Consider the following 49313-nt stretch of genomic DNA (forward strand, 5'->3'; position numbering starts at 1 on the left):
GCTGGGGAGGCTGGGGAGGCTGAAGGCTGGAGACGACCCCGCCGCGAACAGACAGGAGCGCGAGCGGGGTCGTAGAGAGGCGCTAACGACGCCTGAGCACGGCGCCCTTTGGCGTGCGGACCATCTCGAAGGCGTTGGTATAGGAGCCGACCGATTCGGAGGCTCCGACGAAGAGATAGCCACCCGGCTCCATCTGTTTGGCAATGCCGTCAAAAACCCGACGCTTGGTCTCGGCCGAGAAATAGATCAGCACGTTGCGACAGAAGACGATCTCGAACTTGCCGAGCGCGGCATAGGACTCCATCAGGTTGAGCTTCTGGAAGCGGACCCGACGCTGGATATCGGGCTTGATGCGATGCCCGTTGGGCACGGTCTCGAAGAAACGGTCGCGCCGTTCCTTGCTCAGGCCGCGCACGATCCCAAGCCCATCGTAGACACCACCACGCGCCTCGGCGAGCACGGTATCGGAGAGATCGGTGCCGAGCACGCTGGTCTGGATGTTCTTCGGCGGAAAGCTCTGCTCCCACTCGGCCAGCACCATGGCGATGCTGTAAGGCTCCTGACCGCTCGAGCAGGCCGCCGACCAGATGCGGATCGGGCGTTTCTTTTCCGCCAGCTCGGGCAGGACCACGTGGCGCAGGATCTCGAACGGATAGACATCACGAAACCAGGAGGTCTCGTTGGTGGTCATCGCGTCGATCACACGCGACTTGAGCGTCGGGTCCGCAGAGCGGCGCAGCGCGCGCAGCAGCTCCTCGACACTGGAGAAGGAGAACTCACCGAGCAGGCGCGAGAGCCGACTGGAGACGAGATACTGACGATTCTCACCCAGCACCAAGCCGCAGCACTCGGAGAGAAAGCGCGAGAATTCTGCGTAGTCTTGCGGATCTATCACGACAGACCTCTGGCCAAACGTCCGTTCGCATCCGCCATGCACTGGCGCAGGACCACGCTGATCGAATCACTCAATGGAATACTCACACTTTCTATGCATCAGGAAGACTGTAAGGGCCATCTCGCTCAGGAGTCGTCCGCGGGTCGGCCACCATGCTTCATCACCATCGCGGCCAACTCGTCCGGATCGAACTTCGGCAGGAAGTCATCGGCCCCGGCGCGCTTGACCATATCGGCGTTGAACTGCCCGCTCAGCGAGGAGTGCAGCACCACCGGCAGATCCTTGAGCTTGCTATTGTCGCGGATCTTGCGGGTCAGGGTATAGCCGTCCATACGCGGCATCTCGATGTCGGAGATCACCATCTCGATGGTGTCCGAGACAGCGCCAGTCTCGGCCAGCTCCTCGAGGAAGTCGAGCGCGGCGCGACCATCGGAGCGGGTCTCGACCTGGAAACCGATCTCGCCAATGGCGCGCTCGATCTGCTTGCGCGCAACCATCGAGTCGTCGACCACCAGGATCGACTTGTGATGATCGATGTGCTCGGCCCGCTCCAGGGTGGTCTCCGAGACATCTTCCTTGAGCTGATTGATGGCAGCGAACACCCGCTCGACATCGATGATCTGCACCAGCCGCCCCTCGACCTCGGTGACCGCCACCAGATAGCTTTCCTGTTCGGTCCCTCGTGGCGGCGGCTTCACCGTCTCCCAGTTGACGTTGACGATACGATCCACCGCCGAGACCCAGAAGCCCTGCACCGAACGGTTGAACTCGGTGACGATCACCTTGGCATCGGTATCATCCCCCGGCCGGTCGACGAAGCCGATGGCCTGCGCCAGATCGATGATCGAGACCGTGCGGTCACGGATCGTCGCCACGCCGCGCACGATCGCGCTCGCCCCGGGCAACTGCTGCAGCTTGGGGCGAGCGATCACCTCGCGAACCTTGAACACATTGATACCGAACGTCTGGTCGCTGCCGAGGTGGAACAGCAGCAGCTCCATGCGATTCTGCCCCACCATGCGGGTACGTTGATCGACGTCGTCAATAAACTGACTCATCTACCACCTCCAAGTCGAGGCCCGCCGGCCCGGGTGATCATGCCTGAGCATGATAGCCTAAGCCGACAGGCTTCATGAACGAATTCGGCGCAGCCGTCCTCTCCCACTCGTCTCTCCGGGGCATCATGACCCAACGAGACGCCACCACCGACCCTGCCCCGGGCTACGCTCAGGCGCGATTTCTGCATGCCATGGCGTATCGGACAGCCGACCCGGCGCGTCGGCACCCCGCCAGCATCCATTCAGCGGTGATCCCCATGCAACCATCCACCTCTATCGACAACCCGACACGGCGCACCATCAGCCTGGCGATCGCCCTCGCCGGTCTCCTCAGCCTGCTGTTGTGGCCAGCGCAGCACCCCCAGGCTGGCGAGATCGAGTCGGTCGAGCGACTCCGCGATACCGTGGCCACCTATCTCTCGGCGATCACCCAAACGACGGGGACGGACGAGATCGAGGTCCTGGTCGGCCAGATCGACGCCCGCCTGCGACTGGCGCGGTGTGATCGTACGCCGAACGCCAGTCTCGCCCCCGGCGCCCGCACCAGCGGCTCGACCACCGTCAACCTGCGCTGCTCCGAGCCGGTGCAATGGTCGATCTTCGTCCCCGCCCGTATCGAGCGCCACACCCAGGTCGTGGTGGTCGCCAGGCCGATCGCCCGCGAGCAGCGTATCCAGGCAACCGACCTGCGGCGTGAACGCCAGGAGGTCTCGAGCCTGAGCGGTGGTTACTTCAGGGACCCGAACGCCGTGATCGGCATGGAAGCGCGCCGCGCGCTCACTCCGGGGCAAGTCATCACCAGCGCCCACGTCGCCCCGCGCAAGCTCGTCGAGCGCGGACAGCTCGTCACCATCTACTCGGGAGACGGCGGCCTGATGGTCCGAATGTCCGGCGAGGCGCTCGAGGATGGAGCGGCGGGAGAGCGCATCCGCGTGCGCAACCGCTCCTCGCGCCGGATCGTCGAAGGCTATGTGGAACCCTCCGGGCATATCCACGTACCATTGTAGCCATATGGTGGGGCTGCGACGGGCACACGACAATGGACTACAGTTTCCTGGTCGACGGCCGTTATCAGCTGTGAGCCCACGTCGATCGGAAGCAACGCCAATGGACATCAAGAACCTCACCACGACCGCGTTTCGCACCGAAGGCAACAACTCCGCCGGCAACGGCGTGCGCGGTGGCGCCAAGGCGCCCGAGGGCGAGGCCCAGGCACGTCCGGGCGTCGAGGGTGGGGAGACGGTCACGTTGACCTCAGCGGCCAAGAGCATGAGCGCATCGCGTGGCGAATCGACCGAGCCGCCGATCGACGAGGCCAAGGTCGCGAAGATCAAGCAGGCCATCGCCGAGGGGCGCTATCCGATCGACAACCAGCAGCTCGCCGACAGCGTCATCGAGTTCGAGCAACTGCTGGCCTGAATCACCGTCTGACTTGAGGTTGGCCCATGGAGCACACCGGTCCCTTCGCCCACTCGCTCGAAACGGCGATCGCCCTGGCGACCCGTCTGGAGCAGGCGTTGCTCGACGAGACCCGGGCGATCGAGCTGCGCGATCCCGATGAGTTGCAGCGCGTCGTCGCCGGCAAGCAGCAGCTCGCCGACCAGCTCGAGGAAGAGACGTTACGCATGAAGCAATGGGTCGAGGACACCGGCTACACCTTCGACGCTCAGGGCGTGGAGCGGCTGCTCGAGCGCGTTGATCCACGACGCGACCTCACCCCGCGCTGGGATGCGCTGCGGGGCTACGTGGTGCGCTGCGACCAACTCAACCGCACCAATGCCACACTGATCAATCGTGATCGCAAGCGCGTCACCCTGTCGCTGCGCATCCTCCGCGGCGAGGACCCCAACGCCACCACCTACGACCCGCGCGGCCAGGCCAACAACGGCACCCCGCACAGTCGCACCATCAGCCGCGCCTGACAGGCCGACCTCGCCCTGGCCGGAGCCGGACGGCCCCTCCGCCAACCACAGACCGAGCAGCATCATGGCCGCAGAAGAGTTGATCACCAACCCCGGACGGATCTCGACCATCCTCAGCGACATGAATCACCGGCTGCTGGTGGTCAACGTCCGTCTCGATCCCGACGGCCCGCTGTTCGCCTCCTCGCTGATCCGTCTCGATGGTGAACAGCGCACACTGTTTCTCGACGAACTCCACCCCGAGGAGGGACATCAGCAGGTCGGCCAGGCCCATGAGATCCGCGTCTATGGCAACCTGCGCGGGATCGCGATCCGCTTCTCGACCCGGGTGGCCGACATCCTCGAGGAGGACGGCATCGCGCTCTACGCCTGCCCCTACCCCGAGGCACTCAACTATCTGCAGCGTCGCGAGATCTTCCGCGCCGCCCTGCCCTTTGGCGAGATCCGTCACGTTCGTCTGCACCACGTCAACTCCAGTGATACGCTCAACGGCCGGCTGCTCGACCTCTCGGCCAAGGGCTTCTGTCTCGAGGTCGACTGGAGCGATATCGCACGGGTCGAGCCCGGCACCCTGCTGCACTACTCGGGGATGCAGCTGCCGGTCCTGAACGCACCGCTGACCGGCGAGGCAGTCCTGATCAACAGCCGCCCCGTGGCCGAGCCCGGGCGCTTCGCCGCCGGTTTTCGTATCGTCAATCTCGATCAGGGCACCGAGCGCGCGCTGATGCGCGCAACCCTCCACTATCAGCGTGAGGCGCGCAAGGTCGCGGTCTGACCCGCGAGCCCCGCATCACGGCCCGCATGAGCGAACCCATCCCAGGTCAACCATTGCTGCAGCTGCTGAGCAGCAGCCGGATGCAGGGCAGCGCCACGGTACGACAGGCCCTGGAGCTGACCATTGGATTGAAGCTCGAGCTCGAGCTCGCCACACCGAACCGCACCCCAGCGCCCGCCCCGGGAGAGGTCTTCGCCCGGGTCCGTCCCCCGGGCCCGGGCACCAGCTGGTCGGCCCCGCTGCAACTGCGCTTGCTGGCACCACTGCCATCCACGCAGTCGCCAGCACAGGCCAGCGCCCCACAGCCCAGTCCTCAGCTCCCGGGGGCGGCGACATCGACATCAACGCCGCCGCCCCAACCGAACGCCGCGCCCCTGCCCACGCGGCCAACCGCCGAGGTCATCGCGCTGCGCCCGATCCCGACGCTACGGCTACTCCCCGCCCAACCGCCTCCCGCACCGCTCGCGCCCCCTTCGGCAACGCTTGCAAACAGCGAGACGATGACACGCGACTGGCTCACCCAACAGGTCAGGCTGCACCTGCCACAGGCACGCGCACTCGCCGAGACCCTCACCGAATGGAGCAGACGACTCACGACCCAGGAGGCCATCGGCACGGCCCAACCCAAGGGGCAGACGCCGGCCCCGAGCACCGCCGCCGTCCCACTCAACGACCGACTCGAGCGTCTGATCAGCCGCCTGCCCGGCCCCAGCACACTCACTGAGCCCGGCGGACTGCAGCGTGCCGTCGAGGGATCAGGGATCTGGCTCGAGGCCCGGCTCGCGCAACTCGCGCTCACACCCGGAGCGCTCACCGATGCGAGTCTCGGTGAGGATCTCAAGGCACAGCTGTTGCAGTTCGCCGACCAGATCAGGCGTCACAACCGGGATGCGGCCGACACCACGGCCCGCACCGCCACGCCCGCCGTGATCAACGCCGGTAAGGCGTTGGAGCACGAGACCGAAGGCATGCTCAAGCAGCTCGTCAGCCTCCAGCTACAACCCTTGGAGCAGGAGACCGAACAGCCGCGCTGGGTGCTCGACCTGCCCTATCGACACAGCGGCGGTGTCGGCACCGTTCAGGCCGAGATCGAACGCGAGCGAAGACAAGGCGAGGTCGAGGAGGCTGGATGGACGATCCGGCTGCGGCTGGATCTGGCCGAACTCGGCCCGCTCTCGATTCGCCTGACCCTCAAGGGGCAGCGGTTGAGCGCGAGCCTGCTGGCCGAGCGCGCGCCGACCGCGGCGCTGCTGCGCAGCAGACTGCCGCTGCTGCGCGAACAGCTCGAGGCGCGTGAACTCGAGGTCACCGCCCTGCACGCGGGCCAGGGCCAGACGGCGAACCCGACGCGTCACCCCGGGCCACTGATCAGCGAGCAGGCATGAGCAAGCACGATGATCTTCCCGAGGAGACGCCGAGCAAGGCGGTCGCGTTGCACTGGGACACGCGCAACGCGCCACGCATCACCGCCTCGGGGCTGGGCGTCACCGCCGAGCAGATCGTGCGTATCGCCGAGGCCCACGACATCCCGCTGCACGCCGACCGCCAGCTCGCCGAGGCATTGGCACAGATCCCGATCGGCGACGAGATCCCGGCGGAACTCTATGTCGCCGTCGCCGAGGTCCTGGCATTCGTGTTCGCACTTGCCGGAATCGACCCGCGCCAGCAACACCAGGAGCCGCACGAGCAGGACTGAAGATCGAGGCGCGCCGACGCCCAGGCGCTCTCAGGAACCCGTGTCGGACAGCCGATCGGAGGCGTACTCACCACCGATTCCGTGGCCATGCAGGCCGAAGAGCAGTTCGAGTTCGGCGTCGGTCAGGGCGCAGAGCCGACGGACCTGCTCCCGGCTCTGGCCATTGCGGATGAGCTTGATCGCCTGGGCATAGGGACTCTGATCGGCATCGCGCATGCGCATCTCGAGGCGCATCTCCTGCTGCTGATCGGCCAGGCGCTCCAGGGCATTGACCAGCATCACCCGATCCTGACCGCGATGGAAGCTCTCGCCGGCGATCACCCGAAGGTCGCGATGCAAGGTCTGCAGCACGGGATCAAAACGCCTCAGGTCGCGCCGCAACCTGCGTGTTTCGCGCCACAGATAGACGAAGGCGGCGAGCGCGAGCGCTGCCGCCAGCAGTGCCAGGATGGCCAGGATTTCCGCCAGACTGATCAAGGGCCCAGGCTCTCAGCGGTCAGCGGCGAGGCGCGGCCGCGATACAGGTCGCGACCCGGCTTCCCGGCTAGGCATACTCATCGATGAACCCCCGACGTTTCCTGCCGATCAGTCGGCGCGACACACCGCTTCCACCCGAGGTCGGTGGATCATCGCCGGGACGGCGACGCTCAGTTCGTCGTCGATCGCCCAGCCGCCGCTCCCCCTGCCGCCGCTCCTGCCGGCGACGTTCCAGCGCGCGTGGCGCGCCGGCACGACGCTCCTCTGAACGGCGTTCCATGCTGCGACGCTCGAGTCGACGACGCTCGCCCTGGCGCCGTTCGATCTGACGACGCTCGCGCAGCCCGGCTCGGCGACGCAGCAAAGGGCTCCACAGCGCGGCCGCCTGCCCCTGGTCCTCGTCCGAGTCGCGTCCCCTGAGACCGGATTGGACGGGTAGCATCGGCTTGATCGGATCGCTCATACACTCCCTCCTGAGCCGCCTCGACCACCCCTGGCCGGAAGCCGCGGGCCATGCACCCGCGGCACCCAGGATCAACCGACGCTACGTACCAGCTCCCACTCGTCATCGGAGAGCAGCTTCTCGAGGCTGATCAGGATCGTCAGCCCCTCCTCGGTACTGGTCACGCCGAGGATGAAGCGACTGCTCTGGTCATTGCCCACCGCCGGCGCCGGATCGACCGAGTCGGCATCGATCTGCACGACCTCCGCCACCGCATCGACCAGGATGCCGACATTCTGGTTGTCGATGTCGATGATGACGATGCGCGAGGCTTCATCGGGCGCACGCGGCGGCAGCCCCATGCGCCGGCGCGCATCGATCACGGTGACCACGTCGCCACGCAGGTTGATGATCCCGAGGATGTAATCGGGCACGCCGGGCACCGGCGCGATCTCGGTGATCTTGAGCACCTCCTGAACCTGCAGCACATCGATGGCATAGGTCTCCTCTGCCAGGCTGAAGGTTACGAAGGAGGAGGAGGTGCCCGCGGTGTTGGTCTGGGTGTTTGGTTCGCTCATGGATTCCTCGCCTTGATGTCCGGCCGTCACGCACCGCCGGAGGTCATTCTGAATGATGGTCGGCGGCGGCGCCCGGATCAATCCCCGGGTACGGCGCCGAACTCGTCCACCTCGGGGACAATATGATCACGCTTGAGCCATTCGGGCTCGACGCGTTCGTGAGAACGCGGCGGCGGCCCCGGCAGCACCACGATGGCCACACGCCGATTGCGCGCCCGCCCCTCGGCGGTGTCGTTGGAGGCGACAGGCTGGAACTCACCATAACCGATCGCCACCATGCGACGGGGATCGACGCCATTCTGCGCAAACAGATTGACCACCGTCGCCGCGCGCCCCGATGACAGCTCCCAGTTCGAGGGGTAGATCGAGTTACCGATCGGCAGATCATCGGTATGCCCCTCGACATGGATGCGCGAATCGCGCTTTGCCAGCACCTTGGCCACCTCTTCCAGGACCGGCAGGGCCGCCGGCTCGAGGGTCGCCGAGCCACTGAGGAACAGCAGGCTGGTGTTGATCTCGATCTCCAGCCAATAGGCCTGACGGTCGACCTGAATACGCCCGTCATCGACCAACCCGCCGAGCGCCCCTTCGATCTCACCGGCCATCTCGCCGATCTCGCGTAGTATCTCGCGCCTGCGCACATCCCCTCCCCCCTCGAGGATGCTGCGCATCGCGAGATCGGCGGACACATCGGTCATGTCGACCAGAGGATCGAGTAGCGCCGGGTCGAGCAGCGCCAGGCTGCTGCTGATCGGGGCGAGCGTGCGGCGCATGTCCTCACCGATCAAGGCATCGCCCGGCAATGGCTCACCGATCTGTATCGGCGAGACCTTGGGCTGCGACCCGAAGGCCTGCTCCAGCGAGTCGGAAAGCACTCGATACTTGCCAGCATCGATGCTCGAGACCGCATACATCACCACGAAGAAGGCCATCAGCAGGGTCACCAGATCCCCGTAGGGGATGGCCCAGGCCTCATGGTTGGTATGGTCGTCGTATCTGCGCCGTCGCGCCATGGACCGCCTCAACGCTGGATGAAGCCGCTCAGCTTGTTCTCGATGTTGCGCGGGTTCTCACCCTCTGCGATCGCCACCAACCCCTCGAGGAGCATCGTCTGATAATTGACGCGCGCCTGGATCAAGCCCTTGAGCTTGTTCGACACCGGCAGGAACAGCAGGTTGGCCGAGGCGATTCCGTAGATGGTGGCCACGAATGCTGCAGCAATCCCCGGGCCAAGCTTGCTCGGGTCGGCCAGATTCTGCATCACCGCCATCAACCCCATCACCGCCCCGATGATGCCGAGGGTCGGGGCATAGACCCCCATACTCTCGAAGACCCTGGCACCCTGCAGGTCGAAGTGCTCACGATTGTCGAGATCCGACTCGAGGATCTGTCTCAGCACCTGGGGCTCGGTGCCGTCGACGAGCAGCTGCAACCCCTTGCGGACGAAGGGATCGGTCTCTTGCTCGGAGAGCGCCTCGAGACCGAGCAGTCCCTCACGACGAGACAGATGCGCCCAGTCGACCAGGCGCTTGACCATCGCCAGGGGATCGAGCCTGGGGGTAAGCACCACCCAGGGCAGGATGCGCAATGCATGACGGAATACCGGCAGGCGGGCCTGGACCAGTGCCGCGCCCAGGGTCCCGATCACCACGATGGTGAAGGCGGCGAGATTCCACAGCGCGCCCAGCCCACTGCCCTTGGCGATGGAGCCCCCGACCACGGCCACCAGCCCCAGCAGGAGCCCGACCAGGGTCAGGACATCCATCTCAACAGAGGCTTTTGACGAGCGCCGGCCCGACATCCCTCAACGCAAGCACCTGATCGGCGAGCCCGGCCTCGATGACCGCCGCCGGCATCCCGAAGACCACCGAGCTGGCGGCGTCCTGGGCCCAGATCCGGGCCCCATGCTCCTTGAGCGCGCGCGCGCCCTCACGACCGTCGGCCCCCATTCCGGTGAGCACCACCGCCAGCACCTGACTGCGCAGCGCAGCGACGGCGGAGGTGAAGGTGATATCGACACTCGGCTTGTAGATGGTGCCGGGCGGGCTGTCGACGATCCGCACCCGTGGCTGCGATCCGCCCTCGAGCACCAGCTGCATGCCGCCGGGCGCGAGTAGCGCCACCCCCGGTTTGAGTGCATCCCCATTGGCCGCCTCGCGCACCTCGATCTGGCAGAGGTTGTTGAGGCGCTCGGCAAAGGCCGAGGTGAAGCTCGCCGGCATGTGCTGGACCACCACGATCGGCAGCGGGAACTGGCTCGGCAGCGCCTTGAGCACCTCTTGCAGCGCCACCGGCCCACCGGTCGAGGTGCCGATCAGCAACGCCCGCAACGAGCGTAACGACTCGCCGCGCACACTCGATGAGCGGGGCGGCGGGGCCGGGGTCGGCGACTGAGCCGGCGCCGAGGATGCGGGGGAGGCTGGCACATGACGCGCCTCGGCGCGCGCCGGGGCACGAGCCGCAGTCAGCGCGGGGCCACGTCCCCGGGCCAGCGCGCGCACCCGACGACGCAGCAGCATCTTGGCGCTGTCCTCGTCCTTGGCCATCTCGCTGAAGCGCTTGGGCAGGAAGTCCATCGCGCCTGCGTCCAGGGCATCGAGCGTGGCGGTCGCGCCATCCGTGGTGAGAGTCGAGAACATCAGGATCGGACGAGGCGACTCGGCCATGATCCGTCGTACCGCGGTGATGCCGTCCATCACCGGCATCTCGATATCCATGGTCACCACATCGGGCTTGAGGCGCTTGACCACCTCGATGGCCTCACGACCATCACCGGCGGTACCGACCACCTCGATGCCGATATCGGCATTCAGGATCTCGACGATACGACGTCGAAAGAAGGCGGAATCATCGACAACGACAACCTTGAGCGGCACGGATCAGCTCCCTGTGGCCAGTTCGGCGACCGTTTCCCGGCGACCGCCGAACTCCGAGCGCCCCATGACCTTGAGCAGCTCGGGGACATCGAGGATCAGTGCGATACCACCATCACCGGTAATCGTGGCCCCGGCGAGCCCGGAGACATGACGCAACCCGAGACCGAGCGGCTTGATCACCACCTCTTCCTGCCCCACCAGGCCGTCGACCACCAGGCCGACCTTGCGCTGTCCGACCTGGACCACCACGACATGGGCCTCGCCTCGTGGTCCCTCGTCCCGACCGGGGCGGACCCAGCGACCGATGTGATAGATCGGCAAGGCATGGCTGCGCACCACGATCGCCTCCTGCTCGTCGACGAAGCGGCTGCGCGAGAGGTCGAGGTCGAGGATCTCGGAGACCGAGGCGAGCGGAATGGCGAAACGCCGCCCGTCGAGGATCACCATCAACGCCGGCAGGATCGCGAGGGTGAGCGGCAGCTTGACCTGCAGCAGGGTGCCCCGGCCAAGCTCGGAGTCGATCTCGACGGAACCGTTGAGCTGGGCGATGCGGGTCTTGACCACATCCATCCCGACCCCGCGCCCGGAGACGTCGGAGATCTCTTCCTTGGTGGAAAAGCCTGCCATGAAGATGAGGTTGAAGGCATCGCGATCGGACAGCCGCTCGGCCATCGACGGCTCGAGCAGCCCCTTCTCCACCGCCTTCAGGCGCAGCGCCTGGGGATCCATGCCGCGGCCATCGTCCTCGATGGTCAGGGCGATGTGATCGCCCTCCTGCGCCGCACCCAGGATCACCCGCCCGCGCCGCGACTTGCCGGCGGCCTCGCGCACGTCGGGCATCTCGATGCCATGATCGACGGCGTTGCGGATCAAGTGCACCAGCGGATCGGCCAGGGCCTCGACAAGGTTCTTGTCGAGATCGGTCTCCTCGCCATAGGTCTGGAAGTCGATCTCCTTGCCGAGCGAGCGCGAGAGATCGCGGACCACACGCGGGAAGCGACTGAAGACCTTCTTGATCGGCTGCATCCGCGTCTTCATCACCGCCGACTGCAGATCAGCGGTGACCAGGGCGAGCGAGTTGATCGCCTTGGAAACCTCGTCGTCCTCGGTCTGCGAGCGCAGCATGCTCAACCGGTTACGCACCAGCACCAACTCGCCGACCAGATTCATGATCTCGTCGAGTCGGTTGGTATCGACCCGCACCGAGGTCTCGGTCGGAGTGGCAGCCTGTTTGACGGCACGCGCCGCAGCCGCCGCAGCACTGCTCTCGCCCTCGGGCTTCGGCGCCGGCTTGGCGGGGGCGGGCGCGGTGCTCGGCTGTGGCGCCGGCGGGGGTGAGGAAGGCGCGCTCTCGGCCGCCGCCTTCGGCGCGGGCGCCGCAGTGAAGGCGCCCTTGCCGTGGAGCTGATCGAGCAGGTTCTCGAACTCCTCGTCGGTGATGAGGTCGGTATCCTCGCCGGCGGGCTCTTCCTCGACTGGCGGCCCGCCCGCAGCCGAGACCTCGGCGGAAGTCGACGCGGTCGGCTCCGGGGGCACAGACTCGGCGGGCGCAGCACCGGACTGGGGCTGACCGCTGAGCGCATCGAGCAACGCCTCGAACTCCTGCTCGGTGATTTCATCCGCGGGCTCGGCACCCGCCGCCACGGACTCGGAGGGCGGCTCAGGCGCCGCCTCGGGCTCGGCAGGCACCGGCTCGACGGGAGCCGGGGGCGGCTCGGGGGCCGCCGCCGCAGGCGAGGCCAGCTGCTCGAGTTCGGCGATCAGTTCGGGCGCGGCGGGCTCGGGCTCCTTGCCCGATTGCAGGTCGCCGAACATGACGTTGACGACGTCGAGCACCCGCAGCACCGTATCCATCAACTGCGCATCGACATGACGCTCGCCGTTGCGCAGCAGATTGAACACGTCCTCGGCATGATGACAGACCGAGACCAGCGCATTGAGGTTGAGAAAGCCCGCGCCACCCTTGATGGTATGAAAACTGCGGAAGACCGAATTGAGCAGGTCGCGGTTCGCCGGATCCTGCTCCAGATCGATCAGTTGCTCGTTCAAGCCTTCGAGCAGCTCGCCGGCCTCGACCAGGAAATCCTGAAGAATTTCGTCATTCGGGTCGATTGGCATTCACCTTATCCTCTGAACTCGATGGGCTCGGGCAACTAGAAGCCGAGACTGGACAGCAGGGCATCGACGTCGTCCTGACCCGAAACGACATCCCCGAGATCGTCGCTGGTGTTGGGCACCGCCGGCCCGACACCACCCCGGGCGGGTTCCTCGGCCTTCTCGACGGTCGGCTCGACGGGCTTGGCGACAGCCCCTTCCATGCGTCCGCTGGAGAGTCGAATCAAGCCGACTAGGTTCTCCTCGACGTCCTGAACCAGACGGATGACCCGCCCGATGATCTGGCCGGTAAGGTCCTGGAAGTCCTGGGCCATCATGACCTCGGACATCAGCGAGCGCAGCCGCTCGGTCTCCTGACCGGTGGCGGAGAAGAAGGCGTCGAGCTCGCGCGCGAACTCGCGGAACTCATCGAGCGAGAGCTCGCGGCGCCGGAACCGCCCCCAACGCTCGGAGAGCCGCACCGCGCTGTCATGTACCCGCTCGGCGATCGGCAAGCCCTCGTCGACCGCATTGAGGGTGCGGTGCGTGGCCTGCTCGGTCATGGTGACGACATAGGAGAGCCGCTCCTTGGCGTCCGGGATCTCGTCCTGGGTGATCTCGACCAGACGCGAGTCGCCGCGGAAGCTCTGCAGCGCTTCGTGCAGCTCGCGGGTCAGCTTGCCGAGCTCCTCGAACAGCTCACGCTCGTAGGGGAAGCGCAACTGCTGGATGACCAGACGCGCGCCTTCCTCATCGCCGTTTTGGAGGTGTTCGACCAGCTCCTGCGCAAGTGCAAGCTGTGCGGTCAAACGTGTTTCGTCATTGTCCATCGATTGTTCCCAGGCCGAACGAAAAGGCTACCCGTGACATGGCTGGGCCGGCCATGGAGGCACGTGCCGGAGTGGGCTGAGTCCATGTGTCAGCGCCAGGGGCGAACGATGAGGCGACGGCCGGCGCAGCGCGAGACAGTCGCTTCAGCCCGACCCTAGCCTGCGACCCGCTCGAAGATCTTATCGATCTTTTCCTTCAGTGTCTCGGCGGTGAAGGGCTTGACGATATAGCCGTTGACGCCAGCCTGGGCCGCCTCGACGATCTGCTCGCGCTTGGCCTCGGCCGTCACCATCAGCACCGGCAGCTCCTTGAGCTCAGGGTCGGCGCGGACCTGGCGCAGCAGCTCGATGCCTTCCATGTTGGGCATGTTCCAGTCGGTGATGAGGAAATCGAAGCCACCGCTCTTGAGCATCGGCAAGGCCGTGCTGCCGTCGTCGGCCTCCATGGTGTTATTGAACCCCAGCTCGCGCAGCAGGTTCTTGATGATGCGTCTCATCGTGGAGAAATCGTCCACGACGAGGATCTTCATGCCTTTGTCCACACTGAACTCCCAGTGTCAATTGTCGGATTTATCGATCACAACAGCGACTCACTGCCCTCGCCGGTCCAGTCGGACAACCGTGAGCGCAAGCGGTGCAAGGCCTGACTGCGGATCTGGCTGACACGCGACTCGGTGATGCCGAGCACGGCGCCGATCTCGCGCAGGTTCAACGCCTCGTTGTAATACAGGTTCATGACCAGGCGCTCGCGCTCCGGCAAGCCACCCAGGGCCTGGGCCAGTGCCAGGCGAAACTGCGCCTGAGCGAGCTGCTCCGGGGGCGAATCCTCCGTCCCCGCCAACCAGCGATCGGCTTCCATCTCCGGGCCGCCCAGGTCTTCGATGCCGAGGACGTTGGCGCTCGCACTGTCCTGCAGCATCGCATGATAGTCCGCCAGCCCGATCTCAAGCTCGGCGGCGACCTCGGCGTCGCTCGCCGTGCGCCCCTCGCGCGTCTCCACCTCACGGATGGCTGCGGCGATGCGACGGGTGTTGCGATGGACCGAGCGCGGGGTCCAGTCCGCGCGGCGCAGTTCATCGATCATCGCGCCACGGATGCGTATGGTCGCATAGGTCGCGAAGGTCGCGCCCTGTCCCGCCTGGAACTGGCGCGCGGCCTCGATCAGCCCCACCATGCCCGACTGGACCAGGTCGTCGAGCTGCACCGACGGCGGTAGACGCGCCGCCAGATGATGCGCGATACGCTGTACCAGATCGACATTGGCCGCAACCAGCTCGTCGGGCCGGTCGGCCAGGCTAGGATACCCCTGCAATGGACGTTTCGGGGCCATCAGGCACTTTGCAACATCCGTTCGACGAAAAAGCCGATCCCGCCCAGGTCGGTCTCGGTGATGGGCCAACGATCGACCCGGGTCGCCAACTCGGTGAAGGCGCGCCCCGAGGGACTGCCCGGATACAGGTCGACCACAGGCCCGCGCCGCTGCACGGCCCGACGCAGGTTGTCGTCGAGCGGGATGATACCCGAGGCCTCGAGCATCACCTCCGGCAGGTACTGGGCGCAGACGGCCGAGAGCTTGCGCACCAGACGCCGACCGGCCTCCGGCGAGCTCAACATGTTGCAGACCATGCGGAAACGACGCAAGCCGTGATCCTGGTGCAGCACCTTGATCAGTGCATAGGCGTCGGTGAGCGATGCCGGCTCGTCACAGACCACCACCATCACTTCCTGAACCGCCTTGCAGAAGGCGGTGACCGACTCCTGGACGCCGGCCGAGGTATCGACGATGAGCACGTCGAGCGGCTGACGGTAGGAGCTGAAGGCACGGATCAGCCCGGCATGCTCGGCGGGGCTGAGATTGGCCATGCTGGCGATACCCGAGGCCGAGGGCACCAGCTGCATGCCCTGCGGGCCTTGCACCAACACATCCTCGAGTCCCTCGACCCGCCCTTCGACGAGATCGTACAGGGTCTTGGTCGGGCGCAGTCCGAGCAGCAGATCGGCGTTGGCCAGACCGAGGTCGGCGTCGAACAGCATCACCCGCCGTCCCATGCGCGCGAGCGCGACGGCGAGATTGACCGAGACATTGGTCTTGCCGACGCCCCCCTTGCCGCTGGCGACGGCGATACTCCTGAGCCGATTGCTAGGCGGTTGCATGGGCAGGCGTCCTGAAGGGCAAGACCGACTCCAGAACCATGCTGCCCTGTTCACCAGACGTCCGCGTGGACGCCGGCATCGCGTTCATTGCCAGACCATCGAGAGAGGCGCGGGCGCCGCCCGGCGCACGCATGGCGTGCGCCCGCTCCTGGAGCGCCAAGCGGGTGAGATAGAGTGTATCGACCTTGTGGAAATCTTCGGTCATGCGTTGACCATCGCTATAAAAAATCAAACCGAGCCGCTGCTCCATCAACACGGACAGGGTCTCGCCGAGCTGTTCCGTCTCGTCCACCTTGGTCAACACCAGGGCCGAGGGTTCGCTCGACTGGAACGCCTCGAGCACCTGTCTGAGCACCATCGACTGATGGGTAGCGGCAATTACCAGCCAGGTCTCGAGCTCGATGCGCTCGCGCACCTGCGCAAACAATCGACGCTCGGCGGCATCACGCGCGGCATGCCCGGCCGTATCGATGAGAATCAGTCTGCCATCACCGGCGCGACTCGACAACGCCGCCAGCTCATGCTCGTTCTCGAGCAGCATCACCGAGACCCCGGCCATCTGCCCGAACGCCTGCAACTGCTTGTAGGCGCCAATGCGCTGGCGGTCAAGTGAGACCAGGCTGACCGAGTCGCGTCCCATGCGCCGGATCTGGCGCAGCGCCAACCGCGCCAGGGTGGTGGTCTTGCCCACCCCGGTCGGCCCCACCAGCGCCAGCATGCCCCCATGGTCGAGCACCGGCGACTGTGCCGTCGGGATCGCCGCCGAGAGCCGCGCGCGCAGCCGCGACCAGGCGCTCTCGACCGAGGTCTCCTCGAGGATCCCGCCGGCGAGACTGCGCGCGAGCTTCTCGGTGAAGCCACAATCGGTCAGGCGCGTCACCAGTTCGGCGGCGAGCGGATGACGCGCCGCCCAGCGCGCCGACTCGCTGGCGTTCTGGTGTTGCACCAGCAGGCTGCGCAGGTCGCAGAGTTCACGCCGCATGGCCGCGATCTCGGGGTCGGTGGGCAGGGTCGCGGTCGCCGGCACCGCCGGGCGCGGAGCACGCGCCTCGGGCGCGCTCGCGCGCTCGCGGCGTGGCGCACGGGTCGGTACCGTCGGTGCCGGCGCGGCGGCCTGATCGCCCTCGTCGAGCGCGGCGATCACCTCCAGCATGCCATCGACCCGACGACTCGACAGGATCACCGCATCCGGTCCCTGCAGCTCGCGCACCTGACGCATCGCGTCGCGCATGTCCCGTGCCGTATAGCGCCTCACACTCATGGTCGTACTCCTGCTCGCTCAATCATGCCTTTGCCGGAGCGGCGTCGCCCTGCCCCACGGTGGCCACCACCCGGATCTTGCGGTTGTCCGGGATCTCGGTGAAGGCCAGCACCGTCAGGCTGCTGACGGCGCCGCGCAACCAGCTCGCGACCCAGGTACGGATCTCCGGGGCGACCACCAGCACCGCTGGCGCCCCCTCCATCTCCTGGCGTCTGGCCGCGTCGGCCACCGAACGCTGAACCCGCTCAGCCAGTCCGGGTTCGAGCCCGACGGTCTCGCCCTGACTGCCTCGCAGCGACTTATGCAAGAGTTGCTCCAATGTTGGCTCAAGGGCGATCAACGGCAGCTCGCCCGCAGGCCCGACCAGGTCCTGGACGATCGAGCGCGCCAGCGCGACCCGCACCGCCGCGGTCAGAGCGCCGGGATCTTGACTCTTCTGCGCCTGCTCCGCCAGGGTCTCGGCGATGGTGCGCATGTCGCGGATCGAGACCTGCTCGGCGAGCAGGTTCTGCATCACCTTGAGGATCGCGCTCAGCGACAGCGTCTTCGAGAGCAGGTTCTCGACCAGCTTGGGCGAGCGCCGGCCGAGCTGATCGAGCAGGTGCTGGACCTCTTCGTGACCGATCAGTCGGTGGGCATTCTCGCGAAACACCTGCGAGAGATGGGTGGCGATCACGGTCGCGGCATCGACCACGGTGTAGCCCGCGCCCTGGGCGTTCTCGCGATCGCTCGGATCGATCCACAACGCATCGAGGTTGAAGGTCGGGTCCTTGGTCGGGGTGCCGGGGACGGTGCCGAAGACCTGTCCCGGGTTGATCGCCAGCTCGCGATCGGGGAAGACCTCGGCCTCGGCCTGGGTGACCCCGAGCAGCGAGATACGGTAGTGGTTGGGACCGAGCTCGAGGTTATCGCGGATGTGCACCGGCTGGATGAGAAATCCGAGCTCCTGCGAGAGCTTGCGCCGAATGCCCTTGATCCGTCCCATCAGCTGCCCGTTCTGGCCGCGATCGACCAGCGGGATGAGCCGGTAGCCGACCTCGAGCGCGACCAGGTCGACCGGCGGCACATCCTCCCAGGAGAGTTCGCGCTCCTCCGGCGCCGGCGGCATCTCCACCCCGGGCGGGAGCTGGTCGACCTCCTCGGCGCCGGCCGGCTGGGCGCTGCGACGACTGAGCAGATAGCCGCCGCCGGCCATCATCGCCGCAAGCCCGAGGAAGACCATATTCGGCATCCCCGGGATGGCGCCGAGGATGCCGAGCACGGCGGCGGCGACGAACAGTGCCCGCGGGTTCTCGAACATCTGTCCGAACACCTGCTGCCCCATGTCCTGCGCCGTCGAGGTGCGGGTGACGATGATCGCCGTGGCCGAGGAGAGCATCAGCGAGGGGATCTGCGCCACCAGCCCGTCGCCGATGGTCAACAGCACATAGACGTTGCCGGCCTCGCCGAAGGACATGCCGTGCTGGGTGGTGCCGATGACGATGCCGCCGAGGATATTGATGAAGAGGATGAGGATGCCGGCGATGGCGTCCCCGCGCACGAACTTGCTCGCACCATCCATCGAGCCGTAGAAGTCGGCCTCCTGGGCGATGTCCTCGCGCCGCGTACGCGCCTCGTCCTGGGTGATCAGCCCGGAGTTGAGATCGGCGTCGATGGCCATCTGCTTGCCCGGCATGGCATCGAGGGTAAAACGCGCGCTGACCTCGGAGATACGCCCCGCGCCCTTGGTGACCACCACGAAGTTGATGATCACCAGGATGGTGAAGACCACCAGACCGACGGCGAAGTTACCGCCGAGCACGAAGTCGCCGAAGGCCTGGATCACCTGCCCGGCGGCATCGGTGCCATCGGCGCCGCGCAGCAGGATCACCCGGGTCGAGGCGACGTTGAGCGCAAGACGCAGCAGGGTGGCGAGCAGCAACACCGAGGGGAAGGCGGCGAAATCGACCGGGCGCGGGGTGTAGACGGCCACCATCACCACGATCAGCGACAGCGAGATGTTGAAGGTGAACAGCAGATCGAGCGCCAGCGGCGGCAGCGGCAGCACCATCATCGACAGCAGCGCGATGAGCAGCAGCGGCGCGCCCAGCCCGAGCCGGCTCAGGCCCCCGAGGCGTTCACTGAATCCGGCCACTAGCGTTTACCCCGTGCGGCGCGGGCGGCCTCGCGCGGATCGAGATATTCATCGGGCACAGGCAGATCGGTCGGCATCGATACCTCGGGGTCGTGACGCTTGAGCTGATAGACATAGGCGAGGATGCGCGCCACGGCGACGAACAACCCACCGGGGATCTCCTCGCCGAGATCGGTGGTGAAATAGATCGCACGCGCCACCCGCGGCGCCTCCACCCGGATGATGTCGTGCTCGTCGGCGAGCCCGCGAATCGCCCCGGCGACCTCGCCAACCCCCTTGGCGAGCAGCCGTGGAGCACGCATTCGCGCCGGCTCGTAGACGATGGCCACGGCATAGCGGGTGGGGTTGGTGATGACCACGTCGGCCTTGGGCACCTCGGCCATCATCCGCCGGCTGGCCATCTCCTGCTGCAGTTGACGGATGCGTCCCTTGACCTCGGGCTTGCCGTCGGTCTCCTTGTACTCGTCCTTGAGCTCCTGACGGGTCATGCGCAGCTGCTTGTTGTGGTTCCACAGCTGGAAGGGTACGTCGACCGCAGCAATCAGCACCAGCGCCGCCGAGACCAGCAGAAAGATCCATACTGCCATGTCGGCGGTATGGAAGATCGCCTCCTTGAGCGGCTCCTCGCCGAGATGCAGCAACTCGTCGGAAACGCTCCAGAGCACCATGCCGGCGACCAGGGAGACGATCACGAACTTGGCAAGTGTCTTGCCAAGTTCGAGCAGTGCCTGGGCGGAGAACTGGCGCTTGATCCCCTTGAGCGGATTGAGCTTGTCGAGCTTGGGGGACATCGCCTGCGCCGAGAAGTTGGCACCGCCGATCAGGATCGGCCCGAGTAGCGCGACCACGAAGAGCAACGCGAACAGCGGCGCGAGGGTCAGCAACGCGCGACCGATCTGGCTGGCCAGATAGGGCAGCAGTCGCTGGGTGTCGTAGAACAGCTCGCGCTCCAGGGTGAAGCCATCGGCCATCTGGGCGGCGAGCTGGCCGCCGAGATGACCACCGAAGAACACCATGAAGCCGGCACCGGCGAGCAACACCATCAGGGTGTTGAACTCTCGCGAGCGTGGCACCTGGCCTTTTTCGCGCGCCTCGCGTTGGCGTTTGGCGGTCGGTTCTTCGGTTTTTTCCTGGCCGTTCTCGTTCTCGGCCATGTCACACCCCGAGCAGCCGCTGGATCAGCAGGAAAGCGGCGGTGAGCAGATCCCCGATCCGCGCCGGCAGCCCCGGCAGGATCAGTATGATGAGCACGAACCCCATCAGCAGGGTCACCGGGAAACCGACCGCGAAGATGTTGAGCTGAGGCGCGGCACGGGTGACCACGCCCATGGCGAGATTGACCAGCAACAACGAGGCCACCGCCGGCAGCGCGATCAGCAAGGCGCCGGCGAACATGGTGGTACCGAACCCGGCGATGCGCCAGAAGTCCTCGGCAACCAGCCCCTGCATCCCCACCGGCATCACCTCGAAGCTCAGGGTCATCAGCTGGAGCAACACCAGATGGGCATCGAAGGCGAGGAACAAGAGCGTGGTGAGGATCACGAAGTACTGCGACACCATCGGCACCTGTACCCCGCCGGCGGGGTCGATCACCGAGGCGAAGCCCAATCCCATCGACAAGGCAATGCTCTCGCCGGCCAGGGTCACGGCGGCGAAGACCAGCTGGGCGACAAAGCCCATCATGACACCGATCAGCACCTGCTGGAGGGCGACCACCAACCCCTCCATGCTGAGTGGATCGATGGCGGGAAACGGTGGCAACAGGGGTGCGACCAGGATCGCCAGCAACAAGCCCAGCGACAGCCGGACACGGGCGTTGACGGTCCGGGCGCCGAAGATCGGCGCGACCAGCAGCATGGCGCTGATGCGCACAAAGGGCCAGACGAACATCCCCACCCAGTCGAGCAGGGTGTCGAACGAGATCACCATCCGCGGTTCAGCCGATCAGCTCGGGGATGCTGTGATAAAGCCTGATGGTGTAGTCGGTGACCAGCGCCAGCATCCAGTGGCCGGTGAACAGCAGCGCCACCCCCATGCCGAGCAGCTTGGGGATGAAGGTCAGCGTCATCTCCTGGATCTGGGTGGCGGCCTGGATCATCCCGATCGCCAAACCGACGGCGAGCGCGGTCAGCAGCGCCGGGGCCGAGAGCAGCACCACGACCATGCCCGCGTCCTTGCCGACGTCGATCACCATTTCGGGAGTCATAGCATCATCCTCAACTGTAGAAACTCTGCGCCAGGGTGCCCATCAGCAGCGGCCAGCCGTCGATCAGCACGAACAGCATGATCTTGAACGGCAACGAGATGATCAGCGGCGAGAGCATCATCATGCCCATCGACATCAGCACGCTGGCCACCACCAGATCGATGATCAGGAAGGGGATCAGGATGAGGAAGCCGATCTGGAAGGCGGTCTTGAGTTCGCTGGTGACGAAGGCCGGCACCAGCATGCTCAAGGGGATCGCCTCGGGCGAGTCGAAACCGTCGATGCCGCGGATCTCGGCGAACATCGCCAGGTCGGTCTCGCGGGTCTGGGCGATCATGAAGCGCCGCAGCGGCTCCACCGCCTGACCGATCGCCGCCTCGGTGCTGATCTCCTCGTCCATGTAGGGCTTGACCGCGGTGTCGTAGACCTCCTGGAACACCGGCGCCATGATGAACAGGGTGAGAAACAGCGCCAGCCCGAGGAGCACCTGGTTGGAGGGCGTCTGGGTGGTCCCCAGCCCCTGGCGCAACAACGCCAGCACCACGATGATGCGGGTGAAGGAGGTCATCATGATCAGCACCGACGGCAACAGCGTCAGCAGCGTCATCAACAGCAGCACCTGGAGGGTGACCGAGTAGGTCTGCCCACCGTCGGCGCCATCGGTGACGGTCACCGCAGCAAGCCCCCCCGGCTGCCCCAGGGCGAGCCCCGGCAGCAACAGCAACGCGAGCAACAACCAGTGACGCGCGCTCACGACCGCCCCCGCCGACCCAGACTCTGCTTGAGCAGCGTGGCGAAATCGACCCCGCCACCGTTCTCCGGCGGCGCGACGCTCACCGGCTTGCGCAGCCGGTGCAGGGTACGCATGCCGGTGGCGCCGGCGGCGATCAGCAGCTGCTCCTCGCCGACCTGGACCAGCAGCAGTCGGTCGCGCGCACCGATGGCGCGTACCGCGAGGATCGAGATCGGCTGGTCAGCGGCCCGCCCCACCCCGCCGGGCAGCCGGCGCAGCAGCCAGGCCAGGCCGAGGATGGCGGCGATCACCAGCACCAGCGCGCCGAAGAGCTGCGCCAGATATCCGGCGCTGGTCAGCTCGACATCGGCGCACCAGGCCGCCCCCGGGAGCAGCGCCAGGATGCCGACGAGGATTGGCGTCGAGCTCGACCGCATTGATCTCATTTGAGTTTTCGCACACGCTCGCTGGGACTGATGACGTCGGTCAGACGGATACCGAACTTCTCGTTGACCACCACGACTTCACCATGAGCAATGAGCGTGCCATTGACCAGGACGTCGAGCGGCGCACCGGCCAGCCGGTCGAGCTCCACCACCGAGCCCTGATTGAGCTGGAGCAGGTTGCGGATCGGGATCTTGGCCCGGCCGATCTCCATCGAGATGGTCACCGGCACGTCGAGGATCATGTTGAGGTTGACGTTGTCCGACGGCGGCGTCTGATTGTCGGTGAAGTCCTCCGGCGTCATCGGCTGTGGCGAACCGGCGCCGAACTCATGGATGGCCCCACCCGGCGTCGTCTGCGGCGGGGTATCGGACTCCTTCTGCTCCTCGAGTGCCGCCGCCCAGTCGTCGGCCAGCGCGGCATCGTCCTGGCCCTTGCCTTTCTCCGGACTCATGGCGTCGTCGTCTCCTTGCTCCCTTGCAGGAATTCAGTGATCTTGATGGCGTTGTTGCCGTTCGAGGTGCCGAACTTGCCCCGAAATGTCGGGATATCCTCGACGTTGAGCACCACGGTCTCCGGCAGCTCGACCGGGATGATGTCGCCGGGGCGGACATCGAGCAGTTCGCGCACCGTCAAGGTCGCCTCGGTGAGCATCGAGAAGATCTCCACCTCGGCGATCTGCACCTCCTCCTGGAGCGCGTGCAACCAACGCTCGTCGACCCCGGAGCGGTCGGACTGCAGACCGGTGTCGAGCAGCTCGCGGATCGGCTCGATCATCGAGTAGGGCAGGGTCACGTGGAGGTTGCCGCCGCCGCCCTCGAGTTCGATGTGGAAATCGTTGATCACCACGATCTCGGTGGGACTGACGATGTTGGCGAACTGCGGATTGACCTCCGAGTTGACGTACTCGAAGGTCAGGTCCATCACCGGCTCCCAGGCCTTCTTCATGTCGTCGAAGGCGGCATGGAGCAGGTTCTGGATGACGCGCAGCTCCATCGGGGTGAAGTCACGGCCCTCGATGCGCGAGTAATAGCGCCCGTCGCCGCCGAAGAAGTTGTCGACCAGGGTGAACACCAGCCGCGGGTCGAAGACGAACAACGCGGTGCCGTGCAGCGGCGTCACCCGCACCAGGTTGAGGCTGGTGGGGACGTAGAGCGAGTGGATGTACTCGGAGAACTTGGTGACCTTGGTGCCGACCACCGAGATCTCCGAGGAGCGACGCAACAGGTTGAACAGGTGCACGCGCAGATAGCGGGCGAAGCGCTCGTTGATCATGTCGAGCGTGGGCATTCGCCCACGCACGATGCGCTCCTCGCTGGCGAGATTGAAGGGCCGGATCTGGCCATCGGCCGGATAGGGGTTGTCCTCGGTATCGATATCCCCGCTGTCGACACCATGCAACAGCGCATCGATCTCGTCCTGACTGAGGATGTCGGTCTGCTGGGCCATCGCCGCCTGTCCTCTGTTACTGCATCACCAGATCGGTGAACAGGACGCCCTCGATCCGTGCCGGCTCGCCGACCTTGATCAGCGCCGCGCTGAGCATCTCGGTGAGCGCCGCACGCAACGCGTCCTTGCCCTCAGGGGTGTTGAGCTGGGCATAGTCCTGCGCCGCCAGATGAGCCAGGAAGTCGTTGCGGATCATCGGCATGTGCTTCTCGATGGCGGCCGCCACCGCCTCGTCACGGGTCATCACCGTTACCCCGACACGGAGGAAGCGTACCGGCCCCTCGGCCGACAGATTGACCGTCATCGAGTCGAGCGGACGGTAGATCATCGGTCCCAGCGGAGCCGCCGGCGCTGCGGCGCCGGGCGCGACCATCTCGGTGCCCTGCTCGGCCGCCTCCTCACCCTCGGCCTCGGGATCATCGCCGCCCATCAGGAAGAAATAGGCCGCTCCCCCACCGCCGGCGAGGACCAGCACCACCAGCAGGATCAGGATGATCAGCTTCCACTTACCCGACGGTTTCGCGGCCTCGTCGGTCTCGGCCTTCTTGTTCTTCGCCATGGTTCACCCGAATTGACTGGCATCCGCGCGGGATGCGGATTGACTCCATCCGTGGAGCGGATCATGCCGCGATAGCGGAGACGACCAGGCGCGTCAGGATATTGACACCACTGGAGCGTCGAGCCTCGGGCACGCGCCGGACGCACGACGCGGCACCAGACCAGGCCGCGCGCCCGCACATCGGAGCAGTCTATCAAAGCCCGATGACTGGACGTAGGGAGGCGGGAACGGCGCTCGGCCGGGAGGACGGTAACGCCGCGATCAGACGAACAGATCGAGCCGTTGCGACAGGGCGCCGAGGGTGCTGTGGGTCAAGGGCTCGCCGGTCTCTCCCGGATCGCCACCACCCTCGCCACGACCGGCGCCACCGTCACGATCGGCCTGGGAACCGCGATCCTGTTGCTGCGGCGGCTGGTCGGCAATGGTCACCTCGCCGAGCGACATCCCCTCCTGGGCCAGCGAGTCGCGCAGCCGCGGCAATGCCGCCTCGAGCACCTCGCGGGCGACTGGGTTGGCGGCGAAGAACTGCACATTGGCCTTGTCGCCCTCCATCGCCACCCGTACCTCGAGCGCCCCCAGGCTCGGCGGGTGCAGCTTGATCTCGGCCGCATCCTCTCCGGCGCGAGCCAGCCACTGCATGCGCTCGACCAGCGCACGCTCGCCCCCCGGGCGCAGTAGCTGCTGGAAATCGAGCACCAGCGGGCGACTGGTCTCGGCGCCCGCCGGCTGAGTCGTCGCGCCGGTGCCGGTCGGCGCCGACACCGCAAGCCGCGAGTCCTGGTCTCGCTCCTGCTCGACAACCGAGGCGCCATCATGACCGCCCCAGCGCTGCAGCAGCTCGAACAACGCCTCGCGCGAGAATTCACGACTGCCGTCGATCTCCGGCTGGAGCGCACGCGTCAGCCCCGGCGACAACGACAGGGCCGCAAGATCAGCACCCTCGCCCGACCTCACCGCCCCCCTGAGCAAGGCCTCGGGATCGGCATCGCTGCCGTCCGTCGTCACCGACTGCAACAACGACCGCAGGACCGGCGCCAGCGTCTCGAGTCCGTCCTCGGTCGACGCCCCACCCCCCTGTTGCTGGAGCAGCGCCGTCAGGCTTGCACGCTCCGCCGCCGAGAGCTCGACGCTGCTCGTCTCGCCTCGCAGCAACCCCCGCAGCCGCGCCACCAGATCGTCGGCACCATCGGTGGTCGCGGCATCGAGCTGGGCCTGCAATGCGTTGAGCAGGGCCTCGCCGCGCCCCGCCATCTCCTCACCGGGCAGCCGCGCGCCAAGCGCCCGGCCCTGTCCGAGCGGAAGTTGCTGCAACGCGGCGAGCACCACGGCCTCCCCCGTGCTCGGCCCGCTGCCCGGGAGTGCGGGCGCGACCACGCCCCCGCTCGGGACGACAGCGCTCGGCAGCTCGGCGGGGAGTTGCTGGAGCAAGGCGACCAGCGAGGCGAGCGCCTCATCCGGGGTCTCGGCCCCCTGCAACTCGGAGTCGAGTTCTTCGAGGTCGACGCCCCAGCCCGAGAGCAGTTCGCGCAGCTGGCCCTCGAGCGCCTCGGTGAAGGCGCCGCCCTCCCCCGCGGGATCAACCGCCGCCGCCCCGGCCGTGGCGCCGGAGAGCAGCTGCAACAGGCCATATGGCTGTAACTGAGCTGTTTGCGCTTGCATGACCGCGATCCTCGCTATTGATGAAGGGGGCTTGCACCGCCCCGGCTAGGCGCCTGTCGCATCAGCGGGCCTCATTCCTGGTGACGCTGATCGAAGGCGCGCCGGGTCGCCCACATGTCCTGTTCGCGCTGCTGGCGACGCCCCTCCTGGAGCGCCTCCTGTTCACGACGTCGCTCGATCAGCTTGTCCAGCGACAGGCTCGCCTGATGGCGCTCGAGCCAGAACGCACGGGCCTGATCGACCTGTGCCTGAGCGGCATCGACACGCAGCTCCTGCTGATCGAGGGCCTCGCGCAGCTGATCGCGCATCCGCGCCAACTGCTTGAGCATGTTGACATCCTCCGGCACCAGGGCGTTCAGATAGTCGTTGAGATAGCGCTCGAGCTGCTCGCGCTGGGCCTCGACCTGGTTGAGGGTGTCGAGCCGCGCGGCGAGCCCCACCGCGGCCTCGTTCTCCTGCGCCTCGCGGATGCGCAGCAGGCGCTTGAAACGACGGATGCCGGCGCTCACGGCCCACCCCGCATCAGCGCGATCAGGCTGTCGCGGGCCTCCTCGAAGGTCACGCACTCGCTGCGCTGCTGGGCGAGATAGGCCTCGAGACGCGGGTACATCGCCACCGCCTCGTCGAGCTGGGGATCGGTGCCCTTGCGATAGGCGCCGACGGCGATCAGGTCGCGGTTGGCGGCATAGGTGGCCATCATGCCGCGAAAGCGCCGCGCCGCCTGTTCGTGTTCGGGGCTGATCAGCGCGCTCATCACCCGCGAGACCGAGGCGCCGACGTCGATCGCCGGATAGCGCCCGCTCTGGGCGATCTCGCGCGAGAGCACCACGTGCCCGTCGAGGATACCGCGCGCGGCGTCGACGATCGGGTCGTTCTGGTCGTCGCCCTCGGCGAGCACGGTGTAGAAGGCGGTGATCGAGCCGCCGCCCTTGTCACCGTTGCCGGCGCGCTCGACCAGCGCGGGCAGGCGCGCGAACACCGAGGCCGAGTAGCCCTTGGTCGCCGGTGGCTCGCCGATGGCCATGGAGATCTCGCGCGCGCCCTGGGCAAAACGCGTCAGCGAGTCCATCAGCAACAGCACGTCGAGCCCCTGGTCGCGGAAGTACTCGGCCACCGTGGTCGCCACCAGCGCGCCGTGCTGACGCAGCAGCGGCGACTGGTCGGCCGGCACCGCCACCACCACGGTGCGCCGGCGCGACTCGTCGTCGAGGATGTCGTGGATGAACTCGTTGACCTCGCGACCGCGCTCGCCGATCAGCCCGACGACGATGACGTCGGCGGCGGTGAACCGGGTCATCATCCCCAAGAGCACGCTCTTGCCCACGCCACTGCCGGCGAACAGCCCGAGGCGCTGACCGCGACCGACGGTGAGCAGTCCATTGAGGGTGCGCACGCCGACATCGAGCTGGGTGCGGATCGGGTCGCGGGTGAGCGGATTGATCGGGCGCCCGTCGATCGGCATCTCTTGCTGCGCGCGCAGCGGCCCGGCGCCGTCGAGCGGCTCACCGTTGGCGTCGATCACCCGCCCCAACAACTGCGGCCCGACGGCGATGCGCCGCTGCTGGTCGAGCGGCTCGATCCGCGCCCCCGGCACCAGTCCCTCGATCCGCCCCTCGGGCATCAGGAAGGTGCGCTCGCCCTGGAAGCCGACCACCTCGGCCGAGACCCGACCACCGCTGGCGGTATGGATGGCCGCGCGCCCGCCGACCGGTAGCCGGATCCCCTCGGCCTCGAGGGTCAGTCCGACCATCCGCGAGAGCTGCCCCTCGGGCTGGGGCGGCGCCACCTTGTCGATGCGCCGCCCCGATTGTGCCAGGCGTTCGCGCAACCCGCTGACCAGATCGCGGGTGCCCTGCTCGCGCAGTCCATCGATCAGCTCGCTCATCGCTGCTCGACCTCTTCATCGGCCAGTGCGACGTCTCCCGTCTCCGGCGCAGCGTCAACGTCGGTAACGGCAGCATCCACCGAAGCCGCCGGCGACAAGGACTCGGCGCCGTCGACCACTGGCTCGTCAGGCGCCGGTTCGACCTCCCCCCAGAGCGCCTCGACACTCTGACGCAACCGCTCCTCGAGGGTGGCGTCGATCCGACTCGGGCCACTCTCGATGGTGCACCCGCCACGGGCGACACCCGGGTCCGGGCGCCAGCTGATGCGCTCGTCACGGTCACGGGCATAGGCCTCGAGGATCTCCGCGTCCTCGGGGTTGATGCGCACGCGGATCTCGCGATTGCGCGAGGGCAGCTGCCCGAGCGCACTGCCGAGCACCCGGGCGACGTGTTCCGGGTGCTGCTCGAGCTCGGCCATCACCACCCGTCGCGCCATCGCCACCACCAGCGCCAGCAGCTCGGGCTCGAGCGCATCGGCGGCGGCGGCCAGGGGATCGGCGAGATCGCGGGCCACGCCCTCGAGGGCTTCGACCGTCTCGCGTACCTTCTTGTCGTAGCGCGCCCGGCCCTCCTTCTCCGCCTCACCCTGGCCGAGTTCGCGCCCCTCCTTGTAGCCGGATTCGAAACCGGCCTCGTAACCGGCATCACGCGCGGCCTGCTCGATCGCCTCGATCTCGGCGGCGGTCGGCAGATAACGCTCGGGTTCGGGCTCGACCTCGGGTTCGGGCTCGGGTTCGGGCGCGGGCGGCGGCGCGCCGACATCCGGCGGCTGCCAGCGTTGCACCGGCCCGTCGAGCAGGTCGGCATAGAGCACCGAAGATCCGGAGCCGCTCACACCATCTGCTCCCCGCCGGCCCCGCCGAGAACGATGTCACCGCTCTCGGAGAGTCGACGCGCCACGGCAAGGATCTCCTTCTGCGCCCCCTCGACGTCGCTCAACCGCACCGGCCCCTTGGCCTCGAGGTCCTCGCGCAGCATCTCGGCGGCGCGCTTGGACATGTTCTTGAAGATCTTGTCCTTGAGCGCGTCATCGGCGCCCTTGAGCGCAAGCACCAGCGAGTCGGTGGAGATCTCGCGCAGCAGGGTCTGGATACCGCGATCGTCGACGTCGACCAGGCTCTCGAAGACGAACATCAGCTCCTGGATGCGTTCGCCGAGGTCCTCGTCGACCTGGGTGACCCCGGACATCACGTTGGCGCTCTGCGAGGCGTCCATGAAGTTGAGGATGTCGGCGGCGGTCTTGACCCCGCCGACCATCGAGGACTTGGCGGTGTTCTTGCCCGAGAGCTGGCGCTCGAGGATCTCGTCGAGCTCGTGGAGCGCTGCGGGCTGGACGCCGTCGAGGGTGGCGATGCGCAGCACGATATCCGACTGCATCCGGTCGGGGAGATAGGAGAGGGTCTCGGCGGCCTGGTCGGCGTCGAGGTGCGAGAGCACGATGGCGACGATCTGCGGGTGTTCGTGACGGATCATCTCGGCGATGGCGCGCGGATCGAGCCACTTGAGCGCCTCGAGCCCCTTGGAGTTGCGACCGAGCAGGATGCGGTCGATCAGCCCCGAGGCCTTGTCCTCGCCGAGCGCGGAGTTGAGCACCGAGCGCACATAGTCCTCGGCGCCGATGCCGAGCGAGGTGTGCTCCATGGCCGTCTCCGAGAAACGTTTCAGCACATAGTCGATATCGGTGCGCGAGACCCGCTCGAGCGAGGCCATGGCGGTGCCGATCTTCTGCACCTCCTTCGGTCCCATGTGCTTGAGCACCTCGGCGGCTGGCCCCTCACCGATGCTCATCAGGAAGATTGCCACCTGCTCGGGGCCGGGGCGCTTGGACGGATCAGTTGCCATCTTCGTTCAGCCAGCTCTTCATCACCTGTGCCACGCGTTTCGGATCCTCTTTGACCAGCTCGCGCACCGCCTCGAGATCGACCTGCTGCTGATCCCCGTCCTTCGGCCCGGTGAGCGCGGCGATCGCCGCGCTCTGCTGGGTGATCGCCACGGTATCCTCGCCGAGCTCGCCCTCGCCGCCGGCCCCACCGCCCTCGCCCGACTGGTCCTCGAGCGCGGCGGCAGCCTCGTCGGCGGACGGCGGCGCGAGCTGACGTACCGCCGGACGCACGATGGTCAAGAGTACCATCAGCGCGAGGATCAGCCCGGCGCCGATCTTGGCCAGCTCGAGGAACCACGGCTGGGTCCAGACCGGCTCGGCGTCGGTGGTGTCGGCGGGCGTGAACGAGGCGGTGATCACGTTGAGCGAATCATTGCGCGCATCGTCGAACCCCACCGCCTCACGCACCAGCGCGCGAATGCTCGCCAGCTCCTCCTCCGTGCGCGGCACCCGCACCACCTCGCCTTCCTCGTTGAGCTCCTCGCGATAGTCGACCACCACCGCCGTCGACAGCCGGCGGATATTGCCCGGCATCTCGCGCACGTGCGAGATCGCGCGATCGATCTCGTAGTTGCGCGTCTTCTGCATGCTGCGACTGCTCGGCATCATCGGGTCGGCCACCGGCGCCGCGCCGACGGCGCCACCGGCCGGCGGCTGGTTGGTCAAGGCGCCGGGGATGCCGCCGATCGCCGGGTCGCTGCCGACGCGCTCCTGCTCGCTGAGCTGCTCGGAGCGCACCGCGGTGCGCTCGGGATCGAACGACTCCTGGGTGCGCTCGACGCGGGAGAAATCGATGTCCGCGGCCACCTGCACCCGCACCCCGTCGCGCCCGATGATCGGCACCAGCAGGGTCATCACCCGATCGACATAGCTGCTCTCGAGACGGCGGATGTAGTCGAGCTGGTCGGCCGAGGTCGACAACCCCATCTCGTCGTCGTTGCTGGTGAGCAGCCGACCGTGCTGGTCAACCACGGTGACCTGCTCGGGATCGAGCGCCGGGATGCTCGAGGACACCAGATGAACGATGGCTGCGACCTGGGTGTCGTTCAAGGCCCGGGTGCCGCGCAGATGGACCACCACCGAAGCGCTCGCCGGCTTGCGCTCGCGCACGAACACCGAGCGCTCGGGCAGCGCGAGATGAACCCGCGCACTCTCCACCGGATCGAGCGCCGCGATCGAGCGCGCCAGCTCGCCTTCGAGCGCACGCTGATGGCGCGCTCCTTCCATCAAGCGACTGGCGCCGAATCCCATGTCCTCCTGCAGCAGCTCGAAGCCGAAGTCCGAGGCGCGTGGCAGCCCCTGACCGGCGAGCAATAATCGGGTCTGGGCGATCTGGGCCTGGGGGATCTCGATCCGTCCGGAGAGTTCATCGATGCGGTAGGCCACGCCGAGCTGATCGAGCGCCTGAACCACCTCGGCCGCCTCGGCATTCTCCATCCGCGAGAACAGCGGCGCATAGGTCGGGCGCATCGCCCAGTAGAGGATGGCGCCAGCCACCACCAGACCACCGGCGATCATCCCCAGCAACGCGATCTGCCGACCCACCGGCAGTTCGTTGAAGGTCTTGATTCCAGTAGAAAAGGCGGCTGTCAGCGAAGACGCCATGGATGAATCTCTCCGTGGATCTGCGCGCCGTCAGCGCTCAGACCTGCATGCTCATGACTTCCTGGTACGCCGACAACAGCCGGTTGCGCACCTGATTGGTCGCCTCGAAGGCGAGACTCGACTTGTTCATCGCCACCATCACCTGCGGCAGACTGGTATTGGCCTCACCGAGCTCGAAACGGGTCTGCACCTGCTTGGCCTCCTGCTGCAACGCATTGACCGAGCGCAACGAATCGCGCAGCGCGGTGGCGAATTCACCGCCCTCGCTCGGCGCCGTCGGCTGCTGCGTCGCAGGCATGCTCCCCTCGACCCGTCCCGACTGCGAGAGCGCGCGCATCTGCTGCAAGACGTTCTGGATCTGCATGTCACTCACGTTCACAATCTCCCATCTCTTCAATCCACGTAATCCGGTTGGATACGCAGGTGCAGCGGCGTACCCGACCCTTGGACACGATTGGGATATTGCAAATTAAGTGCCAAAAACCTCAGGCATGGCGGCAGGGCCTGACGGACAAGGGCTGCGGCAGGATTGCGCAACCCCGGGCGCAGATGACGAGCAGCATCATCACCGACAGGACGTCGAATTCTTGACGGCCAATCTCGGTCTCCCGCTCGGCCGGGGGGGCTTTGCTAGTCGCCGCCGCGCCCCAGGCCGAACTTGCGCATGCGCTCGACCAGGGTGGTGCGACGCATGCCCAGACGTCGCGCGGCACGCGCCACCACCTGATCGTTCTGTTCCAGGGCGGTGACGATCATGCGGCGCTCGAGCTCGTTGAGATAGCCGCGCAACTCCACCCCCTCAGGCGGCAGGGCGCCTTCCTCGCACCCTCCGGGGAGCGCCGGGGCGGCGACCGGGGCCGGGGGCAACCCCTCAAGCACCTCGGCGGCCGCCTCGGGGCGAAAGCGCGGCGGCAGCTGCGCCAGGTCCACCGGCTCCCCCGGATAGAGGATCGCCAACTGCTCGAGCAGATTGGAGAGTTCGCGCACATTGCCCGGCCAGGGCAGCTGCGCGAGATAGGCGATGACCGCCGGGGTCAGCCGCGCGGTCTCCACCGACTGCGCGCGCAAGCGCTCCTCGAGCGCGCCGATCAGCAGCGGGATGTCGCTGCGCCGTTCGCGCAGCGCCGGCAACTCGATGGGAAAGACGTTGAGACGAAAGAACAGATCCTGGCGAAAGGCGCCGGCATCAACCGCCTCCTGGAGGTCTCGATGAGTGGCCGAGATGATCCGCGCCTGGGCCTGGATCGGCTTGTTGGAGCCGACCCGCTCGAAGGTTCGCTCCTCGAGCACGCGCAACAACTTGACCTGCATCGGCAGCGGCATGTCGCCGATCTCGTCGAGAAACAGCACGCCATCGGCGGCGAGCTCGAAGCGCCCGGTGCGAGCGGTGAAGGCCCCGGTGAAGGCCCCCTTCTCGTGACCGAACAGCTCGCTCTCGAGCAGGTCGGGCGGGATGGCGCCACAGTTGACGGCGACGAAGGGCTTGTCGCACCGCGACGAGGCGGCATGGATCGCGCGCGCCACCACCTCCTTGCCGGAGCCGGTCTCGCCGAGGATGAGCACCGTGGCATCGCTGTTGGCGACCTGGGTGATGGCGCGCTTGACCCCACGCATGATCGGATGGGCGCCGACCAGGCCCTCGATCCCGGACGTCTCGACGGCATCGGTCGCGTCCGCCCGTAACCACTGCAACACCGCCAGCACCCGCCCGACAACAGGCGGCTCGTCGACCACACAGACATGCCCGGGCAGCGCCTCGCGGGCACCGTCGAGCGGCTGACAGATCAGTGGCAGGGAGGGTGGACGGACACGCTCGAGCTGCTCGGCCAGACGCGCCCCCGGCGCGCACAGCCAGAGTGCTGCGAGTGACATCGTGTCGAGTTCGTCGAGGGCCTCGAGTGGCTGCACCTCGCAGCCGAGGAACTCCAGGATGTGTCCGGTCCTGTCGCGCGCCGGCTGATCACCGAACACACCGATCCGCACGCGTTGCTCAAATGGGTTGCCCTCGCTCGGCATCGTAAACGCAATCCTTCCGCGGTGAACGCAGCCCCGCGCTCGTGACACTCGCGCCCGCGACACGCGGAAGGCGAGCAGACGGCCGCCGAACCGGCTTGCTGTTTGCTCCGGAGAGGGCGCATCGCGATTCTTGATGGAGCGACGAGTTTCTAACGTCCGCGTCGGCCACTGTCAAGCACGCAGACCCCATGGTGCGACCGAAGGCGCGCTATCGCCGCGCCCGCGCCACTGCGCGCCGGTGCATCCGAAACACCCAACGCCCCAGCGCCTCGCGCAGCCCGTCATCACTGAACCGCCAGCGCGCGCCCATCGCACCATCGAGTTCGCAGACCGTCTCGAGCCCGAGCACCAGCGGCTGGGCGAAGGCTGTCGAGGGGTAGAGCTCGAGCCGATCATCGGCAGTATCGAGCAGCGCGGCGGGCAACACCACCCCCTCGGCACTCAGGGTCGCGCTCACCGGCGCCGGGAGTTGCGCCTGCATCCAGGTCGAGAGCAGCTGCATCAGCAGGTCGACCTTCGCCTCGAGTCGCTGCAGCTCCAGCGAGGGCGTCTCGTCGCGCCCGCCACGGCCACCGTCTTCGAGCATCGCGATGGCATCGAGCAGCCGAACCCCCGACTCCGCCGGGGTCGGGGGGCGACGGCTCGGCGCCAGCGCCAGCACCAGGGTGATGGCCAGGCCGTCGCCCAGCACGCCCCGCCATGCGGCGGGAATGGCGGCATCGGTCGAGCCGTGTCGATCGTGCATCTTCGCTCCTTTGGGATCGAACTCGGGACTTGCTGGACGACACGCCCTGCGTCATGGTCGAGATCGCGAGGCTTCGGCTAAGATAGCGCCGACCCATGGCGCATCGTGCCCACCCCGGGGCCGGCGCCATCCCGATAGGCAGAACCGGAGTCGACCGTCATGCTCTCCAGCATCGAGAATCACTATGAACGCCTGGTCGCCGCGCGTATCAGCGAGCTGCTCGCCGAGCGCGGCGAAGCCTTCGACGCAGACTACTTTGACGATCTCGCCTGTGTCGCGCTCAATTATCTGCCGCCGCGCTACGTACGCCACAGCATCGACTTCGCCTCGCACCAGAGCGATGAGGAACGCTCGCGCATGGCCGAGGAGGTCGCCGACGCCGTGGCCTTCGCCTTCGAGACCACCCGCCGCCGCCGCACACCGCGGCCCCACGAGGAAGACTGACCCCGACAGCGAGGCTCAGGCCTCGGCGTCGAACGACCCGCGCGTCGGCGCCGCCGGCCCGGGATCCAGCGCCGCGCTCAAGCGCGCCTCCCCGCTCGTCTGCGAGGTCGTGGAGGCGGGTTCGGCGGTGTGCTCGCCGGCCTCGAGTGCGAGACGGACGCGGGCGCCGATCTCGCCACCCAGCACTGCGCCGTCGCGCGCCTGTTCGTCGCTCGGGCGGCGCGGGCCGACCGCCTCGGGATCGTTGACCGGACGTGTCGACTCGGGGCGCGTGGCCACCCGCCCGAGCCCAAGCCGCTCCGACATGCTCGGACGCGCACCGGTGGGGACGAAGGGAACCGAAACCGGGACATCGATCATGGTGCTCACTCCTGCGCTGACGCTGAACCAACACGCCTTGCGACATCCTTTTCGTCTGCCCACAGTATAGGGGAACCGGCCCGGGGACGACGTGGCCGCGGTTGAATCACGCCACGCGGCAGCCATGTCATGGAACATGATGGCCGACCAGGACCCGCGCCAGCAGCTGCGCGTGGTCACCTACAATATCCACGGCGGGATCGGCCGCGACGGTCGCCGCGACCTCGGACGCATTGCCACGGTGCTGCGCGCGCTCGATGCCGACCTGATCGCACTCCAGGAGGTCGACTCGACCCCGACAGCACACGCGCCCTCGGCACAGATGCACGAGCTGGCGCAACTCGGCGACTATCACGCCATTCCCGGTCCGACCATCCTCACCCACGATCGCCACTACGGCAACGCCCTGCTCACCCGGCTGCCGGTCATCGCACTCACCTGTCTTGACCTCAGCGAACGCCGGCGCGAGCCGCGCGGAGCCATCGTCGCCGACCTGCGCACCGCGCACGGCACCCCGCTGCGCTGTCTCGCCACCCATCTCGGGCTGAAGACCCGGGAGCGACGCCGCCAGGTCGAACGCCTGCGCCCCTGGATCAGCGACTCACCCGCCCCCCTGGTGGTACTGGGCGACTTCAACACCTGGTGGCCGCTGGCGCGCACCGAACGCCAGCTCTCCCGGCTGCTCGGGCCCACCCCGAGGCTCGCCAGCTTCCCCGCCGCCTGGCCACTGCTCGCGCTCGATCGCGTCTGGACCCGACCGGCGGGACTGTTGCAGCGACTCGAACGCAGCCGCGACCCACGGGCCCGCATCGCCTCCGACCACCTGCCGCTCTACGCAGAACTGGCGCTGCCGCGCGCCACCCGAACAGGATGACCCCCCGATGGAACGTCACACGCCCAACCCATTGCTGGTACCCGGCGAGACCTGCTGGCAGATCACCGGCACCCGCCGTCTGGCTCCACTGATCGATGGCGAACGCTACTTCGCCACCCTGCGTCGGGCACTGATCAATGCCCGGCATCGCATCCTGATCCTCGGCTGGGACCTGCACAGTCAGCTCGAGCTGGTGCGCGAGGACCCCGGCGACGGGCTGCCGACCCGACTCGGCGAGCTGCTCCATGCCCTGCTCGAACGCACCCCCGGGCTCGAGGCCTGGATCCTGCTTTGGGACTATGCGCCGATCTACGCGCTCGAGCGTGAACCGCTGCTCTTCGGCATCCACCCCTGGCGCCAGCACCCTCGCCTGCACTTCGCCCTCGATGACAATCATCCGCTGGCGGCCAGTCACCACCAGAAGCTGGTGGTCATCGACGACGCACTGGCCTTCTGCGGCGGCTTCGACCTCGGCAAGTGGCGCTGGGACAGCAGCGCGCACCAGGCCGAGGATGCCCGCCGACGCGATCCCGACGGCAAGCCCTACCCGCCCTTCCACGACCTGCAATTGATGGTCGACGGCGAGAGCGCCGGCGCACTCGCCGAGCTGGCGCGCGCGCGCTGGGCGCGCTGCGGCGAGGAGACGCCCGCGCCGAGCCCACCACCGGTACACGATCCCTGGCCCGAAGGGGTCGCTGCGCTGCTGCGCGACCAACCCTGCGCCATCGCCCGCACCCAGCCGCAGCAACCGGCGCGCGACGACCAGGCACCGGAGCGGGAGGTGCGCGAGGTCGAGCAGCTCTATCTGGCGTTGTTCGCACGCGCCGAGCGGCTGATCTATCTCGAGAACCAGTACCTGACCTCGACCACCCTGTGCAGCGCGCTGTGCGAACGCCTCGGCGAGGCGCACGGCCCGGAGGTGGTGATCGTGCTGCCGCGCGAGACCGGCGCCTGGCTCGAACAGCACACCATGGACATACTTCGCGCCCGCCAGCTCGAGCGCCTGCGCGAGGCCGATCGGCACGCTCGACTGCGCGTCTACCACCCCGAGGTCCCCGGCCTCGAGAGCGGCTGCCTGATGGTCCACGCCAAGCTGGCGATCGTCGACGACCGCTGGTTGCGGGTCGGATCGGCCAATCTCAGCAATCGATCGATGGGGTTGGATACTGAGTGCGACCTCTGTCTCGAGGTCACCGACGAGGAGGGACGGGCACGCATCGCCGCGCTGCGCCGCGAACTCATCGGCAACCTGCTCGACTGCGAGCCGCAACACCTGGCAAGCGCCGAACGGGAGGCCGGCGGACTGATCGGGGCAATCGAAGCGATCCGCGCCGACGCCCCTCCGGGGCGCAAGACCCTGACCCCGCTGGAGGGCGCCGTCGACCCGGAGTGGGAACGCCAGCTCCCCGACGAGCGGCTGATCGACCCCAAGCGCCCACTCAACGTCCTCGATGTCGGCGACGCCGTGCTCGGGCGTCGTCATCTGCCGCACGCGCGGCGCCGACTCAGATTCGGGATCGCGCTGGTCGTGCTGCTCGCCGCGCTGGCGATCCTCTGGCGCTGGAGCGGCCTGGGCGAATCACTCGATCCGCAGCAGCTCGCCGAGCAACTGACCGATCAGCTCCACGCCCCCTGGGGGCCGGCGCTGTTGCTCGCGGGTTTCGTCGTCGGCAGTCTGCTGGCGATCCCGGTGACCCTGCTGATCCTGGTCACCGCGCTGGTCTACGGCCCCCTGGCCGGGGCCAGCTATGCCCTGCTCGGCTCGCTGCTCGCGGCGCTGGCGGCCTACGGGCTCGGTGCCTATCTCGGTCGACCCGCCGTCAACCGGCTCGCCGGCGGACGCATCCACCGCCTCAGCGAGCGCCTGGCACGGCGCGGCATCCTCACCATCATCGCCGTGCGCATCGTCCCGGTCGCCCCCTTCACCCTGCTCAACCTGCTCGCCGGGGCCTCGCACATCCGCCTGCGTGACTACGCCATCGGCACCCTGATCGGGATGCTGCCCGGGGTGGCGACGATGGCGGTGTTCGCCGAGGGGTTGATGGCGTTGCTGCGCCGCGCCGGTCCCGAGCAGTTCCTGCTGCTCACCCTGGCACTGGCGCTGATCGTCGGGCTGACCCTGCTCGCCCGACGCCTGCTGACGGTGTTCGTCGAGCAACGCTGAGCGCTCGCCGCGACAGTGTTCCGACCGAGCTCAGCCGCGCCCGGGGTCGGTGGCGATCGCCGCCAGCAGCTGTCCCTGGAGGACCTCGGCGCGCGCCAGCGACACCTCGAGTATCTCGATCTCGGTCTCATCGCGCAGCGCGACATCGAGGGTGCGGCACAACCGCTGTAGCTCGACGAACCCCAGGGTCCCGGCGACACCGCTCAATGCATGTGCGAGCCGCCGCGCCTGATCGCGATCACCCGACTGCAACGCCCGGCGTAGCTTGGCGAGATCCTCGCGATGATGCTCCGCGTACATGCCGACCAGTCGCGTATAGACCTCGCGCTTGCCATGCAGGCTCCTGAGGGCGAAGCTCAGATCGACATGACCGAGCTGGGCGAGCCGCTCCAGGACGTCGCCGGTGGCGACCTGTTCGTCCCCCTGCTCCAGCACCACAGCGCCCGCAGCGACGGCGCCCGATGGGGGCGCGCTCGGTGTCTCGGTCATGGTGCGCGAGAGCCAGTCGAGCAGGGTGGCATAGAGGGTCTGGGGGTCGACCGGCTTGGAGACATGACCGTTCATCCCCGCCGCCTCGCAACGGCGCCGGTCGTCATCATAGGCATTGGCGGTCATCGCGATGATCGGTCGCTCCTCCCAGCCGGGCAACCGGCGCAACCGCCGGGTGGCCTCGAGTCCGTCCATCTCGGGCATCTGCAGATCCATCAGGACCAAATCATAGTGAACCCGCCGCGCCATGGTCACCGCCTCGCGGCCATTGTCGGCGACGTCGACCTCCAGCCCGACATCCTTGAGGATCTCGGCGGCGACCTCCTGGTTGACCTGGTTGTCTTCCACCAGCAGCACCCGGGCACCACGATGGCGTTCGCTCAGATGCGCCGCGGCATCCCCTTCCTCGCGTGGCACACCGAGTTCGATCGGATCCTGGTTCTCGGCCTGACCGAGCCAGGCGGTGAACCAGAAGGTGCTGCCCTTGCCGGAAACGCTCTCGACCCCGGTCTGGCCTCCCATCATCAAGGCCAGCCGGCGAGTGATCGCCAACCCCAGCCCACTGCCCGAATAGCGACGGGTGGCGGAATTGTCGACCTGGGTGAAGGGCTGGAACAGCTGCTTGAGATCGGCGGGCTCGATGCCGATCCCGGTATCGGTGACGGCAAAACGGATCAACAGGCGTCTGCCACGGGTCTCGAGGACCTCGGCACGCAGCAGGATGCGGCCCTCGTGGGTGAACTTGATCGCATTGCCCAGATAGTTGAGCAACGCCTGGCGCAGTCGCGTACTGTCGCCATGGAGCACCGCCGGCAGCCCTTCGGCCTCGCAGTCGAGTGCCAGCCCCTTGGCCGCGGCCTGCGCCTGGACCAACGCCTCGACCTGGTTGAACAGCTCGGCGATGGCGAAGTCATGGGTCTCCAGCGTGAGCTTGCCCGCCTCGATCTTGGAGACGTCGAGGATGTCGTTGATGATCGACAGCAGGTGGTTGGCCGCCCCCTTGATCTTGGCCAGGGTGGCACGTTGCTGCGGCGTTGCCATCTCGCGCCCGAGCAGATAGGTCAGCCCGAGGATGGCGTTCATCGGCGAGCGGATCTCGTGACTCATGTTGGCGAGGAAGGCGCTCTTGGCCCGGCTGGCCTCCTCGGCGCGCTCACGCGCCTCGGAGAGCTGACGGGTGCGCGCCGCGACCAGCTCCTCGAGATGATCGCGATAGCGCTCGAGCTCCTCGGCGATGCGCTTCTTCTCGGTGACGTCCTCCTTGACCGCGACATAGTGGGTGATGCGCCCGTCGGGTTGACGGATCGGCGCGATCACCGCCATCTCGATGTATTCGCTGCCATCCTGACGACGGTTGACGAACTCGCCGCGCCACACCTCGCCACGGGCCAGCGTCGCCCAGAGGTCGCGATAGGTCGAGCGCGGCGTGCGCCCCGACTGCAGGATGCGCGGGTTGGCGCCGATCAGCGCCTCGCGGGCATAGCCGCTGTTGTGCACGAAGGCCTCGTTGACATACTCGATGGTGCCATCGGGGTCGGTGATGGCGATGCTCTCCGGGCTCTGCTCGATCGCCAGGGAGAGCTTGCGGATATGTTCCTCGGCGGCCTTGCGCTCGCTCAGGTCGATGTCGACGCAATACATCTGCGGCTCGCCGTCCGGGCCGCGCAACATCACGTGACTGGAGAAGACGTGCGCCGGCGAGCCATCGGCGCGACGCAGGGTCATCTCCCCGGCCGGCGGGACCGGGGCACCGTGGACCCAGGAGTCGACCGCGCTGATCACATAGTGACGCAGCGCGTCGGGAATGATCAGGTCCTCGAGCTTGACGCCGAGCGCCTCGGCCGGGCGGTAGCCGTAGAGCACCTCGCTTGCCGGGTTCCAGTAGATCACCCGACGGTTGCGATCATAGCCCTGCACCGAGATCGCCTCGACCTGCTCGAACAAGGCGTGGAACCGGGTTTCGGTATCCCAGGCCGCCTCGGCGGCGCGGCGACGCTCGGTGACATCGCGCGCACTGCCGAGCAGCGCGAACCGCCGCCCCTGCTCATCGCACAGCGGCGCACAGCTGATCTCGAACCAGCGCGACTCACCGCCACCGGGACGCTCGAGACGCTGGTCGCGGCGCGACTCGCCCCCGTCACCGAGCACCGCCGCGGCCTGCTCGCCGAGCGCGGCGGCAAAGGACGGCGGAAACAGGTCGGCCTCGGTGCACCCGATCACCTGCTCGGCGGCGATGCCGAAATGCTGCTCGAAGGCGGGATTGCAATACAGATAGCGGCCATCCAGATCCTTGACCCAGGTGGGATCGGGGAGCTGGCGCACCAGGTTCTCGAAAAAGGCCTCGGCGTTCGCGGCCTTACCGGCCCCACGCTCGCCAAGTCGGAAAAGCCATGCCATGGACTTGTCGGAAATCGCTCGATCCGTTGTTGCAAGACTCGCGCGCCTGCCGCCAGTCACGACGGGCAGGAGGTGTCGCGCACGCCCGGGTCGTCAACGTGATGTTCGTCTCCGACGACTTGCCCCACGTCACACGCTGGCGATCTCGCCCACCCCGATCAACGCGTGACGCGCCCTCCGTGACAGCGCACCCGCCGTGGTCTCTCGGCAGCATGCGCCTTGGCCATCCTTAAAGTCAGACCCCTTCGTTACATCCGGCCCGAGGGGCCGGGGTCGCTCACCTGTTTCTGGCGGCCAGCGCCGTGCTTGTCAAGCCTGGGGAGGCGCCATTCGTCTGCCCGAACACCCCCGACAGCAGGTCTGGGGAATCGGCCCGGAGGTCTACAATCGCATGTTTCGACGAGGAAAACACGACCGCCGGATGACCGTCGGCAACGCCCCACAGGGCCACCGTTCGAGCACCGACCAGACCATTGTCAACTGGAGCCATCGAGACGCAGCTGATACCATCGACTGAGAGCAGGCCCGAGGCATCCGCCCCGCGCCAGACCAGCACGGAGACCCTCAAGGTGACCCAAACCCTGGTTCGCTACTCCAAGGTCGTCGAGATCGTCGGAGACATCCTCAAGGTGAGGGTCCCGAGCCGCGGCGGCAACACTCAGACCCGTGTCGCCTTCGACGATCTGGCGCTGGTCGAGGACCCCGGTGGCTTCAGCTCGCTGGCGCGCGCCATCCGCATCGACCGCGACCTGGTCTCGCTGCAGGTCTTCGCCGGCACCAAGGGGCTCTCCACCGAGGCCTCGGTACGCTTCCTCGGGCACCCGATGCAGGTCACCTACTCGGCCAACATCCTCGGGCGGGTATTCCGTGGCGACGGCGAGCCCCTCGACACCGCCCCCGACCTCTCCCAGGACCCCAAGCTCGACATCGGTGGTCCGCCGGCCAACCCCGCGCGCCGACTGCTCGCCTCGAAGATGATCCGCACCGACGTGCCGATGATCGACGTCTTCAACTCGTTGGTCGAGAGCCAGAAGATCCCCATCTTCTCGGTCGCCGGTGAGCCTTACAACCAGCTGCTCGCGCGCATCGGCATCCAGGCCGACGCCGACATCGTGGTGTTCGGTGGCCTCGGGCTGATCTTCGACGACTATCACTACTTCCTGCGTCGCTTCGAGGATGCCGGGGTGTTCGCCCGCACGGTGATGTTCGTCAACCTCGCCTCCGACCCGGTGGTCGAGCGGCTGCTGGTGCCGGACATGGCGCTGGCGGTGGCCGAGCGCTTCGCCGTCGAGGAGGGCAAGCGGGTGCTGGTGCTCCTGACCGACATGACCGCCTATGCCGACGCCATGAAGGAGGTCGGTATCGCGATGGAGTCTGTCCCCTCGAACCGAGGCTACATGGGCGACCTCTACTCCCAGCTCGCGCGCCGCTACGAGAAGGCCGCCGACTACAAGGACGGCGGCTCACTGACCATCCTCTCGGTCACCACCATGCCCGGCGACGACGTCACCCATCCGGTCCCGGACAATACCGGCTACATCACCGAGGGGCAGTTCTATCTGCACGACGGCGCCATCGACCCCTTCGGTTCACTCTCGCGACTCAAGCAGCATGTCATTGGCAAGGTCACCCGCGAGGACCACGGCCAGATCATGAACACCATGATCCGCTTCTACTCCGGCGCCCGCGACGCCGAGCAGAAACAGGCGATGGCCTTCGAACTCTCCGAGTTCGACCACCGCCTGCTCAGGTTCGGTCGGCTGTTTCGCGAGCGCTTCATGAACATCGAGGTCAGCCTGCCGCTCGAGGCCGCGCTCGATCTCTGCTGGCAGACCCTGGCCGAGTGCTTCGAGCCCGCGGACCTGTTGATGAAGCAACAGCTCATCGACAAGTACTTCCCCCGCCTCGACGACCCGCACGACGCGGTCGCCTGACCCCGGGAGCGCGGCCATGGCACGACTGAGCCTGAGCAAGTCATCGCTGGCCAAGCAACAGCGCCAGCTGCAGACCTTCGAGCGCTATCTGCCCTCGCTCGATCTCAAGCGCCGCCAGCTACTCGCCGAGCGCGCCCGCGCCCAGGACGAGCGCACCGCGCTCGAGCAAGCCATCGCCACCCTGCGCGAACAGGTGCGCGAACAGCTGCCGATGCTCGCCAACACCGAGATCCCGCTGGCCGGACTGACCCGCGTCACCCAGATCCGCATCGACGAGGAGAATCGCATGGGCACCCGGCTGCCGCGGCTCGTCGGAGTCGACTTCGACCGTGTCGACTACGGCTGCCTGAGCCGCCCGCACTGGGTCGATCCACTGGTCGAGCGGCTCGAACAGATGCTCGAACTGCGCATCCGACTGCGTCTGCAGCAACAGCGCGTGACCCTGCTCGAGACCGCAGTGCGCAAGGTCACCCAGCGCGTCAACCTGTTCGAGAAGGTGCTGATCCCACGCACCCGCGCCCATATCAAGCGCATCCGCGTCGCCCTCTCCGACGCCGAGCGCGCCGCCGTGGTGCGTTCCAAGATCGCCAAGGCCAAGCGTCAACGGGGAGGTCTGGCATGAGCATCATGACGATGCGCCGCGTCACCCTGGCCGGACTCGCGGCCGACAAGGACGCGGTGCTCGAGCAGCTCCAGCAGCTCGGTTGCATGCACCTGGTCGAACTCGGCGCTCACCCCAGAGAGCCCGAGCGCACCCCCTCGCCCCATGCCCTGGAGGCGCGCAAGGCGCTGCGCCATCTGCGCGAGGTGCCGGACAAACGCCGCCAGGTCCGCGAGCCGACCGACTTCGACCTCGCCGCGACCATCACCCAGGTGCTCGACAACCAGCAGCGGCTGCGCGACATCAGCGATCGCCGCGACGCCCTGCGCCAGCGCCTCGCCGAACTCGAGCCCTGGGGCGAGTTCAGCCTCCCCGAGCCGGCGGCGCTCGCCGGACGCAAGCTGTGGTTCTACATCCTGCCGCTGCGTCAGCTCGACGCCCTCGCCCGACTCGAACTGCCCTGGCAGATCGTCCATCGCGACCATCGTCAGGCCTGGGTGGTGGTGATCGCCGAGCGCGAACCGCCGGCCGACGCCCTGCCGGTGGCGCGTACCCACACCGGCGCGTTCAGTCGCTCCGAGGTCGCGCGCCGGCTCGAACGCGCCGAGATCGAACTCGAGGCGGTGATCGCCGAGCGTCACGCGCTCACCCGCTGGATCTATCTGCTCTCCTCGCATCTCGCCGAGGCCGAGGACCAGGCCGGGCTCAACTACGCCCGCGCCCAGACCTATGACGACGAGGCGCTGTTCCTGGTCCAGGGCTGGGTCGCGCTCGAGGACTGCCCCGGCGTGCAGGCGCTGGCCGACCAGCTCGGCCTCGCGTTGCTGCTCGAGGCCCCGGGCGCGGATGATCAACCACCGACCCGGCTCGACAATCCGGCCCCGGTGGCCGCCGGTCAGGACCTGGTCGGCTTCTACCAGATGCCGGCCTATCGCAGCTGGGACCCGTCGCGGGTGCTGTTCTTCTCCTTCACCCTGTTCTTCGCGATGATCCTCTCCGACGCCGGCTACGCGCTGGTGCTCGGCGCCGCGCTGGCACTCGGCTGGCGCCGCCTCGGGCGCAGCGAGACCAGGGGGCGGCTGCGCCTGCTCGCGCTCGCGTTGTGCGGCGGGGCGCTGCTCTGGGGGATCCTGGTGGGGAGCTACTTCGGCGTCACGCCAGCGCCCGATGGGCTGCTCGGCCAGCTCAGGGTCTTCGATCTCGACGACTTCGCCACCATGATGTGGCTGTCGGTGGCGATCGGCGTGCTCCACCTGGTGCTGGCCAATGTCGAACGCGCGCTGAGCAGCGCTCCCGGGGCCGAGCGCCGTATCGCGCTCGCCTGGATCGCCGCCCTGCTCGGCGGCTTCGCGCTGTGGAGCGGCACCGGCCCGAGCGGACCACTCTGGCTCGCCACCCTCGGCCAGTGGCTGCTCGGCGGCGGCCTGATCGCGCTCTTCACGCTCGGCAGCGACCGTCCGATACGCAGCCCGACCTCGGCGTTGCTACGTGTGCTCGACGGTCTGCGCCAACTGGTGCGCGTCACCCAGGCCTTCGGTGACGTGCTCTCCTATCTGCGCCTGTTCGCGCTGGGGTTGGCCTCGGCCTCGCTCGCGCTGACCTTCAACGAGCTGGCGCGCGACGTCCAGCAGGGCCAGCCCGGACTCGGACTGCTGCTCTCGATCCTCATCCTCCTCGTCGGTCACGTCCTCAACCTCGCGCTCTGTCTGATGAGCGGCGTGGTGCACGGACTGCGTCTGAACTTCATCGAGTTCTACAACTGGGCGCTGGCCGGCGAGGGCTATCCCTTCAAGCCCTTCAAGAAGACGGAGCTGAGCGAATGAACGAACTGGTGATTGCACTGGGTTGGGCGGGGCTGTGCGGTGCCATGGCGCTCGGCGCCATCGGCAGCATCATCGGCTGCGCGATCGCCGGTCAGGCGGCGATCGGCGCCATGGTCGACACCGATTCCGGCTACGGCCGCTATATCGGCATCTCGGTGATGCCCTCCTCCCAGGTCATCTACGGCATCGTGATCATGTTCACCCTGCAGCGCGAGGTCACCGTCGACACCGCCCCGGCGCTGTTCGGCATCGGCATCCTCGCCGGCTTGGCGCTGCTGTTCTCGGCGGTACGCCAGGGCCAGGCCTGTGCCTCGGCGATCCACGCGAGCAAGACCAAGCCCGAGATCTTCGGTCTGTCGCTGGCCCCGGCGGCGATCGTCGAGGGCTTCGCGGTGTTCGCCTTCGTCTTCGCGCTGGTGCTCGCCGGCGGCATCCCGGCCTGAACCGGGGGGAGCTGAACAGATGACCACCACAGACAGCGGCATCCCCGAGGGGCTCGCCTCCTCCGGTATCGAGACCCTGATCGCGCGGCTGCGCGAGGAAGGGGTGAGCGCCGGGCGCGACCAGGCCGGCGAGATCGAGCGCGCCGCGCGCCGTCAGGCCGGCGAGATCGAGCGCGCCGCCAATGAGCGCGCCGCGGCCATCGTCGAGGAGGCACGGCGCGAGGCCGAGGCCCTGCGCAAGGGCGGCGAGGAGGCGTTGCGCATCGCCATGCGCGACACCGTGCTGCGGCTCAAGTCCGAGCTCTCCGACCGCTTCAGCGACGAGGTCAAGCGGCTGATCGCCGCCGAGCTCGAACAGCAGAGCTTCCTCCAACAGTTGATCCTCGAGGTCGGTCGCGCCGCACGCGAGGAGGCCGGCATCGATGCCGGCCAGGCGGTCGACATCCAGCTGCCCAAGGCGCTGGTCGGCCCCGAGGAGTTGCGGCGCAACCCGCTGGAACTGCGCGAGGGCTCGCTGTCGCACTTCGTGCTCTCGATCGCCGGCAACGTGCTCGCCGAGGGCGTGACCTTCAGCGTCGGCGACGACGACAGCCAGGGCATCCGTCTCTCGCTGCGCGACCAGGACGTGCAGATCGACCTCACCGACGACAAGGTCGCGGCGCTGCTGCTCGCCCACCTCCAGCCTCGCTTCCGCGCCATCCTCGAGGGGATGGTGAAGTAGCGGGGTGGCGCCATGACCGACTCACACCGTTACGCCATGCTGCTGAGCGCACTGCCGGCGCACGGGGCGCTGTTCACCGCGCGCCAGACGCCGCTCTCGCGCATCCGTCTCGAACAGCGCCTGACCCAGCTCGACGCCGAGGACGCGCGCACCCTGCGCACCCTGCGCACCCTGATCGAATGGGCCGAGCAGGACCCGCACAGCAGCGACCAGGCCGTCCTCGAGCGCGCCCGGCGGCAGATCCCCACCCTGCCCGACCCCTTCGCCCGCGACCTCGCCGACTGGCGACTGGAGATGCGCACGCTGATCTGCGCGCTGCGCCGTCGCCATCGTGGCGAGCCGCCGCCGAGCGAGCGGCGCTGGGGGTACGGGCGCTGGACCGAACAGGTGCGCCGCCACTGGAACGAACCGGCGTTCCGGCTCGAACGCGCCTGCCCCTGGCTGCCGGAGGCCGCGCGCCGTCTCGACCAGGGCGATGCCATCGGCGTCGAGCGACTGCTGCTGAGGACGGTCTGGGAGCATCTCGAACGACTCCACGACGGCCACCACTTCGACTTCGCCGCGGTGATCATCTACGCGCTGCGCTGGGATCTGGTGGCCCGCTGGACCAGCTATCACCACGAGCGCGCACTGGCGCGCTTCGATGACCTGATCGAGACCGCGCTCGACGGGGTCGAACTCACCCCCGAGGCGGCGGCCTGAGCGCGCCGCGCCGATCGCCCGACCTTGCCGAAGAGGAACCCGCAATGGATGACGCGCTGACACCCCAGGTCCAGGCCGACTCGCCCGCCCGGGTGGTCTCGGTCCAGGAGAGCCTGGCCACCATCGAGGCCGGCTGGCGCAACGGTACGCGCCTGCCGCTGAAGAAGAACGAGGTGGTGTTCATCCGCCCCGAGCGCAGCGACGGGGAGCGACTCAAGTCCGAGGTGCTGCGGGTGCGCGGCGAGTTCGCCGACGTGCAGGTGTTCGAGGACACCCGCGGGGTGAGCATCGGCGATCCGGTGGAGCAGTCCGATGAGCTGCTCTCGGTCGAGCTCGGCCCGGGACTGCTCGGCGAGGTCTACGACGGCCTGCAGAACCCGCTGGAGAAGATCGCCATCACCCATGGCGTGTTCCTGCCGCGCGGGGTCGATCTCGACGCCCTCGATCGCAACCGCAAGTGGTCCTTCGTGCCGCTGGTCCAGCACGGCGCGCGGCTGCGCGCCGGCGGGGTGCTCGGCACCGTCCAGGAGGGACGCTACACCCACAAGATCATGGTGCCCTTCGATCAGGAGGGCGAGGTCGAGGTGACCTGGATCCAGGAGGGCAGTATCACCGTCGACACCCCGGTGGCGCGCATCCGCGACCGGCGCGGCCACGAGCGCTCGCTCGATCTCATCCAGCGCTGGCCGGTACGCCGCGCGCTCACCGAGCACATGCTGCGCACGCGCACCACCGAGCGGCTCTATCCGGACGAGCCGATGACCACCAGCATCCGTCTGATCGACACCTTCTTTCCCATCGCCCGCGGCGGCACCGGCTGCATCCCCGGCCCCTTCGGCGCCGGCAAGACGGTGCTCCAACACCTGCTGGCCAAGCACGCCGCCGTCGACATCGTGATCGTGGTCGCCTGCGGCGAGCGCGCCGGCGAGGTGGTCGAGACCATCAGCGAGTTCCCCCAGCTCTCCGACCCCAAGACCGGCGGCTCGCTGATGGATCGCACCATCATCATCTGCAACACCTCGTCGATGCCGGTGGCCTCGCGCGAGGCCTCGATCTACACCGGCATCACCCTCGGCGAGTACTACCGCCAGATGGGCTATCAGGTGCTGCTGCTGGCCGACTCCACCTCGCGCTGGGCGCAGGCGATGCGCGAGACCTCCGGGCGGCTCGAGGAGATCCCCGGCGAGGAGGCCTTCCCCGCCTATCTCGACTCGGCGATCCGCAGCGTCTACGAGCGCGCCGGGGTGGTGCGCACCGCCGACGCCAGCGTCGGCAGCCTGACCATGATCGGCACCGTCTCGCCGGCCGGGGGCAACTTCGAGGAACCGGTCACCCAGTCGACCCTGAGCACCGTCAAGTGCTTCCTCGGACTGTCCTACGATCGCGCCTACAAGCGCTTCTATCCGGCGATCGACCCGTTGATCTCCTGGTCACGCTATCTCGGCCAGCTCGCCCCCTGGTACGAACAACATCTCGGTGCCGACTGGAACCGTCGGGTCGAGGCGATGCAGCAGCTCCTGGTCCGTGGCGAGGCGGTGCAGCAGATGATGCAGGTCACCGGCGAGGAGGGCGTGACCACCGAGGACTACGTCACCTACCAGCAGGCGCTGCTGCTCGACATGACCTTCCTCCAGCAGGACGCCTTCGACGCGGTCGACGCGGCGGTACCACTGGCGCGCCAGCGCCAGATCTTCGAGCTGATCGACAGCCTGATCGGGCGTGAGCGCGCCTTTACCGACAAGGACGCCGCGCGCGCCTTCTTCACCCGGCTCACCGCGCTACTGAAGAACCTCAACTACGCCGCCCAGGACTCGCACGACTTCACCCGCCTGCTCGAGGAGATCGCCGCGCTCGACGAGGACACCCCGGTCGCACTGGCGGCGACCGGCTGAGTCCTTACGCCGGGTCGCGGTCCTCGCCGACGCCGGGCAGGGTGAAATAGACCTCGACCCGGCGATTGCGCGCGCGCGACGCGGCATCGATCT

Annotated in this window: 50 protein-coding genes; 16 read left to right on the plus strand and 34 right to left on the minus strand. The window is 67.5% G+C overall.

Features of this window, described 5'->3' with window-relative positions; translation table 11 throughout:
* Positions 1 to 82: 82 nt before the first annotated feature.
* Positions 83 to 895, minus strand: a complete 813-nt coding sequence (locus EBL84_RS10610) for a protein-glutamate O-methyltransferase CheR (protein ID WP_123140784.1) — start codon at positions 893 to 895, stop codon at positions 83 to 85.
* A 125-nt stretch (positions 896 to 1020) separates the two neighbouring features.
* Entirely contained in the window at positions 1021 to 1953 is a 933-nt protein-coding gene (locus EBL84_RS10615) for a chemotaxis protein CheV (protein WP_123140785.1), read from the minus strand.
* Positions 1954 to 2210: 257 nt separating this feature from the next.
* Between EBL84_RS10615 and flgA the strand changes: the two genes are divergently transcribed.
* The 6 genes from flgA (at position 2211) to EBL84_RS10645 (ending at position 6346) form a co-directional block, all read left to right on the plus strand.
* Complete coding sequence (gene flgA, locus EBL84_RS10620) at positions 2211 to 2960, plus strand: flagellar basal body P-ring formation chaperone FlgA (protein ID WP_123140786.1); 750 nt, start codon at positions 2211 to 2213, stop codon at positions 2958 to 2960.
* A 100-nt stretch (positions 2961 to 3060) separates the two neighbouring features.
* Complete coding sequence (flgM, locus tag EBL84_RS17100; protein ID WP_165913552.1) at positions 3061 to 3372, plus strand: flagellar biosynthesis anti-sigma factor FlgM; 312 nt, start codon at positions 3061 to 3063, stop codon at positions 3370 to 3372.
* A 26-nt stretch (positions 3373 to 3398) separates the two neighbouring features.
* Positions 3399 to 3875: a flagella synthesis protein FlgN gene (locus EBL84_RS10630; RefSeq protein ID WP_062274522.1), complete on the plus strand. Its 477-nt coding sequence runs from the start codon at positions 3399 to 3401 to the stop codon at positions 3873 to 3875.
* Between the two features lie 64 nt (positions 3876 to 3939).
* Entirely contained in the window at positions 3940 to 4650 is a 711-nt protein-coding gene (locus EBL84_RS10635; RefSeq protein WP_123140788.1) for a flagellar brake protein, read from the plus strand.
* A 500-nt stretch (positions 4651 to 5150) separates the two neighbouring features.
* Positions 5151 to 6035, plus strand: a complete 885-nt coding sequence (locus EBL84_RS10640) for a flagellar hook-length control protein FliK (RefSeq protein ID WP_123140789.1) — start codon at positions 5151 to 5153, stop codon at positions 6033 to 6035.
* Positions 6032 to 6346 (plus strand): EscU/YscU/HrcU family type III secretion system export apparatus switch protein, encoded by a 315-nt coding sequence (locus EBL84_RS10645; protein WP_123140790.1) that lies wholly within the window; start codon positions 6032 to 6034, stop codon positions 6344 to 6346. Before EBL84_RS10640 ends, EBL84_RS10645 begins: the two co-directional genes overlap by 4 nt.
* 30 nt (positions 6347 to 6376) lie before the next feature.
* On the opposite strand, the gene EBL84_RS10650 is transcribed toward EBL84_RS10645, so the two are convergent.
* The 30 genes from EBL84_RS10650 to EBL84_RS10795 form a co-directional block, all read right to left on the minus strand.
* Positions 6377 to 6823: a DUF2802 domain-containing protein gene (locus EBL84_RS10650; protein ID WP_123140791.1), complete on the minus strand. Its 447-nt coding sequence runs from the start codon at positions 6821 to 6823 to the stop codon at positions 6377 to 6379.
* A gap of 67 nt (positions 6824 to 6890) precedes the next feature.
* Complete coding sequence (locus tag EBL84_RS10655; protein WP_123140792.1) at positions 6891 to 7286, minus strand: hypothetical protein; 396 nt, start codon at positions 7284 to 7286, stop codon at positions 6891 to 6893.
* Positions 7287 to 7357: 71 nt separating this feature from the next.
* Complete coding sequence (locus EBL84_RS10660) at positions 7358 to 7843, minus strand: chemotaxis protein CheW (RefSeq protein ID WP_123140793.1); 486 nt, start codon at positions 7841 to 7843, stop codon at positions 7358 to 7360.
* Positions 7844 to 7920: 77 nt separating this feature from the next.
* The gene (motD, locus tag EBL84_RS10665) at positions 7921 to 8856 is read right to left on the minus strand and encodes a flagellar motor protein MotD (protein WP_123140794.1); all 936 of its coding nucleotides are present in this window, start codon (positions 8854 to 8856) and stop codon (positions 7921 to 7923) included.
* An 8-nt stretch (positions 8857 to 8864) separates the two neighbouring features.
* Positions 8865 to 9608, minus strand: a complete 744-nt coding sequence (locus tag EBL84_RS10670) for a flagellar motor protein (protein ID WP_123140795.1) — start codon at positions 9606 to 9608, stop codon at positions 8865 to 8867.
* A gap of 1 nt (position 9609) precedes the next feature.
* The gene (locus EBL84_RS10675; RefSeq protein WP_123140796.1) at positions 9610 to 10719 is read right to left on the minus strand and encodes a chemotaxis response regulator protein-glutamate methylesterase; all 1110 of its coding nucleotides are present in this window, start codon (positions 10717 to 10719) and stop codon (positions 9610 to 9612) included.
* A gap of 3 nt (positions 10720 to 10722) precedes the next feature.
* Positions 10723 to 12837 (minus strand): chemotaxis protein CheA, encoded by a 2115-nt coding sequence (locus tag EBL84_RS10680; protein WP_123140797.1) that lies wholly within the window; start codon positions 12835 to 12837, stop codon positions 10723 to 10725.
* A 35-nt stretch (positions 12838 to 12872) separates the two neighbouring features.
* Positions 12873 to 13643: a protein phosphatase CheZ gene (locus EBL84_RS10685; protein ID WP_123140798.1), complete on the minus strand. Its 771-nt coding sequence runs from the start codon at positions 13641 to 13643 to the stop codon at positions 12873 to 12875.
* A gap of 155 nt (positions 13644 to 13798) precedes the next feature.
* Positions 13799 to 14173 carry a chemotaxis response regulator CheY gene (gene cheY, locus EBL84_RS10690; protein WP_005224626.1) on the minus strand — a complete coding sequence of 125 codons (375 nt, stop codon included), beginning with the start codon at positions 14171 to 14173 and terminating at the stop codon, positions 13799 to 13801.
* Positions 14174 to 14220: 47 nt separating this feature from the next.
* Positions 14221 to 14976 (minus strand): RNA polymerase sigma factor FliA, encoded by a 756-nt coding sequence (locus EBL84_RS10695; RefSeq protein WP_369957890.1) that lies wholly within the window; start codon positions 14974 to 14976, stop codon positions 14221 to 14223.
* Positions 14973 to 15797 carry a MinD/ParA family protein gene (locus tag EBL84_RS10700; protein ID WP_123140800.1) on the minus strand — a complete coding sequence of 275 codons (825 nt, stop codon included), beginning with the start codon at positions 15795 to 15797 and terminating at the stop codon, positions 14973 to 14975. The genes EBL84_RS10695 and EBL84_RS10700 overlap by 4 nt, the downstream gene beginning before the upstream one ends.
* A complete protein-coding gene (flhF, locus tag EBL84_RS10705) occupies positions 15784 to 17058 on the minus strand; it encodes a flagellar biosynthesis protein FlhF (protein ID WP_123140801.1) in 1275 nt (424 codons plus the stop codon). Before flhF ends, EBL84_RS10700 begins: the two co-directional genes overlap by 14 nt.
* Before the next feature lie 22 nt (positions 17059 to 17080).
* Entirely contained in the window at positions 17081 to 19192 is a 2112-nt protein-coding gene (gene flhA, locus EBL84_RS10710) for a flagellar biosynthesis protein FlhA (RefSeq protein ID WP_123140802.1), read from the minus strand.
* Positions 19192 to 20346, minus strand: a complete 1155-nt coding sequence (gene flhB / locus EBL84_RS10715; RefSeq protein WP_123140803.1) for a flagellar biosynthesis protein FlhB — start codon at positions 20344 to 20346, stop codon at positions 19192 to 19194. Before flhB ends, flhA begins: the two co-directional genes overlap by 1 nt.
* A gap of 1 nt (position 20347) precedes the next feature.
* The gene (gene fliR, locus EBL84_RS10720) at positions 20348 to 21121 is read right to left on the minus strand and encodes a flagellar biosynthetic protein FliR (RefSeq protein ID WP_123140804.1); all 774 of its coding nucleotides are present in this window, start codon (positions 21119 to 21121) and stop codon (positions 20348 to 20350) included.
* Between the two features lie 7 nt (positions 21122 to 21128).
* The gene (fliQ, locus tag EBL84_RS10725; RefSeq protein ID WP_005224619.1) at positions 21129 to 21398 is read right to left on the minus strand and encodes a flagellar biosynthesis protein FliQ; all 270 of its coding nucleotides are present in this window, start codon (positions 21396 to 21398) and stop codon (positions 21129 to 21131) included.
* A 10-nt stretch (positions 21399 to 21408) separates the two neighbouring features.
* The gene (fliP, locus tag EBL84_RS10730) at positions 21409 to 22152 is read right to left on the minus strand and encodes a flagellar type III secretion system pore protein FliP (protein ID WP_123140805.1); all 744 of its coding nucleotides are present in this window, start codon (positions 22150 to 22152) and stop codon (positions 21409 to 21411) included.
* A complete protein-coding gene (gene fliO, locus EBL84_RS10735; RefSeq protein ID WP_223806996.1) occupies positions 22149 to 22568 on the minus strand; it encodes a flagellar biosynthetic protein FliO in 420 nt (139 codons plus the stop codon). Before fliO ends, fliP begins: the two co-directional genes overlap by 4 nt.
* A 5-nt stretch (positions 22569 to 22573) precedes the next feature.
* A complete protein-coding gene (gene fliN, locus EBL84_RS10740; RefSeq protein WP_190287937.1) occupies positions 22574 to 23029 on the minus strand; it encodes a flagellar motor switch protein FliN in 456 nt (151 codons plus the stop codon).
* Positions 23026 to 24024, minus strand: a complete 999-nt coding sequence (gene fliM, locus EBL84_RS10745) for a flagellar motor switch protein FliM (RefSeq protein WP_123140808.1) — start codon at positions 24022 to 24024, stop codon at positions 23026 to 23028. Before fliM ends, fliN begins: the two co-directional genes overlap by 4 nt.
* Before the next feature lie 16 nt (positions 24025 to 24040).
* Positions 24041 to 24583: a flagellar basal body-associated protein FliL gene (fliL, locus tag EBL84_RS10750; protein WP_123140809.1), complete on the minus strand. Its 543-nt coding sequence runs from the start codon at positions 24581 to 24583 to the stop codon at positions 24041 to 24043.
* A 261-nt stretch (positions 24584 to 24844) separates the two neighbouring features.
* Positions 24845 to 26242: a flagellar hook-length control protein FliK gene (locus EBL84_RS10755; protein ID WP_123140810.1), complete on the minus strand. Its 1398-nt coding sequence runs from the start codon at positions 26240 to 26242 to the stop codon at positions 24845 to 24847.
* A 71-nt stretch (positions 26243 to 26313) separates the two neighbouring features.
* Positions 26314 to 26751 (minus strand): flagellar export protein FliJ, encoded by a 438-nt coding sequence (gene fliJ / locus EBL84_RS10760; RefSeq protein ID WP_123140811.1) that lies wholly within the window; start codon positions 26749 to 26751, stop codon positions 26314 to 26316.
* Complete coding sequence (gene fliI, locus EBL84_RS10765) at positions 26748 to 28127, minus strand: flagellar protein export ATPase FliI (RefSeq protein ID WP_123140812.1); 1380 nt, start codon at positions 28125 to 28127, stop codon at positions 26748 to 26750. Before fliI ends, fliJ begins: the two co-directional genes overlap by 4 nt.
* Complete coding sequence (locus EBL84_RS10770) at positions 28124 to 28963, minus strand: FliH/SctL family protein (RefSeq protein ID WP_123140813.1); 840 nt, start codon at positions 28961 to 28963, stop codon at positions 28124 to 28126. Before EBL84_RS10770 ends, fliI begins: the two co-directional genes overlap by 4 nt.
* Positions 28960 to 29970 carry a flagellar motor switch protein FliG gene (gene fliG / locus EBL84_RS10775; RefSeq protein WP_123140814.1) on the minus strand — a complete coding sequence of 337 codons (1011 nt, stop codon included), beginning with the start codon at positions 29968 to 29970 and terminating at the stop codon, positions 28960 to 28962. The genes EBL84_RS10770 and fliG overlap by 4 nt, the downstream gene beginning before the upstream one ends.
* Positions 29960 to 31615 (minus strand): flagellar basal-body MS-ring/collar protein FliF, encoded by a 1656-nt coding sequence (gene fliF, locus EBL84_RS10780; RefSeq protein WP_123140815.1) that lies wholly within the window; start codon positions 31613 to 31615, stop codon positions 29960 to 29962. Before fliF ends, fliG begins: the two co-directional genes overlap by 11 nt.
* 37 nt (positions 31616 to 31652) lie before the next feature.
* Complete coding sequence (gene fliE, locus EBL84_RS10785) at positions 31653 to 31988, minus strand: flagellar hook-basal body complex protein FliE (protein ID WP_123140831.1); 336 nt, start codon at positions 31986 to 31988, stop codon at positions 31653 to 31655.
* A gap of 257 nt (positions 31989 to 32245) precedes the next feature.
* Entirely contained in the window at positions 32246 to 33631 is a 1386-nt protein-coding gene (locus EBL84_RS10790; RefSeq protein WP_123140816.1) for a sigma-54-dependent Fis family transcriptional regulator, read from the minus strand.
* A gap of 208 nt (positions 33632 to 33839) precedes the next feature.
* The gene (locus EBL84_RS10795) at positions 33840 to 34376 is read right to left on the minus strand and encodes a PilZ domain-containing protein (protein WP_123140817.1); all 537 of its coding nucleotides are present in this window, start codon (positions 34374 to 34376) and stop codon (positions 33840 to 33842) included.
* Positions 34377 to 34535: 159 nt separating this feature from the next.
* Here EBL84_RS10795 and EBL84_RS10800 point away from each other — a divergent pair, with 159 nt between their 5' ends.
* Entirely contained in the window at positions 34536 to 34820 is a 285-nt protein-coding gene (locus tag EBL84_RS10800) for a late competence development ComFB family protein (protein WP_123140818.1), read from the plus strand.
* A 15-nt stretch (positions 34821 to 34835) separates the two neighbouring features.
* On the opposite strand, the gene EBL84_RS10805 is transcribed toward EBL84_RS10800, so the two are convergent.
* Positions 34836 to 35180, minus strand: coding sequence for a hypothetical protein (locus EBL84_RS10805; protein ID WP_123140819.1), 345 nt, complete (start codon positions 35178 to 35180; stop codon positions 34836 to 34838).
* Positions 35181 to 35304: 124 nt separating this feature from the next.
* Between EBL84_RS10805 and EBL84_RS10810 the strand changes: the two genes are divergently transcribed.
* Positions 35305 to 36054, plus strand: a complete 750-nt coding sequence (locus EBL84_RS10810; RefSeq protein WP_123140820.1) for an endonuclease/exonuclease/phosphatase family protein — start codon at positions 35305 to 35307, stop codon at positions 36052 to 36054.
* A 7-nt stretch (positions 36055 to 36061) separates the two neighbouring features.
* Entirely contained in the window at positions 36062 to 38218 is a 2157-nt protein-coding gene (locus EBL84_RS10815; protein WP_123140821.1) for a VTT domain-containing protein, read from the plus strand.
* Between the two features lie 30 nt (positions 38219 to 38248).
* On the opposite strand, the gene EBL84_RS10820 is transcribed toward EBL84_RS10815, so the two are convergent.
* The gene (locus EBL84_RS10820; RefSeq protein ID WP_123140822.1) at positions 38249 to 41104 is read right to left on the minus strand and encodes a PAS domain-containing hybrid sensor histidine kinase/response regulator; all 2856 of its coding nucleotides are present in this window, start codon (positions 41102 to 41104) and stop codon (positions 38249 to 38251) included.
* A 569-nt stretch (positions 41105 to 41673) separates the two neighbouring features.
* On the opposite strand from EBL84_RS10820, the gene EBL84_RS10825 reads away from it, so the two are divergent.
* Genes EBL84_RS10825 through EBL84_RS10855 form a run of 7 tightly spaced genes read left to right on the plus strand, consistent with a single transcriptional unit; the run spans position 41674 to position 49220 of the window.
* Positions 41674 to 43038: a V-type ATP synthase subunit B gene (locus EBL84_RS10825; RefSeq protein WP_123140823.1), complete on the plus strand. Its 1365-nt coding sequence runs from the start codon at positions 41674 to 41676 to the stop codon at positions 43036 to 43038.
* Positions 43039 to 43054: 16 nt separating this feature from the next.
* Entirely contained in the window at positions 43055 to 43660 is a 606-nt protein-coding gene (locus EBL84_RS10830; RefSeq protein ID WP_123140824.1) for a V-type ATP synthase subunit D, read from the plus strand.
* Complete coding sequence (locus tag EBL84_RS10835) at positions 43657 to 45462, plus strand: V-type ATP synthase subunit I (RefSeq protein ID WP_123140825.1); 1806 nt, start codon at positions 43657 to 43659, stop codon at positions 45460 to 45462. The genes EBL84_RS10830 and EBL84_RS10835 overlap by 4 nt, the downstream gene beginning before the upstream one ends.
* Entirely contained in the window at positions 45459 to 45905 is a 447-nt protein-coding gene (locus tag EBL84_RS10840) for an ATP synthase subunit C (RefSeq protein ID WP_005224595.1), read from the plus strand. Before EBL84_RS10835 ends, EBL84_RS10840 begins: the two co-directional genes overlap by 4 nt.
* A 19-nt stretch (positions 45906 to 45924) precedes the next feature.
* Entirely contained in the window at positions 45925 to 46626 is a 702-nt protein-coding gene (locus EBL84_RS10845; RefSeq protein ID WP_123140826.1) for a hypothetical protein, read from the plus strand.
* 12 nt (positions 46627 to 46638) lie between these two features.
* Positions 46639 to 47328 (plus strand): hypothetical protein, encoded by a 690-nt coding sequence (locus tag EBL84_RS10850; protein ID WP_123140827.1) that lies wholly within the window; start codon positions 46639 to 46641, stop codon positions 47326 to 47328.
* A gap of 44 nt (positions 47329 to 47372) precedes the next feature.
* Positions 47373 to 49220 (plus strand): V-type ATP synthase subunit A, encoded by a 1848-nt coding sequence (locus EBL84_RS10855; protein WP_123140828.1) that lies wholly within the window; start codon positions 47373 to 47375, stop codon positions 49218 to 49220.
* Positions 49221 to 49313: the final 93 nt, after the last annotated feature.

The organism is Marichromatium sp. AB31 (assembly GCF_003718685.1).
Classification (GTDB): Bacteria; Pseudomonadota; Gammaproteobacteria; order Chromatiales; family Chromatiaceae; genus Marichromatium; species Marichromatium gracile.

Bases quoted from the DNA above. Each gene is read 5' to 3' on its own strand.
- motD (WP_123140794.1), bottom strand. From the start codon at position 8,856: ATGGCGCGACGGCGCAGATACGACGACCATACCAACCATGAGGCCTGG.
- EBL84_RS10815 (WP_123140821.1), top strand. From the start codon at position 36,062: ATGGAACGTCACACGCCCAACCCATTGCTGGTACCCGGCGAGACCTGC.
- fliM (WP_123140808.1), bottom strand. From the start codon at position 24,024: ATGGCCCAGCAGACCGACATCCTCAGTCAGGACGAGATCGATGCGCTG.
- EBL84_RS10645 (WP_123140790.1), top strand. From the start codon at position 6,032: ATGAGCAAGCACGATGATCTTCCCGAGGAGACGCCGAGCAAGGCGGTC.
- EBL84_RS10615 (WP_123140785.1), bottom strand. From the start codon at position 1,953: ATGAGTCAGTTTATTGACGACGTCGATCAACGTACCCGCATGGTGGGG.
- EBL84_RS10800 (WP_123140818.1), top strand. From the start codon at position 34,536: ATGCTCTCCAGCATCGAGAATCACTATGAACGCCTGGTCGCCGCGCGT.
- fliN (WP_190287937.1), bottom strand. From the start codon at position 23,029: ATGAGTCCGGAGAAAGGCAAGGGCCAGGACGATGCCGCGCTGGCCGAC.
- EBL84_RS10680 (WP_123140797.1), bottom strand. From the start codon at position 12,837: ATGCCAATCGACCCGAATGACGAAATTCTTCAGGATTTCCTGGTCGAG.
- EBL84_RS10700 (WP_123140800.1), bottom strand. From the start codon at position 15,797: ATGCAACCGCCTAGCAATCGGCTCAGGAGTATCGCCGTCGCCAGCGGC.
- EBL84_RS10630 (WP_062274522.1), top strand. From the start codon at position 3,399: ATGGAGCACACCGGTCCCTTCGCCCACTCGCTCGAAACGGCGATCGCC.
- EBL84_RS10830 (WP_123140824.1), top strand. From the start codon at position 43,055: ATGGCACGACTGAGCCTGAGCAAGTCATCGCTGGCCAAGCAACAGCGC.
- fliF (WP_123140815.1), bottom strand. From the start codon at position 31,615: ATGGCGTCTTCGCTGACAGCCGCCTTTTCTACTGGAATCAAGACCTTC.
- fliG (WP_123140814.1), bottom strand. From the start codon at position 29,970: ATGGCAACTGATCCGTCCAAGCGCCCCGGCCCCGAGCAGGTGGCAATC.
- EBL84_RS10840 (WP_005224595.1), top strand. From the start codon at position 45,459: ATGAACGAACTGGTGATTGCACTGGGTTGGGCGGGGCTGTGCGGTGCC.
- EBL84_RS10635 (WP_123140788.1), top strand. From the start codon at position 3,940: ATGGCCGCAGAAGAGTTGATCACCAACCCCGGACGGATCTCGACCATC.
- EBL84_RS10640 (WP_123140789.1), top strand. From the start codon at position 5,151: ATGACACGCGACTGGCTCACCCAACAGGTCAGGCTGCACCTGCCACAG.
- flhF (WP_123140801.1), bottom strand. From the start codon at position 17,058: ATGAGTGTGAGGCGCTATACGGCACGGGACATGCGCGACGCGATGCGT.
- flhB (WP_123140803.1), bottom strand. From the start codon at position 20,346: ATGGCCGAGAACGAGAACGGCCAGGAAAAAACCGAAGAACCGACCGCC.
- flgM (WP_165913552.1), top strand. From the start codon at position 3,061: ATGGACATCAAGAACCTCACCACGACCGCGTTTCGCACCGAAGGCAAC.
- EBL84_RS10855 (WP_123140828.1), top strand. From the start codon at position 47,373: ATGGATGACGCGCTGACACCCCAGGTCCAGGCCGACTCGCCCGCCCGG.
- fliO (WP_223806996.1), bottom strand. From the start codon at position 22,568: ATGCGGTCGAGCTCGACGCCAATCCTCGTCGGCATCCTGGCGCTGCTC.
- EBL84_RS10670 (WP_123140795.1), bottom strand. From the start codon at position 9,608: ATGGATGTCCTGACCCTGGTCGGGCTCCTGCTGGGGCTGGTGGCCGTG.
- EBL84_RS10685 (WP_123140798.1), bottom strand. From the start codon at position 13,643: ATGGACAATGACGAAACACGTTTGACCGCACAGCTTGCACTTGCGCAG.
- fliI (WP_123140812.1), bottom strand. From the start codon at position 28,127: ATGAGCGAGCTGATCGATGGACTGCGCGAGCAGGGCACCCGCGATCTG.
- flgA (WP_123140786.1), top strand. From the start codon at position 2,211: ATGCAACCATCCACCTCTATCGACAACCCGACACGGCGCACCATCAGC.
- EBL84_RS10655 (WP_123140792.1), bottom strand. From the start codon at position 7,286: ATGAGCGATCCGATCAAGCCGATGCTACCCGTCCAATCCGGTCTCAGG.
- fliQ (WP_005224619.1), bottom strand. From the start codon at position 21,398: ATGACTCCCGAAATGGTGATCGACGTCGGCAAGGACGCGGGCATGGTC.
- fliL (WP_123140809.1), bottom strand. From the start codon at position 24,583: ATGGCGAAGAACAAGAAGGCCGAGACCGACGAGGCCGCGAAACCGTCG.
- EBL84_RS10850 (WP_123140827.1), top strand. From the start codon at position 46,639: ATGACCGACTCACACCGTTACGCCATGCTGCTGAGCGCACTGCCGGCG.
- fliR (WP_123140804.1), bottom strand. From the start codon at position 21,121: ATGGTGATCTCGTTCGACACCCTGCTCGACTGGGTGGGGATGTTCGTC.
- EBL84_RS10755 (WP_123140810.1), bottom strand. From the start codon at position 26,242: ATGCAAGCGCAAACAGCTCAGTTACAGCCATATGGCCTGTTGCAGCTG.
- EBL84_RS10795 (WP_123140817.1), bottom strand. From the start codon at position 34,376: ATGCACGATCGACACGGCTCGACCGATGCCGCCATTCCCGCCGCATGG.
- EBL84_RS10660 (WP_123140793.1), bottom strand. From the start codon at position 7,843: ATGAGCGAACCAAACACCCAGACCAACACCGCGGGCACCTCCTCCTCC.
- cheY (WP_005224626.1), bottom strand. From the start codon at position 14,173: ATGAAGATCCTCGTCGTGGACGATTTCTCCACGATGAGACGCATCATC.
- EBL84_RS10810 (WP_123140820.1), top strand. From the start codon at position 35,305: ATGTCATGGAACATGATGGCCGACCAGGACCCGCGCCAGCAGCTGCGC.
- EBL84_RS10845 (WP_123140826.1), top strand. From the start codon at position 45,925: ATGACCACCACAGACAGCGGCATCCCCGAGGGGCTCGCCTCCTCCGGT.
- EBL84_RS10820 (WP_123140822.1), bottom strand. From the start codon at position 41,104: ATGGCATGGCTTTTCCGACTTGGCGAGCGTGGGGCCGGTAAGGCCGCG.
- EBL84_RS10790 (WP_123140816.1), bottom strand. From the start codon at position 33,631: ATGCCGAGCGAGGGCAACCCATTTGAGCAACGCGTGCGGATCGGTGTG.
- EBL84_RS10835 (WP_123140825.1), top strand. From the start codon at position 43,657: ATGAGCATCATGACGATGCGCCGCGTCACCCTGGCCGGACTCGCGGCC.
- EBL84_RS10805 (WP_123140819.1), bottom strand. From the start codon at position 35,180: ATGATCGATGTCCCGGTTTCGGTTCCCTTCGTCCCCACCGGTGCGCGT.